The 49276-nt window shown below is 67.7% G+C and carries 48 protein-coding genes and 1 pseudogene; 27 read left to right on the top strand and 22 right to left on the bottom strand.

Annotated elements, in window-relative coordinates; all coding sequences use genetic code 11:
* Nucleotides 1–85: 85 nt before the first annotated feature.
* From AB0I34_RS40200 to AB0I34_RS40220, 5 genes are all read left to right on the top strand, one after another.
* The gene (locus tag AB0I34_RS40200; protein WP_360456569.1) at nt 86–361 is read left to right on the top strand and encodes an SOS response-associated peptidase family protein; all 276 of its coding nucleotides are present in this window, start codon (nt 86–88) and stop codon (nt 359–361) included.
* The gene (locus tag AB0I34_RS40205) at nt 358–816 is read left to right on the top strand and encodes a MarR family winged helix-turn-helix transcriptional regulator (RefSeq protein ID WP_360456572.1); all 459 of its coding nucleotides are present in this window, start codon (nt 358–360) and stop codon (nt 814–816) included. The genes AB0I34_RS40200 and AB0I34_RS40205 overlap by 4 nt, the downstream gene beginning before the upstream one ends.
* Nucleotides 813–2246, top strand: coding sequence for an MFS transporter (locus AB0I34_RS40210; protein ID WP_360456575.1), 1434 nt, complete (start codon nt 813–815; stop codon nt 2244–2246). Before AB0I34_RS40205 ends, AB0I34_RS40210 begins: the two co-directional genes overlap by 4 nt.
* A 33-nt stretch (nt 2247–2279) precedes the next feature.
* On the top strand, nt 2280–2573 hold the full coding sequence (locus AB0I34_RS40215) for a DUF1330 domain-containing protein (protein WP_360456578.1): 294 nt from the start codon (nt 2280–2282) through the stop codon (nt 2571–2573).
* A gap of 185 nt (nt 2574–2758) precedes the next feature.
* Nucleotides 2759–3214, top strand: a complete 456-nt coding sequence (locus AB0I34_RS40220; RefSeq protein WP_360456581.1) for a hypothetical protein — start codon at nt 2759–2761, stop codon at nt 3212–3214.
* A gap of 43 nt (nt 3215–3257) precedes the next feature.
* On the opposite strand, the gene AB0I34_RS40225 is transcribed toward AB0I34_RS40220, so the two are convergent.
* Nucleotides 3258–4100 carry an SDR family oxidoreductase gene (locus AB0I34_RS40225; protein WP_360456584.1) on the bottom strand — a complete coding sequence of 281 codons (843 nt, stop codon included), beginning with the start codon at nt 4098–4100 and terminating at the stop codon, nt 3258–3260.
* Nucleotides 4101–4257: 157 nt separating this feature from the next.
* Here AB0I34_RS40225 and AB0I34_RS40230 point away from each other — a divergent pair, with 157 nt between their 5' ends.
* Both AB0I34_RS40230 and AB0I34_RS40235 read left to right on the top strand, forming a co-directional pair.
* On the top strand, nt 4258–5181 hold the full coding sequence (locus AB0I34_RS40230) for a helix-turn-helix transcriptional regulator (protein WP_360456587.1): 924 nt from the start codon (nt 4258–4260) through the stop codon (nt 5179–5181).
* A 284-nt stretch (nt 5182–5465) separates the two neighbouring features.
* Nucleotides 5466–5831 carry a DUF2255 family protein gene (locus AB0I34_RS40235; RefSeq protein ID WP_360456590.1) on the top strand — a complete coding sequence of 122 codons (366 nt, stop codon included), beginning with the start codon at nt 5466–5468 and terminating at the stop codon, nt 5829–5831.
* A 197-nt stretch (nt 5832–6028) separates the two neighbouring features.
* On the opposite strand, the gene AB0I34_RS40240 is transcribed toward AB0I34_RS40235, so the two are convergent.
* On the bottom strand, nt 6029–8761 hold the full coding sequence (locus tag AB0I34_RS40240) for a LuxR C-terminal-related transcriptional regulator (protein WP_360456593.1): 2733 nt from the start codon (nt 8759–8761) through the stop codon (nt 6029–6031).
* 281 nt (nt 8762–9042) lie between these two features.
* On the opposite strand from AB0I34_RS40240, the gene AB0I34_RS40245 reads away from it, so the two are divergent.
* Nucleotides 9043–9327 carry a hypothetical protein gene (locus AB0I34_RS40245; protein ID WP_360456596.1) on the top strand — a complete coding sequence of 95 codons (285 nt, stop codon included), beginning with the start codon at nt 9043–9045 and terminating at the stop codon, nt 9325–9327.
* 377 nt (nt 9328–9704) lie between these two features.
* Here the strand turns inward: AB0I34_RS40245 and AB0I34_RS40250 are convergent, their stop codons facing one another.
* The 5 genes from AB0I34_RS40250 to AB0I34_RS40270 all read right to left on the bottom strand — a co-directional run bounded on the left by AB0I34_RS40250 (nt 9705) and on the right by AB0I34_RS40270 (nt 15670).
* Nucleotides 9705–10250: a DUF1269 domain-containing protein gene (locus AB0I34_RS40250; protein ID WP_360456599.1), complete on the bottom strand. Its 546-nt coding sequence runs from the start codon at nt 10248–10250 to the stop codon at nt 9705–9707.
* A complete protein-coding gene (locus tag AB0I34_RS40255; protein ID WP_360456602.1) occupies nt 10247–12625 on the bottom strand; it encodes an arylsulfatase in 2379 nt (792 codons plus the stop codon). The genes AB0I34_RS40250 and AB0I34_RS40255 overlap by 4 nt, the downstream gene beginning before the upstream one ends.
* A gap of 180 nt (nt 12626–12805) precedes the next feature.
* On the bottom strand, nt 12806–14245 hold the full coding sequence (locus AB0I34_RS40260) for a DUF2252 domain-containing protein (protein ID WP_360456605.1): 1440 nt from the start codon (nt 14243–14245) through the stop codon (nt 12806–12808).
* Between the two features lie 116 nt (nt 14246–14361).
* The gene (locus AB0I34_RS40265; RefSeq protein WP_360456608.1) at nt 14362–14820 is read right to left on the bottom strand and encodes a hypothetical protein; all 459 of its coding nucleotides are present in this window, start codon (nt 14818–14820) and stop codon (nt 14362–14364) included.
* A gap of 178 nt (nt 14821–14998) precedes the next feature.
* On the bottom strand, nt 14999–15670 hold the full coding sequence (locus AB0I34_RS40270; protein ID WP_360456611.1) for a GAP family protein: 672 nt from the start codon (nt 15668–15670) through the stop codon (nt 14999–15001).
* Between the two features lie 540 nt (nt 15671–16210).
* Here AB0I34_RS40270 and AB0I34_RS40275 point away from each other — a divergent pair.
* Nucleotides 16211–16666 carry a DUF6325 family protein gene (locus AB0I34_RS40275; RefSeq protein ID WP_360456614.1) on the top strand — a complete coding sequence of 152 codons (456 nt, stop codon included), beginning with the start codon at nt 16211–16213 and terminating at the stop codon, nt 16664–16666.
* A gap of 1 nt (nt 16667) precedes the next feature.
* The gene (locus AB0I34_RS40280; RefSeq protein WP_360456617.1) at nt 16668–16829 is read left to right on the top strand and encodes a hypothetical protein; all 162 of its coding nucleotides are present in this window, start codon (nt 16668–16670) and stop codon (nt 16827–16829) included.
* 531 nt (nt 16830–17360) lie between these two features.
* Here AB0I34_RS40280 and AB0I34_RS40285 read toward each other — a convergent pair.
* Both AB0I34_RS40285 and AB0I34_RS40290 read right to left on the bottom strand, forming a co-directional pair.
* A complete protein-coding gene (locus tag AB0I34_RS40285) occupies nt 17361–17837 on the bottom strand; it encodes a DUF1269 domain-containing protein (RefSeq protein ID WP_360456620.1) in 477 nt (158 codons plus the stop codon).
* Nucleotides 17838–18216: 379 nt separating this feature from the next.
* A complete protein-coding gene (locus AB0I34_RS40290) occupies nt 18217–18990 on the bottom strand; it encodes a helix-turn-helix domain-containing protein (protein WP_360456623.1) in 774 nt (257 codons plus the stop codon).
* 102 nt (nt 18991–19092) lie between these two features.
* On the opposite strand from AB0I34_RS40290, the gene AB0I34_RS40295 reads away from it, so the two are divergent.
* Complete coding sequence (locus AB0I34_RS40295) at nt 19093–20769, top strand: carboxylesterase/lipase family protein (RefSeq protein WP_360456626.1); 1677 nt, start codon at nt 19093–19095, stop codon at nt 20767–20769.
* Nucleotides 20770–20878: 109 nt separating this feature from the next.
* Nucleotides 20879–21826: a phosphotransferase gene (locus AB0I34_RS40300; RefSeq protein ID WP_360456629.1), complete on the top strand. Its 948-nt coding sequence runs from the start codon at nt 20879–20881 to the stop codon at nt 21824–21826.
* Here AB0I34_RS40300 and AB0I34_RS40305 read toward each other — a convergent pair.
* The 3 genes and pseudogenes from AB0I34_RS40305 to AB0I34_RS40315 form a co-directional block, all read right to left on the bottom strand.
* Nucleotides 21823–23016: an ABC transporter ATP-binding protein gene (locus tag AB0I34_RS40305; RefSeq protein ID WP_360456632.1), complete on the bottom strand. Its 1194-nt coding sequence runs from the start codon at nt 23014–23016 to the stop codon at nt 21823–21825. The genes AB0I34_RS40300 and AB0I34_RS40305 overlap by 4 nt on opposite strands.
* Before the next feature lie 88 nt (nt 23017–23104).
* A pseudogene (locus AB0I34_RS40310) lies at nt 23105–23719 on the bottom strand (ABC transporter transmembrane domain-containing protein); the annotation flags it as partial.
* Nucleotides 23613–25340, bottom strand: coding sequence for an ABC transporter ATP-binding protein (locus tag AB0I34_RS40315; protein WP_360456635.1), 1728 nt, complete (start codon nt 25338–25340; stop codon nt 23613–23615). The pseudogene AB0I34_RS40310 and the gene AB0I34_RS40315, both read right to left, overlap by 107 nt.
* Nucleotides 25341–25615: 275 nt before the next feature.
* Between AB0I34_RS40315 and AB0I34_RS40320 the strand changes: the two genes are divergently transcribed.
* The 5 genes from AB0I34_RS40320 to AB0I34_RS40340 all read left to right on the top strand — a co-directional run bounded on the left by AB0I34_RS40320 (nt 25616) and on the right by AB0I34_RS40340 (nt 29757).
* A complete protein-coding gene (locus AB0I34_RS40320; protein ID WP_360456638.1) occupies nt 25616–26446 on the top strand; it encodes an LLM class flavin-dependent oxidoreductase in 831 nt (276 codons plus the stop codon).
* A gap of 76 nt (nt 26447–26522) precedes the next feature.
* Complete coding sequence (locus tag AB0I34_RS40325) at nt 26523–27218, top strand: helix-turn-helix domain-containing protein (protein WP_360456641.1); 696 nt, start codon at nt 26523–26525, stop codon at nt 27216–27218.
* A gap of 96 nt (nt 27219–27314) precedes the next feature.
* Nucleotides 27315–28556 carry an NAD(P)/FAD-dependent oxidoreductase gene (locus tag AB0I34_RS40330; protein ID WP_360456644.1) on the top strand — a complete coding sequence of 414 codons (1242 nt, stop codon included), beginning with the start codon at nt 27315–27317 and terminating at the stop codon, nt 28554–28556.
* Between the two features lie 101 nt (nt 28557–28657).
* Nucleotides 28658–29464 carry a hypothetical protein gene (locus tag AB0I34_RS40335; RefSeq protein WP_360456647.1) on the top strand — a complete coding sequence of 269 codons (807 nt, stop codon included), beginning with the start codon at nt 28658–28660 and terminating at the stop codon, nt 29462–29464.
* Nucleotides 29465–29481: 17 nt separating this feature from the next.
* A complete protein-coding gene (locus AB0I34_RS40340) occupies nt 29482–29757 on the top strand; it encodes a hypothetical protein (RefSeq protein WP_360456650.1) in 276 nt (91 codons plus the stop codon).
* Nucleotides 29758–29760: 3 nt separating this feature from the next.
* Here the strand turns inward: AB0I34_RS40340 and AB0I34_RS40345 are convergent, their stop codons facing one another.
* The gene (locus AB0I34_RS40345) at nt 29761–32238 is read right to left on the bottom strand and encodes a tetratricopeptide repeat protein (protein WP_360456652.1); all 2478 of its coding nucleotides are present in this window, start codon (nt 32236–32238) and stop codon (nt 29761–29763) included.
* Between the two features lie 161 nt (nt 32239–32399).
* Here AB0I34_RS40345 and AB0I34_RS40350 point away from each other — a divergent pair, with 161 nt between their 5' ends.
* The gene (locus AB0I34_RS40350; RefSeq protein ID WP_360456655.1) at nt 32400–32525 is read left to right on the top strand and encodes a hypothetical protein; all 126 of its coding nucleotides are present in this window, start codon (nt 32400–32402) and stop codon (nt 32523–32525) included.
* 235 nt (nt 32526–32760) lie between these two features.
* Here the strand turns inward: AB0I34_RS40350 and AB0I34_RS40355 are convergent, their stop codons facing one another.
* Together AB0I34_RS40355 and AB0I34_RS40360 are read right to left on the bottom strand one after the other, a co-directional pair.
* The gene (locus tag AB0I34_RS40355; RefSeq protein WP_360456658.1) at nt 32761–33363 is read right to left on the bottom strand and encodes a dihydrofolate reductase; all 603 of its coding nucleotides are present in this window, start codon (nt 33361–33363) and stop codon (nt 32761–32763) included.
* A 110-nt stretch (nt 33364–33473) separates the two neighbouring features.
* Nucleotides 33474–36143, bottom strand: a complete 2670-nt coding sequence (locus tag AB0I34_RS40360; protein WP_360456660.1) for an AAA family ATPase — start codon at nt 36141–36143, stop codon at nt 33474–33476.
* A gap of 99 nt (nt 36144–36242) precedes the next feature.
* On the opposite strand from AB0I34_RS40360, the gene AB0I34_RS40365 reads away from it, so the two are divergent.
* The gene (locus AB0I34_RS40365; RefSeq protein ID WP_360456663.1) at nt 36243–36818 is read left to right on the top strand and encodes a GNAT family protein; all 576 of its coding nucleotides are present in this window, start codon (nt 36243–36245) and stop codon (nt 36816–36818) included.
* Nucleotides 36819–36866: 48 nt separating this feature from the next.
* Here the strand turns inward: AB0I34_RS40365 and AB0I34_RS40370 are convergent, their stop codons facing one another.
* The 4 genes from AB0I34_RS40370 to AB0I34_RS40385 form a co-directional block, all read right to left on the bottom strand.
* Nucleotides 36867–37184: a hypothetical protein gene (locus AB0I34_RS40370; protein WP_360456666.1), complete on the bottom strand. Its 318-nt coding sequence runs from the start codon at nt 37182–37184 to the stop codon at nt 36867–36869.
* Complete coding sequence (locus AB0I34_RS40375; RefSeq protein WP_360456669.1) at nt 37184–37783, bottom strand: TetR/AcrR family transcriptional regulator; 600 nt, start codon at nt 37781–37783, stop codon at nt 37184–37186. Before AB0I34_RS40375 ends, AB0I34_RS40370 begins: the two co-directional genes overlap by 1 nt.
* Before the next feature lie 123 nt (nt 37784–37906).
* Nucleotides 37907–38560, bottom strand: coding sequence for a response regulator transcription factor (locus tag AB0I34_RS40380; protein ID WP_360456672.1), 654 nt, complete (start codon nt 38558–38560; stop codon nt 37907–37909).
* Nucleotides 38557–39690, bottom strand: a complete 1134-nt coding sequence (locus tag AB0I34_RS40385; protein ID WP_360456675.1) for a histidine kinase — start codon at nt 39688–39690, stop codon at nt 38557–38559. Before AB0I34_RS40385 ends, AB0I34_RS40380 begins: the two co-directional genes overlap by 4 nt.
* Before the next feature lie 134 nt (nt 39691–39824).
* Here AB0I34_RS40385 and AB0I34_RS40390 point away from each other — a divergent pair, with 134 nt between their 5' ends.
* Entirely contained in the window at nt 39825–40526 is a 702-nt protein-coding gene (locus AB0I34_RS40390) for a hypothetical protein (RefSeq protein ID WP_360456678.1), read from the top strand.
* On the opposite strand, the gene AB0I34_RS40395 is transcribed toward AB0I34_RS40390, so the two are convergent.
* Complete coding sequence (locus tag AB0I34_RS40395) at nt 40514–41146, bottom strand: class I SAM-dependent methyltransferase family protein (protein ID WP_360456681.1); 633 nt, start codon at nt 41144–41146, stop codon at nt 40514–40516. The two genes, AB0I34_RS40390 and AB0I34_RS40395, sit on opposite strands and share 13 nt — an antisense overlap.
* 120 nt (nt 41147–41266) lie before the next feature.
* On the opposite strand from AB0I34_RS40395, the gene AB0I34_RS40400 reads away from it, so the two are divergent.
* The gene (locus AB0I34_RS40400; RefSeq protein WP_360456684.1) at nt 41267–41833 is read left to right on the top strand and encodes an AAA family ATPase; all 567 of its coding nucleotides are present in this window, start codon (nt 41267–41269) and stop codon (nt 41831–41833) included.
* Here AB0I34_RS40400 and AB0I34_RS40405 read toward each other — a convergent pair.
* Nucleotides 41820–42461, bottom strand: a complete 642-nt coding sequence (locus AB0I34_RS40405) for a TetR/AcrR family transcriptional regulator C-terminal domain-containing protein (protein WP_131364056.1) — start codon at nt 42459–42461, stop codon at nt 41820–41822. The two genes, AB0I34_RS40400 and AB0I34_RS40405, sit on opposite strands and share 14 nt — an antisense overlap.
* A 111-nt stretch (nt 42462–42572) precedes the next feature.
* Here AB0I34_RS40405 and dnaN point away from each other — a divergent pair, with 111 nt between their 5' ends.
* Both dnaN and AB0I34_RS40415 read left to right on the top strand, forming a co-directional pair.
* A complete protein-coding gene (dnaN, locus tag AB0I34_RS40410; RefSeq protein WP_360456687.1) occupies nt 42573–43712 on the top strand; it encodes a DNA polymerase III subunit beta in 1140 nt (379 codons plus the stop codon).
* 125 nt (nt 43713–43837) lie between these two features.
* Nucleotides 43838–44917 (top strand): acyltransferase, encoded by a 1080-nt coding sequence (locus AB0I34_RS40415; RefSeq protein WP_360456690.1) that lies wholly within the window; start codon nt 43838–43840, stop codon nt 44915–44917.
* Here the strand turns inward: AB0I34_RS40415 and AB0I34_RS40420 are convergent.
* Entirely contained in the window at nt 44899–45666 is a 768-nt protein-coding gene (locus AB0I34_RS40420) for an alpha/beta hydrolase (protein WP_360456693.1), read from the bottom strand. The two genes, AB0I34_RS40415 and AB0I34_RS40420, sit on opposite strands and share 19 nt — an antisense overlap.
* 198 nt (nt 45667–45864) lie before the next feature.
* Between AB0I34_RS40420 and AB0I34_RS40425 the strand changes: the two genes are divergently transcribed.
* The 4 genes from AB0I34_RS40425 to AB0I34_RS40440 all read left to right on the top strand — a co-directional run bounded on the left by AB0I34_RS40425 (nt 45865) and on the right by AB0I34_RS40440 (nt 49226).
* The gene (locus AB0I34_RS40425) at nt 45865–46836 is read left to right on the top strand and encodes a LysR family transcriptional regulator (protein ID WP_360456696.1); all 972 of its coding nucleotides are present in this window, start codon (nt 45865–45867) and stop codon (nt 46834–46836) included.
* A gap of 45 nt (nt 46837–46881) precedes the next feature.
* Nucleotides 46882–48042, top strand: a complete 1161-nt coding sequence (locus tag AB0I34_RS40430; protein WP_360456699.1) for an NAD-dependent formate dehydrogenase — start codon at nt 46882–46884, stop codon at nt 48040–48042.
* Between the two features lie 106 nt (nt 48043–48148).
* Nucleotides 48149–48328: a hypothetical protein gene (locus AB0I34_RS40435; protein ID WP_360456702.1), complete on the top strand. Its 180-nt coding sequence runs from the start codon at nt 48149–48151 to the stop codon at nt 48326–48328.
* 130 nt (nt 48329–48458) lie between these two features.
* Nucleotides 48459–49226 carry a GntR family transcriptional regulator gene (locus AB0I34_RS40440; RefSeq protein ID WP_360456705.1) on the top strand — a complete coding sequence of 256 codons (768 nt, stop codon included), beginning with the start codon at nt 48459–48461 and terminating at the stop codon, nt 49224–49226.
* Nucleotides 49227–49276: the final 50 nt, after the last annotated feature.

The raw sequence follows: 49276 nt of genomic DNA on the forward strand, positions 1-49276 counted from the left end.
GCCCGCCGCATCATCGCACGCAGCCTTGCCGGCTGTCGTCGACCAGACGACAGGCTCCCCTGCGCTAGTGCTAGGAGCTTGACTAGTGCAGAGAAACCGGCTGGTCAACGCCAGGAGCGAGACCGTTCACGAGAAGCCAGCGTTCCGGGCCGCGTTCAAGTCGCGGCGCTGCCTGATCCCGGTCGACGCCTTCTACGAGTGGTTCGAGACCGACAAGATCAGCGAGAAGACCAAGAAGCCCCTCAAACAGCCCTTCGCCTGCCGGCCCACCGCCGGCTCGTCACTCGCTCTGGCCGGCGGCCTGCGCCAGACGATCATTTCCATAAACTGTGAATATAAAGATGTTATGCTTCGAGCATGAGTCGTCAAGACACCGCTCCTGGCGCGTCCGCCGCCATCGGGGCAGCCCTCTACGGCCTGGCCACCAGGGCCACGAGACGCCTGCCCCGGGACATGAGCCTGACGTCCGCCGCCACCCTGGCCACCCTGGACCGGACCGGCCCGCGGCGCATCACCGATCTGGCCGCGGTCGAGGGCGTCACCCAGCCCGCGATGACCGCCCTGGTCCGGGTGATGGAGGAGTCCGGCCTGGTCGAGCGGTGGGGCGACGCGTCCGACAAGCGGGTCACGCTGGTGTGCCTGACCGAGGCTGGCGCCTCCTATGTCCGGACGCGGCGCCAGGCGGGCGTCGACGCGTTCGAGCGGTTGATCGGCGAGCTCACCGGCGACGAGGTCGAGGCGCTGGTGGCGGCTCTTCCGGCGCTGAAGCATCTGGCAGAGCTCGAAAGCCAGGACCGCGAAGGGCCGAAGCAGTGACCGGGCAGCCGGTCGCCGGGGTCCCGGTGAAGGCGTTCCCGGTGGTGCGTTCCGAGGCTCGGCTGTTGGTCCCCGCCCTGATGTTCATCGCTCTGGTCGTGGCGGCGGTCGCCAGCCTCGGGGCGCCGCTCATCACCAGCGTGGCGACCTCGTTCCACGTCTCGCTCGGCAGCGCGCAGTGGACGCTGACCGTTGCGTTGCTGAGCGGCGCCGTCGCCACGCCGGTCCTGGGCCGGCTCGGAGCAGGCCCGCACCGGCGGGCCACGATTCTCGGCACGCTGGCGGTAGTCGTCGCGGGCAGCGCGCTCACCGTGCTCCCACTGCCGTTCGCATGGCTGCTCGTCGGCAGGGCTGCCCAAGGTGTGGGACTCGGTCTGACGGCGCTGATGATGGGCGTGGCCCGCGACCATCTCCCCGAGGCGCGCAGCGCGGCCACCATCGCCCTGATCTCGGTGGTCTCGATCATCGGGGTCGGCGTCGGTTACCCCCTCGCCGGGCTGCTCGCCGAGCTCGGCGGGGTGCGCGCCGCCTACGGCTTCGGTCTGCTCGTCACCGCCGTCGCCTTCCTGACCGCGTGGCGTTCCATGCCCGAAGCCCCCGAAGGTCGCTCCGCCCATGTGGACGTGGCAGGCGCGGTCGTCCTGGCCGCTGCGCTGCTCCTGGTGCTTTTCCTCGCCGGCGAACGGAATCTGTGGAGCCGGCACCTCCCCGTGGTGGCGGGCCTCGCCGTCGTCGCGGTGGTGCTGCTCTGCGTCTGGGCCGTCATCGAGCTGCGCAGCACGACGCCCCTGGTCGATGTGCGGGCGGTGCGGCACCCGGCGGTCGCGGGGGCGAACCTCGCCATGTTCGTCGGCGGGATCGGCATGTACCTCCTGCTCACGCTCATCACCCGGTACGCGCAGACGCCGCACGGCGCCGGCTACGGCTTCGGGCTGACGACCTTCGTCGCCGGGCTTGTCCTCATCCCGTTCTCGGTGCTGGGGTTCGTCGCCGGCAAGCTCACGCCGCGGGTCCGGACGCGGATCGCCGACCCCCTGCTCCTGGCCGGCAGCGCCGTCGTGGTCGGCGGCGGGTTCGCCCTGTTCGCGGCGGCCCGGTCGGATCTGGCCGAACTGTTCGCGGCGATGGGCGTGCTCGGCTTCGGCGTCGGCGGCTTCTCGGCCGCGATGCCCGGCGTCATCCTGGCCGTCACCCCCAAAAGCGAGACGTCGAGCGCCATGAGCTTCAACTACGTCGTCCGCAGCGTCGGGTACTCCCTGGGCAGCGCCATCGGCGGCCTGATCCTCGCCGCGGGCACCCGCCCCGGCCACCTCTTCCCCGACGACAGCGCCTACACCACCGCGGCGCTGGTCGGCATCGGCGCCATGGCGATCACGACGCTGACAAGCCTCGCTCTCGCCCGCCGACGCTCGTCCGAGATCAACCCGTAAGTCAGATGCACTCATCCCAACACTGGAGGTTCCATGCCCAAGGGCTACTGGGTCAGCGTCTACCGCACCATTTCAGACCCTGAGAAGCTGGCTGCGTACAACAAGTTGGCCGGTCTGGCCGTCAAGGCCGGGGGCGGGCGGACTTTCGTCCGTGGCGGTCGGGTCGTCGCGCATGACGCCGGGATCGCCGAGCGCACCGTCCTGGTCGAGTTCGACAGCTTCGAGCAAGCCGTCGAAGCGCACGAGAGTGCGGCCTACCAGGAGGCGCTGGTCGCCCTGTCCGACGGCGTCGAGCGCGACTTCCGCATCGTCGAAGGCATCGACTGACCGAGGTTCAGTCGGACCTTCACTGAAGCAGCACGATTCTTGGGTATACCGGCCCACTCCCGAGTCCTATGGCGACCTCCGGCGACTGTTCACCACCGACATGATCTCCGGCGGCCTGCCACTGCACATCGCGGCGACGCTGCTCGGCCACTTGGACCCTCGACACGACCCGCGGCTACACCGCGGTGTTCCCAGAAGAGGTGATCGCCGCTCACCAGTTCTTCATCGAACGCCGCCGCTCCCTTCGCCCGTTCGGCGAGATGCGCGCGGCGTCGGGCGAAGAGTGGGACAAGTTCGAGCAGCATCCTGCTGCGCAAGGTCGCTCTGGGCGACTGTCACCGCCCCTACGGCACGCCGTGCGTGCACGCATGCAGCCGGTGCCGGTGCCGGTTCCTGCGCGTCGATCCCGCAAACTGCAGCGCATCGAAGAGATGACCTGCAACGCCGAAGCCCGCCTCACCGAGGCACAGGATCGCACCTGGCTCGGCGAGGTCGCCGCGCTGGAGGAATCCCTGAAGCATCTGCGCCAACGGCGTACTGAGGCTGAGAGAAGGCGCTCCTTCTCGCGCGAGCCGATGAGCGGTGGCCTCGCCGATGCCACTGCTGGCGCCGGTGATGAGGGCGACGGTTCCGGTCAATGAGGTACTCATGGGAATGGCTGCGCTTCCGGTTTGGTGGTCAGGGTCAGGCCTCGTCGTAGCCGAGGTTGCTGGACAGCTCCCGGTTGGCGTCGGCCAGGGTGAGGAGCAGCTTGGCCCGTTCCTCGAAGGTGGCGACGGCGTCGGCGCCGGCGGGAAACCGCAGCGGCTGCGTCTCACGGGCCGCGAGCTCGACCAGAGCGGCGGCGAGCTTGGCGGGATCTCCGCCTTGTTTACCGTTCATGCTCTTCCATGCCGCCACGGTCTCCTCGGTCCGTTCGGCATAGTCCGCGATCGTGGAGGTCGCGTACTGCGTCGATTCCGGCGTCAGGAGCTCGGTACGGAAGAAGCCCGGCTCGACGATCATCGTGCGGATCCCGAGCGAGACCACTTCGGCCGCGATCGATTCCATCAGCCCTTCGACCGCGAACTTCGACGCCGCATACCCACTGAGGAACTCCCCACCGACGATCCCCGCGGTCGAGGAGACGGTCAGCAACAGCCCGGACCGCTGGCTGCGCAGGACCGGTAGCGCAGCCCGTAAGACATTCACCGGCCCGAAGAAGGTGGTCTCGATCTGATCGCGGAACTTCTCGGAGGTGAGTTCTTCGAAGAAGCCGGCGTTGAAGTTGGCGGCGTTGTTGACCACGACATCAAGCCTCCCGAACCGCTCCACGCCGACCTGGACCGCGGCCTCGGCGCTGCTCGGATCCGTGACGTCGAGGGCGACGGTGAACAAGTCGTCGTGCTCGCCGAAGACGGCGGCGACCTTGCGTGCGTCACGGCCGGTGGCGATGACCGCATGGCCGGCCGCCAACGCGGCCTTGACGATGTCGACCCCCAGCCCACGCCCAGCGCCGGTGACGAACCAGACCTGCTTCTCTTCCATGATGTTGCGCCTTCTCCCTCGGATGACGTGATGTCTTGCCGCTCTCTTCGCGCGACATCACCACAGAACCACCGCGCAACCAGGAGTGGGAGCCACTGTCGATGGGGCTACTCGCAGGGACACGTTCAGCTGTTGGATCGCTCGTACGATGGCTGGCATGAGTGATCAGGCCGACCCCCGCGACGTCCGCCGCGGCGTCAAGGCGGAGATCCAGGAGTTCCTCACCACTCGGCGGTCACGAATCACACCCGAGCAGGCCGGACTCCAGATCTACGCCGCCGGCCGCCGCCGGGTGACCGGACTGAAACGCGACGAGGTCGCACTCCTTGCCGGGATCTCCAGCCAGTACTACACCAAGCTCGAGCGCGGAAACGCCGCCGGCGTTTCCGCTGGCGTGATCGACGCGCTCGCTAAGGCGCTCCAGTTGGACGGCGCCGAACGTGCGCACCTCGAAGACCTGATCAGAGCCGCGGGTACCACCACTGTCCCTCGCCGTCGTCCGGCGGCGCAGCCTGTCCGTCCGACGATCCAGCGAGTTCTGGACTCGATGGTGAACACTCCGGCCGTCGTGCTGAATGCCCGGCTCGACATCCTGACGGCGAATCTGCTCGGGTACGCGCTGTTCTCGCCGATGCTGGACGATCCAGTCAGGCCGACCAACAATGCACGTTTCGTCTTCCTCAACCCAAGAGCTGGCGAGTTCTTCCGCCAGTGGGACAAGGTCGCCGACGACACGATCGCCATCCTCCGCGCCGAAGCCGGCCGACACCCTTACGACCGCAAGGTCTCCGACCTCATCGGGGAGCTGTCCACCCGCAGTGGCCAGTTCCGTACCCGCTGGGCCGCTCACAACGTCCAAATCCACAACACCGGAACGAAGCTCGTCCACCACCCCGTCGTCGGGGACCTTGACCTGCCATTCGAGTCGTTCCCCCTCGCCGCAGATCTCAGCCAGAGCCTCGTTACCTACACCTCCGAACCAGGATCACCAACCCATGACGGGATCATCCTGCTCGCCAGTTACGCCACCAGCACCCAAACCCTCACACGCGAGCGATCCCTCGGGACCGAACAGATCTGACCGACGGTTGTCTTAGTCCAGAACTGCAGCGTGCACCACCCAAATCGACCGAACCCGAGAGGATCGCCCAGAACCTCGACGTCTTCGACTTCGAACTCACAGCCGACGAACTCGCCGCCATCGAGACCTGCAAGCGCGGCGGACCCGAACCCGAAAACATCACGCTGTCCGACTTCGGGATACCGATCCCCGAAACCTGATACACCCGCCCGCGGCCCCACCAGTAGAGAAGACGTATCCGCCCCGGCGGGGGCACATCTGTCTAGTCGAAGGAGCAGGAACTCATGAGTACTTGGACTGCTGAAGAGCTGCACTCCCTGGACCGGGTCAGTGAGATCCGCGTAGCCGGGCGCCGCCAGGACGGATCGCTGCGCACACTCACAATCGTGTGGCACGTGGTCATCGACGGGAATGTCTATGTGCGGTCGGTGCGCGGTGTCGAGGGAGGCTGGTACAAGGGCGTCATGCACCACCACGAGGGCGCGATCTCCTGGGACGGCAAGACCCGCGAAGTCACCTACACCCCCGACGCCACGGTGGACGATCAGATCGACACCGCCTACCTCAACAAGTACGGCAACGGATCGCCCACCCGCGCAATCATCAACGCCGCAGCCAAAGCAACGACACTCCGCATCGAACCCAGGTAGCAGACCCGTTGGCCTGTGGGGCAAGTGGCGTGGCTCTCATGATCCCTGGTCGCGGGTTCGAGTCCCGCCTGCCCTACTGACAAGCATCTGTGAGTCAGTTGGCACGCCGCAATCCGCGAGCCGTTGGAGACGGGCTCGGCGTGCGCGCTGTCTGTGATCGGATCGGCGGTGCTCCTGAGCGATGTGGCGCGACGAGCTCAAATCAGCCCGAGCTCACGCGCGCGGCGGACCGCCTCGCGGCGACTGTGGACCGCGAGCTTGCGATACACGCCCCGGGCATGTGCCTTCACGGTGTTGACCGATACGAAGAGTTCTGCAGCGATCTCGTCGTTGGTTTCGAGCGTCGCCAGATGGCTGAGGACAATATGCTCGCGATCTGTGAGGGGCTCGTCGAGTGGTGTGGGGACGACAGCGATGCGGTCGGCTGAGCCGATGTCCTCGAGAAGGGCGTCAGCAAATCGCCGGGCGTCCGGCTCCGCGCCGTCCCAGAGTTGTAGCCGATGCCTCAGCAGCGCCTCAGGGCGCCCGTTGCCGAGGGCGACAAATGGCCGGCGAATGTCGTCTGGTTCGGCAATGGACAGGGCCTGGTCGATAGCAGCGAGGGCTCGATGGTCTTCCCGCTGACTGTCGGCCAGGAGTGCGGTCACCAGCCAAGCCCGAGCCTTGATGACCGCATTCGGGCATTGATCGCGCAGTGGCGACAAGATGTCCTCCGCCACTGTCAGATTGCCGAGAGCCTGCTCGGCCCGCGCCAGGCACAATCTGACCTCGTCAAGACCCGCGGAGCCACCAGGTGCGTTGGCGATCGCGTCGTCGGCGGCAGCTGGTACGGCGAGCAGTGAACGAAGCCGATTCACGGCGGCTTCTTGACGTCCGCGGGCCAGATCGACCTCGGCTTGGACGAGTGCGACCCATCGTCCGATGAGCGGCGCGATCGCACGATCTTTGAGCTCAGAGCCCAAAGAGACCATCAGGTTCTCGGCCCGATCGACTTTCCCCGCCGCGAGCCAGAGCCGCGCTTCGGTCGCGCGCAGCGCCGGATAGGGGGTGCGGTCCGGGTCGTTGCGCTCGGCGGCCAGTCCGGCGTGGATGAAGATCTGGGCGGTCTCGCTGTGGTTTCGCTCCAACTCGATCCGAGCCAGGACCAGGTAGACCACGATGGCTTGGGCGTGCTCGGTCCAACCCCGCTGCTCGATGATCTCCAGGGCCTGGGCTGCCACGTCGTGCGCGGCCTGCACGTCGCCCCGCTCCCACTCGATCAGAGCCAAGTAGCCGAGGCTGTTCACCATCGTGAGGTCGGTTCTTGTCGCTGTGGCGAGGCCCATCGACTCGCGTAGCGCCTGCTCGGCCTGATCGGTGTGAGCAGACCAGACGAGCCCCACCCCGAGATTACTCAACGCCGGCGCCTCGTACGTCGGCGCGGCCGGCAATCGCGCCAACTCAGGGTCGGAAAGCCGGCGCAGCAGCAGCCTGGCGGCGACGATCAGGTCGGGCACGCTGCCCTGTACACGGCTCAGCACGAGATCCGTTACGCAGAGGAACAGTTCGAGCGACCTGCGAGACTCCTCGCCGCGTTCGTTCAACATGCCTCGTGCGTGCGCGACATGGTTGCTGAATCCTGCATAGTCGCGGGCGATGAAGCAGGCGATGGCCGCGCTCGCCCTCAACTCTGCGCTCGAGTACAGCTCTACGGCGGGTATCTCCGCCAGGAGTGCGGCGAACGCCTGCCGCTCGGCCGACAGGGCACGCATCGCGGCGCCATTGACCATCAGTTCTCCGACGAGCTGCCAGTCCTGCGCCCGAACCGCGTGGCGGACCGCCTCGATCGCCTCTCCATGGCCGGCGAACCACCGCGCCGCGCGCCGGTGCAGTTCGGGCGCCAGGTCCGGCTCGTCCAACAGCAGCCGGTGACGGAGCAGGTCGATCAGCAGCGGGTGGTACCGGAACCAGCCTTGGTCTGTACCGAGGGCCACGACGAAGGCGTTGGACTGCACCAAGCTCTCCAACTCCCCCTGACTCCCACTGCGATCCGTCAGCAGATCGGCCAGGTCGGCGCAGATGCGGTCCGCGGTGCTCGTCCGCAGCAGGAAGCGGCGGCGCTCCGCCGGCAAGGCCGCGAGGACTTCGTCGAACAGATACTCGGCGACACCCGCGTCGGTCCCGGTGAACTCCTCGATGCGCTCGATCTGTGTCGTCGTGGCCGCGAACATTGCCGCCAGCCTGAGCCCGGCGGCCCACCCATCGGTTCGATCCAGGATTCGGCTGCTCAATGCGGCCGGCAGGTCGACCCCCGAACGCACCAACAGCTCGCCGGATTCCGCCTCGGTGAAGGCCAGGTCCTTCGCGCGTACCTCCGCAAGCGCGCCGTCGACGCGGAGCCGGTGGAGGTGCAGACTCGGGTCGGATCGGGTCACGATCACCAGGTGGAGCGGCAAGGGGTGGCGAAGCATCTCGGTGATCCCGTTCAGGACTTCCGGATTGTGGATCTCGCCGAAGTCGTCGAGGACGAGTGTGAGCGGACGCCGCAGCTGTGACAACTCGAGAATGATCCTTCGTACGACGTCTTGGCCAACTGGCGGTCTGATCATCAGCGATCCGAGCCCTCCGCCCGGGGCCTCACCGCTGCCGTGAACCGCGGCGACCAAGTAGGACCAGAAGAGGACAGGATCGTTGTCGAAGGAGTCCAACGACAACCAGGCCACGGGCAGCGCCGCGGATCGCGTTGCGGCCCAGCCGGCGACAAGGATCGTCTTGCCCCAGCCGGCTCCCGCACTCACCAGGGTCAGCCGCCCGGAGGTCCCCGCCTCCAGCCGGTCGACGAGCCGCGAACGGACCACCAGCCCCGACGGCAGCTGGGGTGCAGCCAGCTTGCTGGTCAGCAAGCTCACCGCGGGCAGCGGCTTGGCTTCGCCGCCAGTTGGCCACCCCAACCTGCGCGATTCTCGTACTGCGCCCTCGGCGCCCACACGAGTGGACGCCCCCCACGCCAGGTCTCCAACCTCTGAAGTGTCCACTCCAGCCCCCACCTCTCGGCCGTCCCCCCGCGGCCCCCATCTCATTTCAGACTAGGCGAATATCACCGGCAGGAACCCTCGGCGGCCCGGACTAATCCGCGGAGGGTTCATGCGACTACCCATTGCGGATAATGCGCGTCGCGCGGTGCTCCGGAACGCTGGATGTGAACAGTCCTCCGACAGCCAAGGTGGCAGCAATGACCAGTTGGGTCTACGAGGTCCAGGTCGTCGGCCGGCTCAGTCAAAGCGTCCTCGCCGAACTCGACGCCGAGGTCGGGGAGGTCTTTACGACGACTGAGCCGGCCACCACGCTGATCCGGGCAAGCACTCCTGACCAGTCCGCATTGGTGGGGCTTCTGGACCTGCTCCACGCTCTCGGCCTCAATGTCTTCGCGCTGCGCCGGGTGATGGACATCGACGAACGCAGCGATGCGGAGATCCTGCCATTCTCGTCCGGACCTCGGCCGGGGCGGTCGACATGACCTTCGAGGCCCGAATCGCCGGCCGGATCGGACCAGTCACGGCCTCGGCACTCCCCCACGACGCGCTGACCGTTCCATGCCCTGCAACAACATTGCTGATGATCGTGAGCCCAGAAGCTGGGTGTGTCGCCGACCTCGCTCGCCGGCTGGAATCACACCACGTCGAGGTCATCGCCATCCGCTGCCACAAGATCGAGCCCTGACATGGGCTTCGCCGACGGCCGCGTACGGCGGTCGGCAGCCGCTCCATAGCCAACGGCCGGCACCACGAAGACGCAAAGCCCACGGCACCCTTCGCCATCGATTCCAAGGCCTGCCGCTCGATTGTCCACCAGACGGTGCTTGACGAGAAGCAGCCGGATCGCGCGTTCGAAGGGTCAGCCGCCCGCTTCGGCCATCTTTTGTTCGGCGTCGGCCAAGGCGCCCTTGAGGGCCTTGACGTGGTGACCGTCCGCCTCGCCGACCACGTGTTTGATCGCTCGCGTCACCGCGGGCTCGACCACCCCTGCAGCCTTGTGAGGGTATGCCAGGATCAGACCGGCGCCGCCGATGGGAATGGTCTCCCCGGCCTGCTCTTCGATCTGTTTGCTCGACTTCTTGTGCAAGAGCTTGCCGCCGACTGCGCCCACGGCTGCTCCGATCGCGGTCGCCGCCAGCAGCGGTGGTGCGAAGAGACCGACTGCGAATCCCACGGCCGCCAGTCCGGCGGCGCCCTCCTCGACCATGTGGTCGGACTGCTCGACCGAGACGTTCCCCTCGAGGTCCTTGCTCACCACGACGGCGCCCCACAGGCGCTCGCCGCAGTTCAGTGCCGCCTCGTAATCCTCCTGTGCCGCATCAACGGACAGGTACCCGCCGATGAGCACATCGGTGGTCTCTTCATCAAACCCCATGGCAGTTCTCCTTGCGGTGCCGTGCGTCACCCTGACAGGCCGTGCGCGGCCTGTCCGTGCTGTTCAGAAGCGTGGATGGTCATCTCGTCATCGACGGACAGATGCGGTTTGATGTCGAACACAACCTTCTTGATCGTCCCGGTGAATGCGAACGGCTTCTCGCTCTCGTAACTGAGGTCGACAACACCGCCGTTGTCCCTGCCGATGTCCATGCCCGAATAGCCGGAGAACCGGATGGGCACGGTGTGGTCCATCCGTCCCTTGCCGACCGGTCGACCGTCGACGTACAAGGTCACGTCGCCGCCGGTCGCCGGCTGTGCACCGTCGGCCTCGAACTCCATCCGGACCGTGACCTCGCCGGTGGGCATTTCCTCGTCAGCGACCTGTTTGAAAACGGACACGCCCATCATCGAGTAGGTGTGCGTGAGCTTGCCGTCCTTCACATAGAGAGTGAAGCCGCCGAGGTGGTCCGCCTCAGCGACGATCACACCTTCGGCCCCACCCTGAGGCACGACCAGGTCAGCCTGGATCGCGTAGGAATGGTTGTAGACCCGCGGGATCATCCCGGACATCACGTTCTGCACGTCGCCCCGGAACTCGAACGTTGTCTGCTCCGGCAGCGGCGGCAGCATCCCGAAGAACGTGGACAGCGTTGCGAGCAGCGGCAGGACCTTGTACTGCTCGGCCTCCTGCCAGAACAGGTCCTTGAGTTCGCGCACCTTGTCCGGGTGCTCCGCGGCCAGATCCTTCGCCTGGGTGAAGTCGTCCGGTAGATAGTACAGCTCTGCAGGCCCGGCATCCGGGTCCCACACGTCGGGCGCGTAGGGCCTGAGCGCGTCGGGGGTGATCACCCACGGGATGCGCTCGGTCTTCACCGCCAGCCACCAGCCGTCCTTGTACATCGCCCGGTTGCCGATGGTTTCGAAGTACTGCTGGGATCGGTGCTCCGGCGCAGCCTCGTCGGTCAGTGACGCGGCGAACGAGGTCCCGTGCATCGGCGTCTGCTCAATCCCGTCAACGGTCCGTGGCAACGGGATCCCTGTCACGTCGAGGACCAGCGGTGCGATGTCGATCACGTGAGCGAACTGCGAGCGCATGCCGCCGCTGTCAGTGATGTGGTCCGGCCAGTGCACGACCAACGGGTTGCGCGTCCCGCCCAGGTGTGAGCCGACCTGCTTGCCCCACTTGAACGGCGTGTTTCCCGCCCATGCCCAGGCCGCCGCGTAATGCGGCGCCATCAGCGACGTGCTCCAGGCGTCGACTCCGCCGTACCGCTCGGACAGCTGCAGTTGCATCTCGTCAGTGAGCGGGATGCCGTTCTGCATCGTCAGCTCGTTGAACGAGCCGGTGACAGTCCCTTCCATGCTGGCGCCGTTGTCACCCCAGATCCAGACGATCATCGTGTTGTCGAGCTCGCCCAGTTCGTCGATCGCGTCGACCAGCCGCCCGACGTTGTGGTCGGCGTTCTCCGAGTAGCCGGCGTACACCTCCATCTGGCGGGCGTAGAACGGCTTCAACTTGTCCGGCACGTCGTCCCACGCCGGGAACGCCGGGTCCCGGGGTGTCAGTTCGGCGTCGGGCGGAATGACCCCGAGTTCCTTCTGTCGTGCAAAGGTCTGCTCGCGCAGCTGGTCCCAGCCTTGGTCGAACTGGCCTTTGTATTTGTCGGCCCATTCCTTCGCGACATGGTGTGGAGCGTGACTGCAGCCCGTGGAGAAGTAGACGAAGAAGGGCTTGCGAGCGTCCTGACCGCGGACGCCGTGAAGCCACTCGATGGTCTTGTCAGCCATTGCGTCCGGGAAGTAGTACGGATGCTCCTCGTCGTAGTACTCCGGCGGCGTACCGATGATCTTCTGGTTCTCGGCCAAGCACGGGTCGTATTGGCTGGCGCCACCACCGAGGAACCCGTAGAAGTAGTCGAATCCCCAGCCGTTCGGCCACCGGTCGAGTGGTCCGGCCGGGCCTTGTTGCCCGTCGGGCGTCAGGTGCCACTTGCCGAACGCAGCCGTGCTGTACCCGTTGTCCCGCAGGATCCTGGGCAACGGCGCGCAGTCACGAGGCAACGTGGCTGAGTAACCGGGAAAGCCGCCGGCGAACTCACCGACCGAGCCGAACCCGACCGCGTGGTTGTTCCGCCCGGTCAGCAGGGCCGCCCGAGTAGGTGAACACAGCGCCGTGACGTGCATCCGGTTGTAGCGCAAACCGCCGTCCGCCATGCGCGTGAAGTTCGGCGTCCGGATCGGGCCGCCGAACGTGCTCGGATTGCCGAACCCGGCATCGTCGATCAGGACGAGCAGAACATTCGGGGCGTCGTCGGGTGCGGTCGGATGCCCGATCAGGTTCCAGTCCGGCTGGGAGCCGGCCAGTGTCCGGTTGGCCACTCCCGCGAACGTCGGTCGCCTCATCGGAAGGCTGGTGCGATCTGCTTCACCCAATGTCCTCGCCGCCCTCGCTCGTGTGGCTGCCGGAGCCACGTTCGACCGTGACCCGCGCCTGCTGCTTCTTCTCACCATGGTGTCGGCCGCTTCGGCCGGCATTATCCTGAGCGGGTAATAGCGTCAGCGTCGGCTGACCTACTCCGCGTTTCAGACACCTTCGAGTGCCTGGAGTTTGCCGGATCGGATGGCTTTCACGAACTCGTCGTAGTCACGGTCGTTCTGGTCGGCGTAACGCTTCGAGAAGTCGGTGATCGCCTGGTCGAACGCGTCCGAATCGCCGAGGTACGCGGTGATGGCGATCGGGTCTCCGGATCGTGCATGTGCCCGGGCCAGCGTCCAACCGCAGGTTTGTGCGTAGAAGCCGAGGCCTGTCGGTGACATGATCTCGACGTCTGCCGAGCCCTTCATGTCGCGCAACTGCCGCCAGTAGAAGTGGCGTGACGCATCCGCTCCCTTCGTCCAGCCGAGGAAGATGTCGCTGGCGGCCTGCATCATCCGTTGGCCTTGCACGACCCGCTCGCCGGGCTGCCTGAAGCGGCTCTTCGGCAGGTGGTCCTCCAGCACCGACGCGGTGGCCTCCTTGACCTGCAGGAACAGCGGGTCTTGTCCGTCCCGGCCCTGGAGCAGTCCGATAAACGCCCGGGTCCCGACACTGCCGACGCCGACGACCTTGCGGGCCAGATCGACCAGCTCGTACCGCTCCAGCAGTTGACGCCGGTCGGGCTGCAAGGTTTGCCGGTAGGCGCGGAACTGGTCGTGGAGCGCCTTGCCCACCTCGTCCGGCGCCAGCCCGTAGTCGGAGGCGGCCAGGTCACGGAGCGGCACCACGATCGGTGGCTGGCTGACAATCCGGTACTTCCCGTCGACCAGCTCGGCAAGCTTGGACAACGCCTGCAGGCTGTCCCGGGTCCGGGCCTTGCCGAAGGTCTTCTTGGCGCGCTTGAGCTCCTTCTTCGACTTCTTGCCCTTCTCCTGCGAGCGGGCGGCCGCGAGGATGTCTTCTTCGTCGAGGTGCGCGTACCAGATGTCGAGGGTGCGCATCTGCGCGAACCCGGCCATCGCCTCGCGATACGCCGCCACCGACGTGGTGGTCACATCCCGGACCTCCGCCTTGCGGAAGCCGTTGTTGCGGGCTGCGATGGTGAAGCTCGCCGCCATCCGCTTCACGTCGTACTCGAACGGCCCCGGCAGCGTCTCGTCGAAGTCGTTGACGTCGAACATCAGCCGGCGCTCGGGGGAAGCGAACCCTCCGAAGTTGGACAGGTGCGCGTCGCCGCACAGCTGGACGGTCAACCCGGCCCTCGGCGTGTCCTTCAGGTCGGCCGCCATGATTTTCGCCGCGCCACGGTAGAACGTGAACGGCGACACCATCATCCGGCCGTGGCGCACCGGCACCAAGTCCTGCTCACGCGTCAGGTTCTGGTCCTCCAACAGAGCGACCGGGTCGGGGCGATGCGCTGCCGGCTCCCATCCCGCATGGCTGGACGGAGGCGTCTGGTGCCCGGCGTCCTTGCCTAGGGCCCGGCGATCGTCGACGCTCGGATGCTCGATCGTCGCGGTCAGCGACCTCTCTTTTGTCGTCGTCATCGACCTCTCCTCCTCGAAGTGGAAAACTGTGGCGGCCCGGCCCCGCTGGTGGGCTCGGGCCAATGGACCGATCGGTGCTACTGCCGGTGCCGTCGCGGCCCGGCATCGAGTCCTCGTCAGAAGGCGGACTTCATCTCACGGCCGTGCACGACGACGGCCCAGATGATGACGATGTCGAGGAGCACCATGAGGCTCGACCACACCGGGAACGCCGCCAGGAAGGCGACGTTGACCACAGCGCTGACCAGTGCGGCCAGGACAGCGACGATGCGGGCCCACATCCGGCCGGCGAGCAGCGCGAGCCCCGCCAGCGCGATGATGATGCCCAGCACCAGGTGGACCCACCCCCACGTCGTGTAGTCGACATGGATCGCCAATCCACTCTTGCGCACCAGGTAGTAGTCGTCATTGAGCAGTGCGATGAATCCCTGGAACGCGTGGAAAGAACCGAGCATCACCATCATCATCGACGCGAACGTGATCCAGCCTGTCCAGCCGGTCATGCCGACTGGTTCCGACCCACCGCCCCGAGCGTCGGCCGAATAGCCTGCATCGACATCGGACGAGTTCGTCATGGTTGACCTCCCTCTCGAGAACGTGCGCCCAGCCTGCGGGCGGCGCGGCCTGGGCGCCTCGTCCTTAACGGGTAATCGCGCCAGCCCCTCGCCGTACCGGACACACACTGACCGCTCGCTTGCATGGCAGCGGCTGAATCCGGGCTGGGCGCAACGGAGTGTCGGCGTACGTACACGCTCAGCCCGCGAGGCTGATGAGAGCCTGGGCGAGAAGCACCAGACCTATCGCCACGAACAGTGCGCTCACCACGGCCCTGCTGTTCTCCTCCAGCCACTCCCTCAGGCGGTCCAACGAGGGTCGCAGCCGGTCCCTAGCGACCAAGTAGGAGAGCACCGGGAGGGCCACAGTGCTGGTCGCGATGACCACGAAGACTGCGATCGCAGCAACCTGCTCAACAGTCTCCCCTGACGTGTCGCCGATCATTGCCCCGGCCACCGCACAGATTGCCAGGTTCTTCGGATTCAACGCCGAGAGCACCACTCCCAGACCCGCGGCCCTGACCCGGGAAAAGGAGTCGAGCGCGTCCATCCAACGGGGACGTGTCGTCACTGCCGGCGACCTCCGCCGCCGCGACCACCCTCGAATCCCCAGGAGCAGTAGGAGCAGACCCAACCACAGGAGAATCCAGTCGGTCGCCATCGGAGACGTATCCGACCGTGCTTCGACCCGAGACGTCGAGGCAAACAGCGCGGACACCGTCGTCACTACGGCAATTCCCGCTGTCCAGCCAAGCAGGAACCCCAGCCCGGTGTCCGTCGAACGCCTTGCCAGGAGCATCAACAGTGTCGCGATCACCGGCACCGGGCTGAGTGCAACGGCAACCGCCAACGGAAACGGATCAACGATCAACCCGCCCACCCCCTCGACCACGGCTGCCGCCCCGCTGAGCCGCCGCCACAGCTCCCCTCGGCGCACCACTACAGCGTGGGCCAGCCTCCGCTCGCCAACATGAAACCCGGCGGAGTCTGGTGAAATCATCCCTCAGGACGGCCGGCGGACCGCCGCTTGAGGCGAAGATCGACGTCCCACGCACCATGGTTGTGCCATGAATAGGCGCCGAGCCCACGGATCTGAGCCGATCTGAGGGGTTCGCCCTTTGAACCCGAGGACGACGGGTGCTCGACGAGCACGAAGCCTGCGTGAGGCACGGTTCAAACCTGGCGACGGCCAAACGCGCCCACGGCGATCGGATCGGTCCGAGCCCGGACAACGACCACCGCAGGTCTGATCGCGAGATCCCCGCAGGTGCTTGAGGCCAAGGCACGATGTGACTCTCCGGGGTCGCGGCAGCTTACCCGCAACGGGTGATGAGAACCACGGCGATCGGGCGGAGGGTGGGCTTCCAAGGACCAATCGTTGACTCTCGAGTCAAACAAACAGAGGTGGCGCATGACTGTCAACATCGACGAACTAGGCCCGGTCGACTGGATCGTGGTCGAGTTCCCCGGCAGCAAACTGACTGGCGAGATCGCGCCGATCCTGCACGACTACGTCGACCGGGGCTTGATCCGGGTCCTGGACCTGTTGTTCGTCAAGCGGGACGAGGACGGCGGCTACGAGGTGTTCGAGGCAACCGATCTCGACGACAGCGAGATCGGCGAGCTCCGCCGGTTCGAGACCCAGCTGGCCATGTTGCTCAGCGAGCAGGACGTTGAGGATCTCGTCGAGGCCGTCGAGCCGGGCAGCTCGGCCGCCGTGCTCGTGTGGGAGAACCTGTGGGCCGCTCCGTTCGGCTCAGCAGTACGCCGCGCGGGTGGTCAGCTTGTTGCCAGTGGGCGGATCCCGATCCAGGCGGTAATCGCCGCCATCGAGGCCGACGCCGAAGAAACTGACGAAGGAGAATGAGATGCCACTCGCAGCCCGACGCAGGCGCAGGACCGTCGCCGCCGTCGGCGGTGCCGTCGTGGTCGCGCACGGTATGAACCGCCGAGACGACCGGCGCGACGACCGCCGCGACGACCGCGGTGACGACCGTCAAGACCGGCGCGAAGACCGTCGCGACCGGTAGCCGTTGCCGACTGCTGGACAGTCACCGACCAGGACGACCTCGCGACCCAGCGATCCAGGTTGCCGCGTCCTTCGCGGCCCCGACCACGGTGGCCGTTAGGGCGCAGGTTCGCGCAGCAGAGATCATGAAACTGGACCTGGCCAGGATCAGCTGGCAACTAAGCAGGCTGAACTCAGGTGCGGAGCCGCCGAGGAAGTCTTGGCCAAGTTCTTCAAGCAGCGGCTGCCGGGCTCGCTCGGCCTCACGACGGGCTCCGTGATTGACGCAGCAGGAGGAAGGCTCGCATCCCATCGGCTGTCCCCGGCGACAGGTTCAGGGCAGCCGCGCCCGGCATCTACCCGCCCGAAGGTTTCGCGCCGTGCCTGCGTGCGCGCGGCAGCCGACCGTATCCCTCGCGACATGGACGTGCTGAAGCTAGACGCTCCGGTGCGCTCACCGACGTACGGCACCGGGAGCTTGCGGGTGGCCCTGATGCTGTCTTTGAGGATGCGGCTGGATGGTCGGCGTCAGAGGACGGCGGCAACGGGACTACTAGGGCGTGGAAGCGGTGGCGGCTTGGTGGGCTTCCTCGAGATCGTCGTCGGACACTGTGTGTGACTCCGTCATGCCGCCCAGATCTGTCAGCTTGGTCGACACGGCGTCCGCTTCGGTCACCGGCGCCAGCACCCCGACGGCGGCCTTGCCATCGGTGAGCGCGGATCCGAGGCGTTCACGGTCGGCCTTGTCCAGGCCGAGGCCCTTGTGGTGCAGCGCGCCGACAAGTCCACCGCCGACCAGTCCGACAACGAGGCCGACCGGGGTGAACAAGGCCAGCGCCAGACCGATGCCGGCCCCCTTGCCAGTGCTGCGTTTGCCAACCTTCTCGGTCTTGACCTCACCTTTCTCGTTGAGGACGAGAACGCCGATCGCATCATGGCTGGCGAGCCCGGAGTCCTTGAGGGTCTGCGCCGCGGAATCCGCCGCGGCCTCGTTCGCGAATACTGCCAACACAACGATCTTGTTTCCCATGGGATTTCCTCTGTAGGTGGCACGTCGCAGATCCGCGACATTCCCGTTCTAGTCCGCCGGCCAGGCGTACCGCCTCACCCCCAACGGGCGATTCCGGTCACGGTGACCGTTGGGCCACCGTTCGCAGCCGGACTCTTCCGCGTTCGTTCCGGCTCGCATCGCCAGCTGCATGCACACGTTGAGTAGTCCCGACTGCGCAGGGATGCTGGTCGATCCATGCCTGCTGGACAACTGGCGATGATCCGCCGCTTGTACCAGGGATGGTCGAACTGGTTCGACGACCTCCCCCGTCACCGCGATCACACCTAACAGGCACCGACGTGACGAGCCCCGCCGGCTCGAAATCCAAGAACCGATCCGCACGCCTCTGACGCTGCCGCTACGTCGCGTGGTCCGTGGATCTCTGGTGCCGGCGCGTCGGCCGCTTCTGTGCGATCAGTACGTCGATGCCGTCCAGGATTCGGTCGAGGCCGAAGGTCACGTCGGCGTCGTGGATCTCGTCGGTGTACTGGTTGCCGGTCATCAGGGCGGCCAGGATCGAGTATCCGAGTTCGTGCAGCCGAGGTTCCAGGAATCGTGACACCGCTGCCGGCTGGACGGACGTCGTGGTGCTGTCGCGCAGATCGCGACGCGCGCTGGCGATCCGCCGGGCATAACCGTCCAGCAGCAACGCGCACGACAGGCTTTCGGTGGGACTCAGCCCGGCACCGGTCAGCACCTTCAGGATCGCCTCTGCCCAGCCGAGCAGGTTCGGCGTCACCGGCGCTCCGCGGATGGGGAGATCGCAGAGCCATGGGTGGACGTCGCACCGATCGACCATCGCCTGCGTCCACACGGTCGCTGCGGCTCGCCAGTCCCGTACGTCGGCGACCCGGTCCGGTGCCGGACCCCAGGCTGCGTCCCCGAGCAGTACCAGCAGCTCGTCGCGGGACCTGACGTACCTGTAGATCGCGTTGGCGGTCAGCCCGAGCTTCTGGGCGATCTTGGGCATCGACAACGCGGCGAACCCGTCGGTATCGGCCAGCTCGAGGGCTGCGTCGACGATCCGCTCGACGCTCTGCGTCGGCTTCCGGCCGAGTTTGTTCGACTTGGCGGGCAGGCCCCACGCCAGCACGAGCCCCGGTGGCAGGTGCGCATCGTCGGTCAACGGCATCAGGTCGGCTCCTCACGCCCGCGAAACTCGGTGTTTGACTTCGTGTGCACCTTACACTTTATATTAGTGGGACCCACACACGAATACAGTTGAGGATGCGATATGGGACAGCAGCATCACCACGACGGACCAGGTCGGCGACGACCGCGGTTCGACCTTTCTCGCCGGCTCGGAGTGCTGCTGACCGCGGCATTGCTCTCGAGCTCGGCGGCGGCCTGTGCAGGAGCGGCCGAAGCCACGACGAACACCCGTCGTACGCCGGAGACTCGCGCGGACGCCGTGGTCTCGACAGACGCCGGCGCAGTACGAGGCACGCTCACCGCGGATGCCAGGCTCTTCCAAGGAATCCCCTACGCCGCACCACCGGTCGGCGAGCTCCGCTGGGCATCGCCGCAACGGGCCGCGTCATGGCGTGGCATCCGGGACGCCATCAAGCCCGGGACTCGCTGTGCCCAGGCCGGAGGGCTGATCGACGAGGCCAGCACCACCGAGGACTGTCTCTACCTCAACGTCACCACGCCACGCGACAGCGGCGCACACCAGCTGCCGGTCATGGTGTGGATCCACGGCAACGGCTTCATCAATGGAGCCGGCAGCCTGTACGACGCACAGCAGCTGGCGAACAGCGGCCAGGTCGTCGTGGTCAGCCCCAACTACCGGCTGGGCATCTTCGGCTTCCTCGCCCATCCGGCGCTGGACCACGGCGGAGCTCGGCAACTCTCGGGGAACTTCGGCCTCGAAGATCAGCAGGCTGCGTTGCGGTGGGTCCAGCGCAACGCGGCGGCGTTCGGCGGCGATCCGGGCAATGTCACGATCTTCGGTGAGTCCGCTGGAGGCACCAGCGTCTGTTCCCATCTGGTCGCGCCGGGATCCGCAGGGCTGTTCCAGAAGGCGATCCTGCAGAGCGCCGAATGCACCGGGCAGAAGTGGTCGCCCGGACCGCCGACCTGGTTTCCGCTGCCACGTTCCGAGCGCGAGCAGCACGGCCTCGATGTCGCAGCCAAGGTCGGCTGCTCCGATGCGGGGACCGCTGCGGCCTGCCTGCGGGCCAAACCTACGGACGAGCTCAGCAAGTGGTCTGACGACGGGGTCGGATCAGGACCCACCGTTGGTGGTGGCGTGCTGCCTCTCAGCCCGGATCGCGCCTTCGCAACCGGCCGCTTCAACCACGTACCGATCATCCAGGGGACCACGCGGGACGAGCACCGCCTGTTCACCGCGGCAATCGAAACAGCAACCGGTCAGCTGACGACCCCGGCAAGCTACAGCGAAGAAATCCACACGCTGTTCGACCAGTCGGACGCCGAACGGATCCTGGCCCGCTATCCCGTCGAACAGTTCCATTCGGCCGGCGAGGCTCTGTCGGCCGTCGTCACCGACTGGGCGTGGGGCTGCCCGGTCCTCGATCGAGATCGCGCACTCGCCGCGCAGACACCGTTGTATGCGTACGAGTTCGCCGACGAGACTGCTCCGTGGTTCAGTACGCTCCCGAAACCCAACTTCCCGACTGGCGCGTTCCACGGCGCCGAACTGCAGTACCTCTTCACCGACGAGCAACTCCCGGGCCCGAGCACACCCGCGCAGGCACAGCTCTCCGCGACGATGATGCGCTACTGGACGCAGTTCGCACGCACCGGGAACCCGAATGGTCCGGGCCAGCCACGGTGGCAGCCATTCCAGAACAAGGACCACGTCCAGTCGCTCGCCCCTGCAAGAATCGCCTCAGCAGACCTGGCCCAGGAACACCAGTGCGCCTTCTGGACCTCAATAGACTCCTGACCTGATCAATCACCTCCGCCACATGACGATCTGGGCGAGGTGGGTTTGGAGCGTGGGGATGTGGTGCGAATCGAGGTCAAGCCACGTTGCTGGTGGCACCCAATGAGGGATGGAACTCATGCGTGAGGCGCCGGACGCCGTGTCGGTCGAGGCGGTGCTCGATGCTGTGCGAACGGGCTGGGCGATCGACGTCGACGCGATCGAACATCTGCCGGTCGGTTTCGGGGCGCACCACTGGCGAGTCTCGTACGCCGGGATGCCGCGCGTGTTCGTCACGCTCGACAGCCTCGGCCGACGCCATTCGGCGGAGTCGCTCGAGGCTGCGTATTCCGGGGCGGGCGAGCTGGCCGCGGGCGGGCTGGAGTTCGTCGTGGCATCCATACGCGATCGCCACGGTCACTACACGGCTCCCCTGGCCGGCGGCAGTCTGAGCTGTGTGCCCTGGCTGGACGGGGAACCGGCTGGTTCGGGCGCCATCGACGGCGACAGCCTGGCTCGGCAGAACGCCGAAGTGCTCGCACGCCTGCACGCCACCACCCCGCCCGCGGGCATCCCGAGCTGGCGCCCCCGAGTCGGAGAGGATTTCGGCGACTCATTGGCCGACCTACTGCGCAGCCCATGGCAGACCGGTCCGTACGGCGAGCGTGCCCAGAACGCTCTGGCTCGGCGGATCGACGCGATCCGGCGCTGGACCGAGAGCTACCACGAACTGGCTCGCCGGGCCGCAGAACATCCGTGGGTGCCGACCCACGGTGAACCGCACACCGCCAACCAGGTCGTCACCGACGAGGGGATTGTCTTCGTCGACTGGGAATCGCTGGCCCGAGCACCGCGGGAGCGTGACCTGGGCACTCTGGTCGGCTCCGGGTACGCCGAACTGGCCGCTCCGAACTGGGAAATGATCGAGTTGTTCGACCTGGAGTGGCGACTGGAGGAGCTGGCGCAGTACGCGGACTGGTTCAACAGGCCGCACACCGGGACCGACAGCGACCGAGTCGCCTTCGACGACCTCACCGAGGAACTGAACCGACCCGACTGGACGCGAACAACCACCTAGCTACCAGGCTGGCCGTCGGATTCTGCGTGCCATGACTTCCAGAGTTTGCCGTAGACGCGTCCTGCGCTGACGAGTTCGTTGTGAGTACCGAGCTCGACGAGCTCACCGGCTTCCATGACGGCGATCCTGTCGGCGTCGTGCGCGGTCTGAAGGCGATGGGCGATCGCGATCACGGTACGACCCCGGAGTACGGCGGCCAGCGATTGTTCTGTTCGGCGTGCTGTTCTGGGGTCGAGTTGTGCGGTGGCTTCGTCCAGGATCAGGGTGTGCGGATCGGCGAGGACGACTCGTGCCAGCGAGAGTTGCTGGGCGCTGGCGCCGTCGAGGTTGGTGTCGTCGCCGATCTCGGTGTCCAGCCCGTGGGGTAGGTCGTTCAGCCACGCGGCTCCGACTGCGTCCAAGGCGGCGTACAGCTCCTCGTCGGTCGCGTCCGGTCGTGCGATGCGCAGGTTGTCGCGCACGGTGTCGTGGAAGACGTGATGGTCCTGGGTGATGAGTACGACGTGTTCGCGCAGCTCGTCGGGTGGCAGGTCGGCGACGGGTGTACCGCCGATGGTGACCGACCCGGTGTGCGGGCGGTCGAGGCCGGCGAGGAGACGGGCGAGCGTGGACTTCCCTGCTCCGGAGGTGCCGACGATGGCCAACCGTTCTCCGGGCTGCACGGACAGATCAATTCCGTGCAGCACGTCCCGATCGTCGGTGTAGCTGTAGTGAGCGTTGCTCACCTGGATGCGGTCGCCGTCCTCGGCGGCGCCGACGTACGTCGTTGGCTTGGATTCCTCGTCGGGAACGTCGGCCAGTCCTTCGACGCGGGCGTAGGAGGCGCCCGCGCCTTGTAGTTGTTCGATCCAGAGCATCAGGGTGTCGAGCGGGCCGACGAGCTGGCGTAGGTACACCGTCGCCGTCACCACCACGCCGAGGCTGACCACACCGTTGGCCTCCAAAGCGCCGCCGACCAGGAGGACTCCGACCACTGGCAGTGCCAGTGAGACGTCTGCCCACGGAAACAGCACCGTTCGCAGCCACAGTGCCCCTAGGCGTGCGGACCGCGCTTGAGTGACGGCTGACTCTGCGGCCTCTGCTCGGCGCTGTTCCAGACCGAGCAGTTCGATCGTTCGGGCGCCTTTGGCGGTGCTGGCGACGACGTCGGCCAGTTCTGCTCCGGTCGCTGCGACCGCCAGATAGACCAACTGGGGCCTGTCGGCGACCAGGGATTCTGGCGCGTCGCAGGTACCACCGCACGGCCGCTGCGACGCCGATCAGGCAGGCGAGCCCGCACAGTCCCAGCAATGGATCCAGGACGACAACGGCGACGACGAGGAACAGGGCGTGGACGAGGGCGACGAGGACCTCGGGTACGGCGTACCGCAAGGTCATGGCCACCACGGATGCGTCGGTGCTTCCGCGGGCGATCAGGTCGCCGGTGGGCAGATGGTCTGCGACTCGTGGCGGTAAGGCCAGGGTGCGCTTCAAGAATCGTTCTCGAACCCGTGCCGCTGTGCGTTCGCCGAACCGGTAGCCGATCTTGAGCGCCCACCAGGTCAGGGTTGTCTGCACGATCGTGAACACCAATGCGCCGAAGGCGAGACGGTCCACCCGGCTGAGCACGTCACTGCCACCGGCTTGGATCGTGTCGATGATTCGGCCGAGCAGCCACGGACCTACCAGCCCAGCTGCGGCGGCAAGCCCGTTGACACAGACGATCCCGACCACGGCACCCCGGTCTGCGCGCAGGTCGCGGAGCGCCGCTGCACGGACCTCGGGGGTGCCTGCGATCGGCAGCTGCCTACTCATGGTCCTCCTGATCGCCCTGTGCACGGGATACCAGGTCTCGATAGCCGCGATCGCTGCGCAGGAGTTCGGCGTGTGTCCCGACTGACGACGTCTGACCATCGACCAGGACGATGACTTCGTCGGCGCGGTCCAGAACCAGCGGTGACGTCGTGGTGATCACCGTGGTCGAGTCGCGCCTGGCTTCGCGGAGCCGGTCGATCATGGCTGCTTCGGTGTTGGCGTCGACCGCCGAGGTGGGTTCGACGGCGAGCAGGACTTCGGGTGCGGCATAGATGGCGCGAGCGAGTTGAATCCGTTGCCGTTGGCCACCAGATAGGTCACTCCCGCCGGCAGCGATCGATGCGTCCAGACCGCCGGGCAACGCGTCCACGACGTCCTCGGCCACGGCGGCGTGCAGGGCCGCACGGATTCGGTCGTCGTCAGGCTCGAGGCGTCCCGCAACAATGTCGCGGACCGTGCCTGCGAACACCTCGGCGTGGTTGTCGGCGACAACCAACCGGCGCCTGAACTCGCTGCGAGCAACATCATCGATCCGTACGTCGGCCCAGGTCGCACCGGCCTCGGGATCGGTGCTCAGTTGCCCAAGCCTCTCGACCACGGCGACTGTCTCCGCGGGGCGAGCAGCGACCAGCGCAGTGAACCGTCCGGGATAGATCACGACCCCCGACTGTGGATCGGCCAACGGCCCACCGTCAGGAGGGATGATCGCCGCGTCGCGGTCGTTGTCGCGTGTCACCGGCAGGTTGAGCAGGTCGCTGATTCGTTGACCGGCCACCCGCGCACGGGCGATGTCACCTCCGCCCTCGATGAAGGCCGACACCGGCACGACGAGAACGGCAACGTAGCCGTAGACGGCGACAACGTCTCCGATGCTGATGGCGCCGGTCGCAGCCATGCGCGCCGAGAGCCACACCACCGCGGCCAGGAACAGCGCGGGCAGTCCTGTCGACAATGCGCCGACCCAACTCGAGGGCCCGGCGACCCGGTAGCCACGATGCACCAGTCCCTGCGACTGCTGTCCGTACCGCTCGGCGACAACCCCCTTCCCACCGAGGCCGTTCAGCACTCGTAGCCCGGCCAGGACATCGACCAGGCGGGTCGTCAACTGCCCCTGGTGCACGCGATACTCGCCGCCGGTGCGCTCGATGCGCTGCAGGAACGGGCCAACTGCCACAGCGAGCAGCGGAACTCCGGCGAGAACCACCGCGGCCAGCAACGGCGAAATCGTGAACAGTACGACGGCGACGACGGCGTAAGCCACCACCGCGCCGACGCCGGGACCAGTGACGGTGAGCGCCATCGCAACCGTGTACACGTCGGCGATGCCGACCGTCACCACCTCCCCAGCACTCACGCGACGCGTCAGCGAGGCACCCAAGCGGGACGTGTGCCACACCGTTGCCCGGACCGAGCGAAACGATGCGTCCATCCGGATCTTGGTCATCGTGCGATGCCGAGCGATCCCCAAGAGCGCGTTCAGCACGGTGACCACGAGCAGGACCACAGCCCACTCGACGAGGGCGGCAGTATCGCCGGCGACAAGTCCGTCATCCACCGCACGGGACAGCACCCACGGTGGCACCGCCAAGCCGACCATCCAGACGGTGCCCAACATCGCACCCGTCGCGACCCGCCGCGGCTGCGATCGAGTAAGCCAGAAGAGGAAGCGCCAGGGGCTGGTCAGATCACGATGCGCCGGCGGGATCCACGTCTCGGTCATCCTGTCCAGCCACTCGCGAACCGCAGCCGTCCGCCACCTCCGCTGCCGTGCACCGCCGCTGGCCATGCGCAGATCCTCGCAGCAATGCATCAACCGGGGAAACGAATTTGTGATCGGATTCACAAACGCGATCTCCAGTCAACAACTCGCAGCCGACCACCCTGAGCCTCGTGAGATCGGCGGCGTGTGGTTGTCGGATCTGTCCGAGCCCGTTCGATGTCATGTAGAGACCGGGCCACAGGGCTCGGCCGACATGAATTGAGAGGACAGCGACGATGACCGACGACAGGGCGACCGGCGGAGCAAGGAAATTCCGATTCGGTGTTCTTGCTCCGATCAGAACTGATCTGCCGGCGTGGCGAGACCAGGTGCGCCGTATTGCCGACAGCGGTTTCTCGACACTCCTGATGCCCGACGTTCAGCAGTGGCAGCCGGCGCCCGGTCCCACGCTGGCTGTCGCGGCGACTCTCGCCGACCTGCGGGTAGGTACGTGGGTGTATGCCTCTCCGCTGCGCACGCCCTGGAGCTTGGCCTGGGAGGCGCACTCATTGTCGGTGCTTACTGAGGGTCGCTTCGAGATGGGCATCGGCGTCGGCAGGCCCGGGATCGAGGACGAACTGCGTGAGTTGGGCCTTCCGGTGGTGACACCGGGCCAGCGGTTGTCTCAGGTGCGCGACGCCGTTACGTCGCTCAGAGAACTCGACGGCCCGGATCTCCGTACGCCGGTGGTCATGGCCGTGCGTGGCCCGAAGGCCCAAGCCCTGGCGGCCGACCTGGCGGATACGGTCACCTTCGCCACGATGCCGGGCGACTCTCGGGCCGACATAGTGCGATTGGCAACCGAGTTTCGCGCACTCGGAGACCTCGAACTGGCGCATCACGTGGCGGTTGTCGGCGACGAGGTCTCGCCGTTCATGGCACCCCCCGACACGGACCCTGCCGCGTTGCGCGCAGCGGACTCGCTGTTGGTGCTTCCCAGTGACCCGACGGCAGCCAAAGAAGAAATCCTGCGACGACGTGAGGAGGGTGGCTTCTCATACATCGTCATCGGCGCGAACGCCGTTGACACACTCGCTCCTGTCGTCGCCGAACTGACCGGACGATGACCCGGGGAAACTCCTGTGGTCGAAGGTTCAGTATTTGCACTGGTGGGGGTCGCACTGCGGTGACAGGCTGGGATGGGTGAGGACCTACGGGCAGTACTGCCCGATCGCGCGGGCGTCCGAACTGCTGGCCGAGCGCTGGTCGTTCATCATCCTGCGCAACATCGTCCTGATCGGCTGCCGGACCTTCAACGAGATCGCCGACGGCGCTCCGGGGTTGTCTCGTGGCCTGCTGTCGAAGCGGTTGCGGGACTTGGAGCGCGCCGGGGTCCTCGAGATCCGTCCGAAGCCCGACGGTCCGGGCTCGACGTACGAGCCGACCCAAGCGGGCCGGGAGCTGTCGGAGGTCATGTTGGCTCTGCAGCACTGGGGATCGCAGTGGGCGGAGCTGACACCGCAGCATGCGCATCCGGGCGTGGTGCTGTGGGGCTGGGTGAACAGTCACCTCGACCGCGGCCGCCTTCCCCGCCACCGGGTCCTGGTCCGGTTCGACTACCCCACGGTGTCGGGGCCTGGCAGTCGTGGCTGGCTGCTGATCGAGCGTGGCGACGCTGAGATCTGCGAGAAGCACCCCGGCGGAGAAGAGGATCTGGTGGTCGTGGTGAGCGATCCGATGGCGTTCGCCCGCTGGGACCTCGGAGAGCTCGAGTGGGTAGACGCCTTGCGCTGCGGGGCGATCGAGGTTCGTGGCCCACGCGCGCTGGCGCGGGCACTCCCCACCTGGAAGCGCCGCGTCGACCCACACGCCGCACGGCAAGTCATCACCGTCGACTGAAGCCGGCCGGGTTCAGACACTGCACTTCTTGTGCGCTCCCGCCGGCGGCAGCATCGAGGCTGCGCGTGTTCTTGACCGTACGGCGAATGAGGCGTGATGGCGGAAGTGTCGAACGGGTTCGCAGTGGTCGTGGTCGGAGCCGGCCAGGCGGGCCTGGCGGTGAGCTACGAACTGACTGTTCTCGGGATCGATCACCTGGTGCTGGAGCAGGCCCGGGTCGGTCAAACCTGGCGGGGTCTTTGGGACAGCTTCTGCCTGGTCACGCCGAACTGGACCATGAGTCTGCCGGGCGCTGCGTACGCCGGCAACGACCCGGAGGGCTTCGTCCCGCGCGACGAGATCGTCCGCTACCTCCAGCGGTACGCGTCGAGCTTCGGTGCGCCGGTTCGCGAGGGCGTCGGCGTGGACAGCCTCGAGCCCGGAGCCAACGGCGAGTTCCTCCTCCGCACGTCGGCCGGCGAGCTGCGGGCCGCGTCGGTGGTCGTGTGTACGGGCGCCTTCCAGCGACCACACCACCCGGAGGTTCCGGCTGGGATCCCGAACGACGTGACCGTGGTCGGTGCCCGGGATTACCGCAACCCCGCAGCCCTTCCGCCGGGGAAGGTCCTCGTCGTAGGAAGTGGTCAGACCGGCTGCCAACTCTCCGAGGAGCTGCACGAAGCGGGCCGCGAGGTGTTCCTGGCCTGCGGACGGGCGCCGTGGCTGCCGCGGCGTACCGGCGGCCGCGACATCGTCAGCTGGCTGAAAGAGACCACATTCTTCGACACCCCGCTCAGCGCCCTGCCCTCACCGGAGGCTCGGCTGGGCTCCAACCTGCTGGTGACCGGCCAACGAGGCGGCCATGACCTGCACTACCGCACCTTGCAAGCGATGGGCGTAAACCTCATGGGCCACCTGGCTGGGGTCGAGGACCATCGGGCGTACTTCGCCGCTGACCTGGCCGACTCGGTCGCCTTCGGCGATGCGCGGTACGCCGACATTCGCAAACTGCTCACCGAGCAACTCCCCACCAAGGGGATCACGGCACCCGAGCTGCCCGACCCTCCGCCGTTTCACGCCGATCCGCCGCTGGAGTTGGACCTCAACGGGTTCGGCGCGGTGATTCTCACCTCCGGATTCCGCCCCGACTACGCCCGCTGGGTGCGGTTCTCTGCGTTCGACGCCATGGGCTTCCCGCTCACCGACAACGGTGCAAGCACGGTGGTCCCGGGCCTGTACTTCTGCGGCGTCCACTTCCTGCGCAAGCGGAAGTCCTCGGTGCTGTTCGGCGTCGGCGAGGATGCCGCCATCGTGGCCCGATCGATCGCCCGCAAACAGTCACACCACCAGCCCGTTTGAGAAACTCGCACCTGTACAGGTGGGGCCTCGCGTCCTCTACTGGCGGTAGGCGGCGCCTGGGCCGTCATCCGTGCTGGGAGGGCATCGTGGCGCGGGGTGGGATGAGGTGGCCGATTCGCGGGCTCGTGGCGATCGCCAGCGGGGTCATGGTGCTGCTTGGCGGAGCCTGCACGCGCGCGGACGACAGTGAGCAGGACGGGGCCGCGCGCCCGGTCAGTGCTTGGCCGCTGCGCGCCGCCGGGGGCGCGCCAGTCATGGTCGACGTCCCGGTTCGGGACGGTGTCGCAGCGCTGCCGCTCAAGGGTCAGCGGCCGGCCAACACGCTCATCGACCTGGAGGTAGGCGGGCAGGCGGTCGGCGCGGCACCCGAGTTGCAAGCCTTCGACGTGGACGATCCAGTTCAGGCGCAGCCGAACTTCAAGCCCGGACTGGAGACGACTCCGGCTTCGGACTCGTACGAGAGAAACTACGCAGCCCTGTGGTCGTTCGTCGCGTTGCTCGCCTTTGGTGTGGTGGCGTGGTTGGCGGCGGGCCGCCTCCTGGGTCGCCTGTCGGTGCGCACTTCGACAGGCGATGGGCCACGGCGGTGGTCGCGGGCAGCTCTGGCGGCCATCTTGCTGGCTCTGATGACGCCGCTGGTGCTCTGGGCCGCGTCCGATGCGATGTACGCGCTGGCGTATTCGGACCCGTCATTCGACGCCGCCGGCCTCTTCCTCCCGGTTATGCCCGCAGCGCTGGTCAGCGCCGCGGCGGTCCGCTCTGCCCGCACTGGACTCCGCGAGGTCCATGGCCAGACCAGCGGCCGCGCCCTGGCGATATCGGCGACCGTCGTTGCGTACGTCGTCGCCGGCTTGATGCTCGCGGTGGCACTCTTGTCCCTCATCGCCACAGCCGGTCAAGGAGGATGACACGCATCGTGTTACCCGTGTCAGCGCGGTTGAAGCGCAGGGTCGCCGTCGACTTCCCAGCGCCTGGGTCGGCGGAAGAAGTCGCGCGGCTCCTGGCGAACGGGGCCGACTCCGAACGCGTCCAGACAGCCATCGTGCTGGCTGCCCAAGGCGACATCCGCAAGATTCAGTGGGGTATCAAGGAGGCTTCCATCGACTGGCGTGATGTCCTCATCAGCGGTGGGCTTGCCGATCAGGATTGGGCTGAGACTCTCGATCGGCAGCTTGGTCCGGAGCGCCCGGCCGCCGGCTGATCGTCAGTTGGCCGAGAGCTTCTCGGTGATCGCCTCCCGGCTGGCCTCCGGGTCGTCGGTGTGGTCCACGCCGAGCTCTGTGAGGAGGGCGAGGGCGGTCTGCCAGTGCTGCCTAGCCCGGGCCGGGTCGCCGAGGACGGCGTACGCCGCACCGAGGCCGTCCTCGGCCCGCGCGAGATCGGCGCTCAGTCGCCGCCGCTCAGCGAGGAGTCGAGCCTGCCGGTGGTGCTCGAGCGCGGACCGGCCGTCGCCGAGGTCGACGTACGCGCGCCCCATTCCCTGGTGCGCCTCGTACTGCCAGTTCCGGTTCCCGGTGCGGACCGCTACCGCGAGCACTTCGCGGTAGGAGTCCAGCGCGGACGACGCGTCGCCACTGCGGCGACGAGCGTTGCCCAGGTTGTACATGCCGGCGAGCTCGCCGATGGGTAGACCCTCCTCGCGCGACAGCGCCACCGCGAGACGGAACCCCTCCACGGCGGCGGCCGTTCGGCCGAGCTCGGCGTCGGCTCGGCCACGGCCGATCAGGGCGTCGACCTCCCGCGCCCGGTAGCCGACTCGTCGGGCCAGCGCCAGTGCCTGGTCGAAATGGCTCACGGCCGTCCGGTACGCGCCCTCGCTCAACCGGCTATGGGCCACAGTGGAGTGCGACTCCAGTTGCCCCAGTTCGTCGCCGGCGTCCTCCGCCAGCCCCAGTGCGCGGGTGAGGTGCTCGTCGGCATCCACTGGGCTGCCGCCGTACTGCACTGTCGCAGCCAGCCCGATGTGCGCTTCGACCTCCACCAGAGTCAGTCCCTCCGCGGCGGCCAGAGACAGCGCCTGGGCGAAGTGGTCGGCGGCGGTCGAGTAGTCGTTCTGGCGCCGCCGTACTCGGCCGATGTCGCCGTGCGCCCTGGCTGCGGCGGCCCGGTCGCCCAGATCGTCAGCGGACTCCAGCGCCAATCGATGCAGTACGTCGGCCTCGCCGAGCCGGTCGCGCATGATCAGCCGCCGGTGCACCAGACCGGCGAGGTCGCCGACGTACCGATGCAGTTCCAGTTCGCGGGCCGCAAGGGCGCCGGCGACCACGTTCGGCAGCTCGGTGTCGAGCCAGCTGTTCGCCTGGTCGGCGGTCCAGTCCGGCGGGTCCACCGTGTACGGCGGATCCGGTCGGCGGCTCCGGGTGTACGGATGCGCCAGATCCATCGCAGCACTCGCCCATGCGCAGTAGTGGTCGAGGAGCCTGATCAGCGCAGCCGACCGCTCCTGCGCGGTCTCGCTGGCCTGGGCGTGCCGGGCCGCGTCGGCCCGGGTGAGGTCGTGCATGCTGTAGCGCCCGGCCGGCCCCTCGTCGAACAGGTGCAGGTCCTGCAGGGCTTCCAGCGCCGAGCGGGCGGGGGCATCGCCGGTGCCGAACAGCGCCGCGGCCGCGCCGAGATCGACATCCGGCCCGGGGATCAGACCGACCAGCCGGTACGCGCGTCGCGTCGGCTCGTCCAGCGCGGCGTACGACAGGTCGAGGGCGGCGGACACTCCGAGCGTTTCGTCATCGAGCCGGTCGAGTACGGCGGCACGCTGCTCCTGCAACCGCAGTACCAAGTCGGATACTTGCCACGAGGGCCGCGACCGCAGCCGGGCCGCGGCGATCCGCAGCGCGAGTGGAAGACGGCCGCAGAGCTCGACCACCTCGGTCAGCTGATCGGACCTCGGTCCCGTGGACTCCGAGGCGCGGGTGAACAGGTCGATGGCTTCCGGCCGGAGCAGTGTGCTGAGCCGGATGGTTGCGCCCCGGTCGAGGCTCGCGAGCGTGTGGCGGCTGGTGGTGAGGACCTGGCAGGTCGGGGTGGCCGGCAGCAGCGGCGCGACCTGGCCGGCGCCGGCCACGTTGTCGTAGACGAAGAGCAGCCGTCGGTCGGCGACCAGGCTGCGGAACAGGCCTGCGCACTCCTCGACGTCGACCGGGAGCTGGTCGCCCGGCACACCCAGCGCCCGCATGATCCGGGCCAGCGCCTGGTCCGGTTCGAGCGGGTGCATGCGGACGCTGAACCCGTGCAGGTCGATGAAGATCTGGCCGTCGGGGAAGTCCGGCGCGAGCAACCGGCCCGCCTGGACCGCGAAGGCCGTCTTGCCGACCCCAGCCATTCCCTCGACAGCGATGACGGACCGGCCCTCGGCGACGCGCGCGTGCAAGGCGGCCAACTCCTCGTGCCGGCCGACGAAATGCGAAGGGGCCGGCGGCAACTGGTGTGGCCTGTCGGGGACCGTGAGCGTCGCTCCGCGTGCGGCGGCCGCCAGCTCGACCGACTCGTCGTCGGTCAGCTCGAGAACCTCCGCGACCAGTCGTAGGGAGCTGCCGCGCGGCCGGACGGACTCTCCGGTCTCCCAGCGCCGCAGCGTCCGTGGATCGAGACCGGATCGCTGCGCGAGTTCTTCCTGCGTGAGCAGCGCTCGCTCCCGCCACCCACGCAGCAGCTCACCGAAGGTCGACGGTCGAGGTCCGGTCACACCTGCCTCCCCGTCGCAGTTTAGGGCGCGGGAGGTCACGATCGGCTGCCACCGCGGTGAGGCCGGCCGGAAGTGTCCGCAAGATGTCCGGTCGGCGACCTGGGGCCGGTGCGTGCCGCGGTGAAGAGTCGATCTGGACGACAACCAGCCTGGGAGGACAGATGAGAATCGCCCGCATCCTGGCGGGGATCGCCGCCCTCGTCGCCCTGACGGCCGCGGCGGGCACCGCACCGGCCATGGCCGACCGCGAGTGGATCGCCCCGACCACCAGCCACGGGACGCCGTGATGGCACCGCTGAGCATCTTGACCCACGCCCACCACTGGACGACCAAGTCCCGGCACCGGACCAGCCAAGGCACAATCGGGTACCAGCACTGCACCTGCGGCCGCTGGCGCATCGACCGCGACACCACGGTCCACGCCCCCGAGACCGTGGCCGTCCTACCATCCGACCGATTGCGCTGACCGGAACGCAGGCCCGGCGGCCGCCCCTCCAGGCCGCCGGCCTCGCCGTGTGGACTTCAGCGCTTCGGTACGTCGTACACGAGGTGTGTGACGCGGTCGCCTTGGACGATCTGCGACGGGTTGTCGAGCATGAGTGGCTCGGACAGCGGACCGGTCGCCCAGAACGGGCGGCCCGAGCCGAACACCACGGGGACGAGGTTGACGACGACCTGGTCGATCAGGCCGAGCCGCAAGGCCTGTCCGCCGATCTGACCGGCGGCGACGTCGACGATGCGGTCCTCACCGGCGTACTCCCGCCCCGCCTTGATGCCTTCCTCGACGCTGCCGACGAAGGTGAACGGCGCCGTACCGGCATGCTCCCAGTCCTTCGGTGGTTCGTGCGTGACCACGAAAACGTGCTCACCGGCGGCCGGTACGCCGTCCCAGCCGTTGGTGAGGTCGAAGAGGCGCCGGCCGATGATGACGCACGCGATGCCCTTGTACTGGTTGCGCGTGAAGTCGGCCGACGCCTGGGTGGTGCTGACCGTGGCGTCGCTGCCTTCGAACGACCAACTCACGTCCCCGTTGCCCAGCCAGTCGAACAGCGGACCGACTCCGTCGCTGTCGTCGGCCATGTAGCCATCCAAGGAGACAATCGCTCCCATGATCGTTCTAGCCATCAGATCCTCCCTGGTGTGCAGGTACTGGACCTGACGTTAGGAGCAGGACAGCCCGCTCCGAATCTGTCAGATGACTGGTGCCGGCGTACGCGACGGGCGGTGCCGATGAGTCATGGCGTCAGTCCGGCGAGCTGCGAGCGCCTGCTGACACCCAGCTTGGGGTATGCCTTGTACAGGTGATGACCGACGGTGCGCGGACTGAGGAACAACTCGGCCGCGATCTCCCGGTTGCTCATGCCCTGCGCGGCTCGGCGTACGACCTGCAACTCCTGCGGGGTCAGCTGGCTGACACCACCGGGACCGGCCGCCGGCTCGGGAGCGGTGTCGCCGAGCGCGGTGAGCTCGGTGCGGACGCGTCGTTCCCAGCCGTACGCCGCGATCCGCTCGAACGTACCGAGCGCCTCCGTCAGTCGGGCCCGGGCCGCCGTACGCCGGCGATTGCGTCGCAGCCATTCGCCGTACGCAAGGGAAGTTCGCGCCCGGTCGTACGGTCCGCACCCTTCGAGACGGAGCGCCGCCTCGAACGCCTGCTGTGCGTCGGGTCCTTCGCTGAGTAACGCCTCGCACCGCAGTACGAGCGCTTCTGCCGCGGGGTTGCCCGATTCTGTCGCCCACTCGATCAGCGCCGGGAGGTACCGCTGCGCGCGATCGGTCTCACCTGCCCGTACGGCGGCCTCGACATGATCGGGGATCGCGCGCACGGCCACGTCCCGTCCGGCGGGGCCGTCGCAGACTCGCTCCAACCGGTCGAGGGCGTCAGCGGGCTGACCGGCCATGAGATCGACCAACGCAAGGGCCCACGTCACCAGGGCTGCCGACATCCGGTGCTGCCTTGTGTCGCCGAGCACCAAGTCTGCCTGCGGTTCGGCTGAGGCATCACCGCGAACTGCGGCAAGCCAGGCCGAGATCGAGGTCAGTACGACGACCTGTAGGTCCTGACCGAGGTCGGTCGCCAGCTCGATCGCTTCGGTCACCGTCGCTTCCGCGTCCTGGAAGCGGCCGGTCACCAACTGCGCGAGCGCGAGTGGCTCCTGCGCATAGGGCAGCCAGCCGAGCGCTCCGTCCAGGCGCAACGCGGCGACGTGGCTCTCGAGGAGCTTGAGCGCCAAGGTGTCCTCGCCGATGAGCACGGCCATGTACCCGGCCGTCAGCCGGTCGAGCGTGGCGTCCAGCTCGAGCGCAGCAGGCAGCAGCGTCCGCATCGACGCGACCGCGGGCTTGATGTTTCCGAGCAACAGGTCGGTGAAGCCGATCAACGCCTCGGCCAGGCCACCGTGAATCGACTTTAGTTGCTCAGCGCAACGACCAAGCAGGATGGGATCGGCCGCGTCGCGCGCACACCACGTCGCTTCGGCGAGGATGGAGACAGCACGGTCCGGGTCGGTCGACAGGATCGGTACTGCGGCGGCGAGGGACAGCGCACTTGCCTCAGCGGGCGAGACGCGCTCGTACGCCACCTGGGCTCGAATCCAAGCGGCTTCGGCCTGTTCGCTGGGTTGTCTGGTCAGCGTGCCGCCGGCCGCGGCCAACTCCGCCGCATGATCGAGCCCGCCCGCGTCGTACGTCGCTCGCGCGGCTCCGACAAGACGCCTGGCGCGGTCGGCGCGGTCGTTGCTGAGCTGTGCGGCCCGCTCCAGCGCTCGCGCCGCGGACGCCGGGCCGCCGCGCCCGACCGCACGGAGCGCGGCGCGTTCGAGTTCCGCCGCGGCCAGGTCGTCGGTGCCACCGGCCGCGGCGGCGAGATGCCAGGCGCGCCGGTCGGCATAACGTGGATCCGAGAACGAGTCGGCCAGCGCTTCGTGCGCGGCCACTCGCTGGGCGAACGGCGCGTCCTGGTAGACCGCAGACCGGATCAGCGGGTGCCGGAACTCGACGGAGTCGGAGGTCACCCGGACGAGTCGCTCTTGCTCGGCCGGCTCGAGGTCCGCGGCGGCCAGACCCAGAGACGCGGCGGCGGCCGAGAACGCTGGGAGCTCTGAGGTGTGGTCGGCGGCGGCAAGCAACAACGCTCGCTGCGCGTTCTCCGGCAGTGCGCGAACCTCCAGACGGAAGTGCTCCTCCAAGCGTCCACTGGCCGGCAGCGGGGTGACTGGCGCGGACGGACGATCTGCACGATCGCTCGCCGCCAACTCCAGGATGGCCAGCGGGTTCCCTTCGGATTCCGCGAGTACGCGCTCGGCTGCCTCCCGCGGCAGCGTACGAACGCTCGCCAGCAGCCGACTAGAGTCCGGCTGATCGAGTCGCTGGAGCGCGATGCTGTCCAGCCCTGCGGCAGGGAACGGTCGGTCGCCGTCCCGCGCGGCAAAGATCATTGCGACCGGGTCGGTGTGCAGGCGCCGTACGGCGAACAGCAGCGCGTCGATCGAGGACCGGTCGAACCAGTGCGCATCGTCGACCAGGCACAGCAGTGGCTGCTCCTCGGCCAGGTCGGAGAGCAATGTCAACACAGCCGCGCCGACGGCCGGTGGCCCACCCGGCAAGGTGCTCGCGCCGAACGCGGTCCGCAGTGCCTGACCTTGGCGGCCGGGCAACGCGTCGAAGCGATCGGCGAAACGGGCGAGCATCAGCTGGAGACCGGCGAACGGAAGCTCCGCCTCGGACTCGATGCCGACAACCCGCAGTACTCGCATACCGTCAGCAGCAGCCGCCGCGTGATCGAGCAACGCGGTCTTGCCGATCCCGGCCTCACCCCGCACCACCAACGACCCACACCGGCCGTCACCGGCCTCGGCGAGCACCCGCTCGACCGAAGCCCGCTCAACTGCCCGCCCCACCAGCACCGCAGCAGCGTAACCCCACCAACTGGCCCACATGTGCGAGCATGATCGCCGATTCGAATCCTGCCGGGCACCCCACCAAACCCTGCGATCGGAGCAGCTGTGTCCACTGTTACCGCTGCGGAATTCACCTGGCCGCTAGGCGACGACGCCGTACTGATCCCACGCACGGCCGCGATCGCGGAGGCGCATTTCGCTCTGGTCGAGGCCAACTATCAACGTCTGGCGCAGTGGTTCGGGGACGCGTACCAGGAACCACCGGTGCTCGAGGAGACGCGCGCGAACCTGGAGGAGGCTGGGCGGGGCTGGCTGGACGGATCGTTGTTGCCGCTGTCCATCGCGGTGAAGGCGGACAACGGCTGGCGCCTGGTCGGCTGGGCGCAACTCGAGATCGACCGTCAGGCGCGGTCCGCCGAGATCGGCTACTGGCTCGACACGGACTTCGTCGGCCGTGGACTGGTCAGCCGGACCGTCACCGCCGTACTCGATCACGCCTTCGGGCCGCTCGGCCTGCTCCGAATCGGGCTGTGCACCACCGTCGACAACACCCGCAGCCGGAACGTGGCCGAGCGCATGGGCTTCACCCAGGAAGGCGTACTGCGCGAGGCCGCAGTCTTCCCCAACGAACGACGCGACCTCGTCCTCTACGGCCTCCTCGCCCACGAATGGCGGCAGTAGCAGTCGACGATCGCCGCCTTGGTCCGCGAACTCGGATGGTGGTGAGTATCAGCTCGCGTTCTTTCGGTGGAAGAGGGTGCGATCGCGCCATGGGTTGTTGTGCCAGTTCCGCGCGTGGATGATTCCGACGGCCAGCAGGCCGACGGCCGCGGCGGCGTACCCGGCCAGTGGGTGTCCGGACACGTGGGCATATTGCCAGCAGATCGCTGCGATCACGAACGCCACCCAACCCACCACGACGTTCACCGCTGCGGACTGCCCGAACGGCGTCGGGTTGGTCTTTCCGGTACTGCCGAGCATGTAGTAGGGAAGCCCGTTGCCGACGAAGAAGCCGGCCACGAGCGCGAGTAGGACCGTCGTCAGCATCAGACGTCACCCGCCTGATGGCGAAGGAGTGGGAGCAGTACGTCGTCGACGAGGCCGGTCAGGAACGTGTCATCCAGCGGCTCACCGGTGACGAACGCACGCGAGAAGAGCATCGCCGAACTGAGCTCCGCGAGCAGCGCGCGGTTGATCGCGGCTGGCAACTCACCTCTGGCGACCGCGCGATCGATGGCGGGGTCGAACGCTTGCCGTTTGTCGTCGACCATCCGCGCTCGCACCGTCCGCGCCAGGTCCTCGTCGTGATGCATCGCCGTCAGCAGACCGAGCAGCAGTCCGGCGTCCTGTTCGGTCAATCCGTCGCGCATCGCCTGCAGCGTGCCGAGCAGGTCAGCACGGAGATTCCCCGGATCCGGCCGCTCGATCATCCGCTGCCCGGTATGCCGCTCGACCGCGGTCACGACCAGTTCGGCCTTACCCGACCAGCGGCGATAAATGGTGGCCTTGCTCGCGCGGGCGCGCAGTGCGATCGCATCCATGCTCATCCGGTCGTACCCGATCTCGGCCAGCAACCCCAACGTCGCCCCGAGAATCGCCTCCTCCCGCACCTCACCCCGCCCCCGACGCCCGTCCTCACTCGTCACATCACACCCCAAAGTGAACGAAACCGTTTCGTTCACTTTAGCACCCCGACTTGCACTTCTTTTTCTTGTAGGCGCGCGCGTGCACGACCCCCGATCGCCAGACCCGAGCTGGCCGCTGAGCTGTCAGCGGCCCGGGCTGATCAGCCCTGTCTCGTAGGCGAGGACGACGGCCTGCACCCGGCCGCGGAGGTCGAGCTTGGCCAAGATGTGGTTCACGTGCGTCTTCACCGTCGCCTCGCTGACGACCAGCGAAGTGGCGATCTCGCCGTTCGACCTGCCGCGTGCGATCTCCGTGAGCACGTGAACCTCCCGCGGTGTCAGCGCCACCAGCGCCGCCGGCACCCCCCGCACAGGCGGTGGTCTGCTGATGTGCTCCTCGATCAGCCGCCTGGTAATACCGGGCGCGAGCAGCGCGTCGCCTGCGGCCACTGTGCGGATGCCGGCGGCCAGTACATCGGGCGGCGTCGCCTTCAGCAGGAACCCGGCGGCACCGGCCCGGAGCGCATCGTAGACGTATTCGTCCAGGTCGTACGTGGTCAAAATCAGGATCTTGGTCCGGCAACCGAGCCGGGTCAGTTCGCGGGTGGCGCCGATGCCGTCCAGTACGGGCATCCGGATGTCCATCAGAACGACGTCTGCATCGGTACGCCGTACGGCGTCGATCGCATGCCTACCGTCCGCGACCTCCGCCAGCACGGCGAGGCCGCGGGCCTGCAGTACCAGCGCCAGCCCGGACCGCACCAGGTCCTGGTCATCGGCGATCACGACGCTGATCATCGGACCTCCGGCACAAGCGGCAGGCTGGCAGTGAGCACGAAGCGTCCGTCGTCGGTCAGACTGTGCGTGAGCCGGCCGCCGAACACGGCGATACGTTCGGCCATGCCGAGGAGTCCGAGCCCACCGGCGCTGTCCGACACACCGGAGGCGCGGTTCTCGATGCCGATCAGCAGTGCCGTCGGCGAACGGGTGACCCGGACCGACGCCATGTGGTCCGTCGCGTACCGGAGGGCGTTGGTCAGCGCCTCTTGCACGATCCGGTAGCCCGAGATATCGACGCCGGACGGCAACGTGTCCAGCCGCCCTTCGACGGTGAGATCGACCTGCAGGCCGCTGCGCCGGAACCGGTCCACCAGGTCGTGCAGGCGGTCGAGTCCCAGCTCCGGCGCGAGTCCGAGCTCGTCGTCGGTGTCGCGGATCAGCCGCAGCAACCTGCCCGTCTCGCCGAGCGCCTCGCGCCCCGCGGTCGTCACCTCGTCGATCGCCGCCTCCGCGCCGTCGGCATCCCGCCGTACCAGGTCGCGAGCGGCAGCGGCCTGAACCACCATCGCGCTGACCGAGTGGGCGATGACGTCGTGCAGCTCGCGCGCGATCCGCGTCCGCTCGGCCGCGATCGCCTCCCGCCGGACCATCTCCTGGTGGCGGACGAGCAGCTCGGCCTGCTCGGCCAGCCTCATGTTCCGTTCGTCCAGGGACCGCATCAGCAGACCGAACGCGTACGGCGGCAGCACGACGGCCGAGACGAACACCAGGTCGGCGACATCCAGCGGTCGATCGAGCCGGAGATAGCCCCAGAACAGAGCCGCGAGAAACAGCACGACTGGCATCAGCGCCCGCAGGCCACGGACCCTCCGGGCCACCGTGAAGGTCGCCAGCGCGAGGATCAAGATGGGCGCGGCCGCATCGTCGACACGACCGACGACCGGGGTGATGAGCACGAGGCCCGCGAGCGTGCAGGCGGCCAAAGGAAACCGCCGACGCAGCACTAACAACGCACAGGCGATCCAGTCGATGGCCAGCGCCGCGCCCGTGCCCGGAAGATCGAGAGCCAAGAGCTCGGCGGTGGCGACGACGCCCAGTGTGACCGGCACTGCGGCCTCGCGCAGCGACGGCGGAAGTCCCCACCCCACGCTTCGATGCTAGATCGGCCTGCCGCTCGGCGGGTCAAACCCAGGTTGGAGAACAGGCCAATCCCGGAGCCGACGCCGAGAACGCCGCACCGGACCTACGGTCGACGCGAAAGATCCGATCCGGGGAGGCAGAGATGGACCACGAACATCGGCTGATCAGGAAGATTGCATGGGTGCCGGTGGGCATCGCGGCCGTGCTGGCGCCACTGCACGCGCTGGCGCGGTTCGCGACACCAGACGGGCAGGAGGACCTGGAGAGCGGCGTCGTCCGGAGCTGGGCCGAGCCCACCGCGCGCACATTGCGGCCGTTGCTCGACTGGGCGGACGCCGACACGGTCTACCGCATGTACGGCAAGGGATGGCCGGTCCTGATCGCCGCCACCATCGTCAGTGCGGTGCTGGTCCGAAACAGCCGGCGTCCGGGACGCCTCGAGCGCCTGGGCTGGCGGTTGACCCTACCCGGCCTGACCCTGATGGCTCTCGGCCTGTTCGGGTTCTTCTGGATCAGGCTGGATATCGCCTATGTCGTGGCGGGCCTGCCCGGGTTCCTGCTCGCGGTAGTCGGTTCACTGGTGCTCGGTATCGCATTGCTTCGCGACGGTTTCCGGCCTTGGCTCGTCCCGGCGCTGCTGCTTGGCTGGTTGCCGCTGGACATCGCATTAGGCAGTGTGCTGTCCGCGGGGGCCGGCACGGTTCCGATGATGGCCGCCTGGGCACTGGCCATCCGCGCGGTACGCCGCGACGCAGTCAGTCGACCGACTCGTCCAATTACCCGCGGCATCGCGCCGGCCACCTCGTCGGCTCCACGGGAGTCCCGGCGGCGTCACGGCTCGTAGCGGCGGAAGGTGAAGAGGTGGGTGCCGGGGATTAGGGGTTCAGGGGTGCCGGTGTAGCGGTGGACGCCGACGCCGAATCCGGCTGAGGGTTCGGAGAGGTAGAGGCGTTCGAAGGCGCGCGACTCGAACCAGGAGCAGATCTGCGGCACCAGGTCGGGGTTGTCGCGGTGGCGGGTCCAGATCACGGGAGCTCCGGAGCGACACAGCTGCGGGAGGGCGGCGATCGTGCGCTGGATGTGTTCGTCGCTGATGTTGCCGAAGATTCCGCAGGCCAGCACGATGTCTGCCGGGACCATACCGGCGTACTGATCGATGAGGGCGGCGTCGCCGGCCCGGACCTCCACTTGATCGAGTCCGAGGGCGCGAGCGGCTGAGGCGGCGCCGTCGGCGATCTCTGGGTCGAGCTCGACCAGCCGGGCATGGACGTCGCCGCGGCGTGGATGGTCAGCCAGGACCTCGAGTACGTCGCGGCCTTGGCCAGCGCACAGGCTGACGATGCGCAGCGGTCCGGCAGCGCAGTCCTCCAGGGCAGCCCGGAGCTGTGTCTGCACGACCTTCAACCGCTGGGACAGCACCGACCCCGGGTCGTCGTACTCGTCATGCCAGGCGGACCAATCCATGCGCTCGCTCCTCTCAGGAACTTCCTATCAAGTTCTCAGTGCAATCACGGGCCGATCGCGGAACCCTGCCCGTCTCACCTCCGTTGACGGACGAAAGTCCGCCGGGCGAGGGACGACAGCATGACAGGTACCGCCGACACGATGACGGCCGAGGAGCTGACGTACCCGAGCGACTCCGTGGTCGTGCTCGCCGGCGTTCCAGGCGCCGGCAAGAGCACACTCCTCGACCGGCTGTTCCCCGAACACACTGACCGCGTGTACGACTCGGGCCGCCTCCGCGATCGCTGGATGCCGGTCCTCGGCGTCCTCCCCTATCCCTGGTGGCGGCCGCTCCTTCATCTCACGTACTACGCGATCGTGCTCAACGCGATGCGCACCGGTCCCCTGGTCGTGCACGACTGCGCGACCCGTCCGTGGGTACGACGCCTCATCGGCTGGAGGGCCCGCCAGACCGGAAGGACAGTGCACCTGCTCCTGCTCGACGTACCCGATGACCTCGCCCGCGACGGGCAGCACGCGCGCGGACGCGTCGTACGCAAGGGCAGCATGGCCACGCACTGCCGCCGGTGGCCGCAACTCCTCGACCAGGCAGTCGCCGACCCCGCCGAAGTCATCCCCGGCGCGGCTTCCGCCGTCGTCCTCGATCGCGACCAGGCGAACCGGCTCGAAGCGATCAGCTTCCGTTGAGGCCGGCCTCCAGACCGTCCAGGATCAGATCCAGCCCGTACTCGAAGTCCTCCACCCGCCCGGACCGCATCACGTGACCGATCACCTCCACGACATGCGGGAACTCCTCGGCGGACAATCCCGGCAGTACGTCGGCCGAAACCCGCGACGCCTCGTCCGCGGCGAACGGCAGGTTGAGCTGCTGCAAGGTGAACCCGTAGAGGTGACTGTCCAGCGTGTGCCAGGCATCCAGTGCGCCCTCGATCGTGAAGCCGCCCTCGCGGAGCCGACCGAGCGTCGCGTCCAGGTAGCGCGTCATGCCCAGGCCGATGCTGTACCGGGACATGATCTGCATCGCCGCCCACGGATGGGCGACCAGCACCTCGTGCGCAGAGATCGACCGCCGCCGCATCGCCTTCTTCCAGTCCGTCCCGGCGGGCGGTACGTCGATGTCGGTCAGCACCAGGTCGACGATGCCGTCGAGGATGTCGTCCTTGTTCTTCACGTGGTTGTAGAGCGACATCGCCTCCACGCCGACCTCCTGGCCGAGCCGGCGCATGGTCAGCGCGTCCAGGCCCTCCTTGTCGGCCAGCGTGATCGCGGCCCGCAGGACCCGCTCCCGGTTCAGTGGCTCGCGCCGTACCGCCATTCCGATCCTCTCGCCGACCGTTGCACTTACACCGTAAGCGTACAGAGTAAGTCGAGGGTCGCAGGAACTGTCGGTGCCGGGTGATTGAGTCGTACTTCGACGTGGGGAGGAATGGGTGTGAAGGTTCGGGTTGCTCGTGAGGTGCTGGCCGAGGCGGTCGGATGGGTGGCGAAAGGGCTGCCGAGCCGGCCGAGTGTGCCGATCTTGGCCGGCATGGTGGTGGACGCGGCAGACGGTCAGGTGACGCTGTCCGGGTTCGACTACGAGAGCTCCGCGCAGGTGAGTGTGCCTGCGGAGGTGGCGGACGGCGGGCGGGTCCTGGTGTCGGGTCGGCTCCTGTCCGACATCTGCCGCAGCATGCCGAGGGACTCGGTGGATCTGAGCGGTGACGCGTCCCGCGTCCAGGTGGTCAGCGGGAGTTCGCGCTTCGCGCTGCAGACCCTCCCTCTCAACGAGTACCCGGCGCTGCCCGAGCTGCCCGGCGCGAGCGGGGTGGTCAACGGGGATGCATTCGCCCGCGCCGTCGCCCAGGTGGTGAGCGCATCCGGCCGTGACGACACGCTGCCGGTGTTCACCGGCATCCGGGTGGAGCTCCGCGGTTCGACCATCTCGTTGCTGGCCACCGACCGATACAGGCTGGCGCTCCGCGTCATCGAGTGGGAGCCGGCCGACCCGACCGTGGAGGCGAACGCGCTGGTGCCGGCGCGGATGCTCCACGACGTGGCCAAGGCGATGGCCGGCCACCATCTCACTCTCGCGCTCGGTTCAACCCGCACAGGGGACGGGTTGATCGGGTTCGAGGGTGGCGGCCGGCGGGCGACGAGCCGGCTGATCGACGGCGACTTCCCGAGGGTCCGCAGCCTGATCCCGACCGCGTCCGCGATCACCAGCACCGTCCAAGTGGACACGGCCTCGCTGGTCGAGGCGGTGAAGCGAGTCGCGCTGGTGGCCGAGCGGACCACCCCGGTCCGGATCAACTTCGCGGACGGTACGGCGACTCTCGACGCCGGGAGCGGCGAGGAGGCGCAGGCATCGGAGTCGGTGGAGGCAACAATCACTGGTGATCCGGTGTCCACCGGGTTCAACGCGGGCTATCTCCTCGATGCGCTCGCCTCACTGAGCATGCCGATCGCGCACTTCGCCTTCACCCAGCCGATGAAGCCTGCGAACCTGACCGGTCTGCGAGCTCCCGACCAGGTTCCGACCGGCGACTCGGCGTACATCCTGATGCCGATGCGGCTGCCGACCTGATGTCGACCGGATGCCGATGGCAATCATCCGTAAGTAGGACGCCGGATCAGGCTATGGACTGACGATCGGCGGCGGTCGATGCGGTCTAGTGGTGGTGCCCCGCGCCACCAGCTGGAAGGACGACTGTGGACTCGCCGAAGGCCCGGCTGCACGAGATCGATCTGCTGCGGATCCTCGCGGCCGTCTCGGTGATGGCGTACCACTACCTGTTCTCGGCGTACGCCGGCGGCCTGTCGGCGATGCAGTTCCCCCATGCCGACGTGGTGGCCCGGTACGGCTACCTCGGTGTCGATCTGTTCTTCACGATCAGCGGGTTCGTGGTACTGCTGAGCGCCTGGGACCGCACGCCGCGGTCCTTCGTCGTCTCCCGGGCCGTCCGGCTCTACCCGGCGTACTGGGTGGCGGTCACGCTGACCACGATCGTGTCGGTCTCGCTCAGCCACGGCCGGTTCCCGGTGTCGCTGCCGCAGTACCTGGCCAACCTGACGATGTTCAACTCGCTGCCGAACATCGAGAACGTCGACGTCGTCTACTGGACGCTGTGGGCCGAGGTGCGGTTCTACGCGACGATCCTGCTCCTGACCTGGATCGGCATCACCCGCCGCCGGGTCACGATCTTCCTCTGGGCGTGGCTGGCCGCGACGTTCGTCTTCCAGGCCGGTCTGTTGCCGCATGCAACCGACCTGGTGCTGAACACCCAGTTCTCGCACTACTTCATCGCCGGTATGGCACTGTGCCTGATCCACCGGTACGGACCGACGCCGCAGACCCTGCTGATCGTCGCCGTCTCGCTCGGCAACGCGATCTACCGTGGCATCGGATTCGGCGACCGGGTCGGCGTTCGCTACCACACCGAGATCCACCGGCCGGCGGTCGTTGCGATCATCGTGGTGATCTTCGCCGTCATGCTGGCCGTCGCGCTCAAGTGGACCCATCGGCTCGGGCGGCCGTGGTTCGCCGTCCTCGGCGCACTCACCTACCCGCTCTACCTGGTGCACGCGCACATCGGGTTCATCGTCTTCGAACGGCTCGGCGACCAGGTGAACCACGTTCTCCTGGTCGCCGCGACGATGCTCGCGATGGTCGGCGTCGCGGCCGCCCTGCACTACGGGGTCGAGCAGCCGCTGGCGCCCCGCCTCAAGCGGCTGCTCCAGCGCGTCCTACCCGGCGCCCGTCGCGAGCCGGCTCACGCCGTCACGAAGTAGTCCGTCAGCACCCGCGCCAGCGTCTCCGGCGGAAGCGTGTGGAACGAGCCGTCACGCCCCTCCACCGTGCCGTTCGGCAGCGCTGCGGCGGTCTGCTTGACCGAGTCCTGCAGCCACGCCGGACTGTCATTGCTGTACAGCGCAAGTGTCGGCAGTTCGATTGTCGACAACAGCTCGGTCGGTACGGCGCTGTCCCGCATCTGCAGGCCGTCGTACACGAGCGTGTGCGCGATCGCCTCGAGCCCGGCCCACATCGGCGTCGCCCGGATCTGATCGACGACCTCTTTCGGCTGGCCGACCGCCTCGACCATGAACAACTCGGCCGCACCGCCGGGGTTCCCGGCCGCGACGTACTCCTGCAGCCGTTCGATGTACCGATCCGGCGCCGGCGGCGCTCCCTCGACCCGGAACGGCGGCTCCATCACCGCCTGCTTCTCGAACGGCAGTCCGGCCTGGAACAGCACCATCGAACCCGACGAGTACGCGCAGGCGAACCGCGCCCCGGTCGCCGAGCGGACCGCATCGAGGTCCTCCCACTCGCGCTCAACGGCGTACGTCGGCGCATCGCCGGAGTCGCCGCGGCCACGCCGGTCGTAGTTCACCACGGTGAACGTCGACGCGAGCGCCTCGGCATCCGGCACGTACCGCGCGCGGTCGGTGAACCCGCCGGCCACGAGCACCAGCACCGGCCCGCTGCCGTAGGTGTCGTACGCGATCTCGGTGCCGTCCTGCGAGGTGACCTTCTCCATCACCACACCCCTCCTCAGTTTGGGATCCCTGCCAATCCGTCGAACGAAGACAGCGTGGAGAGACACCCCATCAACTGTGATCCACATCACAGGACACTAGCGGCAGGCCCGAGCCCTATCCGCGGCCGACCCACCTCACTACAGTTGGATTATGTATACAGACGGCTGGTATGCGGTCCACCGCACGATGGGTTCCTGATGCTGCTCCGCCAGCTGGAGTACCTCGTCGCCCTCGCCCGGGAGAAGCACTTCGCCCGAGCCGCCGACGCGTGCTACGTCTCCCAGCCGTCGCTGTCCGCCGCGATCCGCAAGCTCGAGCAGGAGCTCGACGTACCGATCGTCCGGCGCGGTCGCCGATTCGAGGGCCTCACTCCCGAAGGCGAGCGGGTGCTGCTGTGGGCGCAGCGGATCCTGGCCGAGCAGGATGCGCTCCGGCACGAGTTGTCGGTGATGCGCGGCGGTCTGACCGGCACACTCCGGCTCGGCGCGATCCCGACCGCGATGCCTGTCGTCTCACTGCTGACCACCCCGTTCTGCGAGCGGCACACCAGCGCCCGGGTCACACTCGAGTCGTTGTCGTCGCGCGACATCACCCAGAAGCTGGCCGAGTTCGATCTCGACGTCGCGATGACCTACCTCGACGACGACACGCTGGGCCAGGTCCGCAAGACCCCGCTGTACGAGGAGCGGTACCTGCTCCTCACCCCACAGCACACCGAGCTGGGTGAGTTGCCGGTGGCAACCTGGGCGCAGGTGGCCGCACTGCCGCTGTGTCTGCTCTCCCCCGACATGCGCAACCGCCGAATCATGAACGGCTACTTCACCGACGACGGCGTCACCGCCTCTCCCGCGATCGAAAGCGACACTGTCTCCGGCCTCTACAGCCACCTGCACGGCAACCACTGGTCGACCGTGATCTCCCACGCCTGGCTGCACATGTTCGGTGTGCCTGAAGGCATGCGCGTCGTACCGCTGAAGAGTCCTGCGCACGGGCCGCGGGTCGGACTGGTGATCGCGGCCCGCAGCCCCGAACCCGTGCTGGCCCGCGCGCTCCTCGACGTCGCGCGGCAGGCCGCCGTACACACCGCTCTCGACGATCTACTCAACGTGCACTTGATGGGTTCTGGCTATCTCGACATAGCGAGCAAGTCTTTGACCGTCGGACCATGACGCGGCAACTGTGGAAGTCCCTTCCAAACAAGGAGATTCCACATCATGGCCAAGATCATCTGCGTCCTGTACGACGATCCCGTCGACGGCCATCCGACGTCGTACGCACGGGACGACATCCCGACCGTCAACGGCTACCCGGGCGGCCAGACCGCACCCACACCGAAGGCAATCGACTTCACGCCGGGCGAGCTGCTCGGCAGCGTGTCCGGCGAGCTCGGGCTGCGCAAGTTCCTGGAGAGCCAGGGCCACACGCTGGTCGTCACATCCGACAAGGAGGGCCCGGCCTCGGTGCTCGACCGGGAGCTGGCCGATGCCGATGTGGTGATCTCGCAACCGTTCTGGCCGGCGTACCTGACCCCTGAGCGGATCGCCGAGGCGCCGAACCTCAGGCTCGCGATCACCGCCGGCATCGGCTCCGACCACGTCGACCTGGACGCGGCGATCAAGCACGGCATGACCGTTGCCGAGGTCACCTACAGCAACAGCATCAGCGTCGCCGAGCACGTGGTGATGATGATCCTCGGGCTGGTCCGCAACTACCTGCCGTCGCACCAGGTGGTGCTGGACGGCGGCTGGAACATCGCCGACTGCGTGGCCCGCTCGTACGACCTCGAGGGCATGCACGTCGGTACGGTCGCGGCCGGCCGGATCGGCACCGCCGTACTGCGCCGGCTCAAGCCGTTCGACGTGAACCTGCACTACACCGACCGGCACCGGCTGCCGGAGTCGGTCGAGCGCGAGCTCAACCTCACCTTCCACCCGAGCGCGGCCGACATGGTCCCGCACTGCGACGTGGTCACCATCAACGCGCCGCTGCACCCGGAGACCGAGGGCCTGTTCGGCGAGAAGCTGCTCAGCACGATGAAGCGCGGCACCTACCTGATCAACACCGCCCGGGCGAAGATCGCCGACCGGGACGCCGTTGTGAAGGCACTGGAGAGCGGTCAACTGGCCGGGTACGCAGGCGACGTCTGGTTCCCGCAGCCCGCGCCGGCCGACCACCCGTGGCGGACCATGCCGCACCACGGCATGACCCCGCACATCTCCGGCTCGACCCTGTCTGCCCAGACCCGGTACGCCGCCGGTACCCGGGAGATCCTGGAGTCGTGGTTCGCCGGTACGCCGATCCGCGACGAGTACCTGATTGTCGACGGTGGGCGACTGGCTGGTGCCGGAGCGCATTCGTACTCGACCCGCGTGTAAGCGGCATCACGTCGTACGTAACCGGGATCACGTGAGACACGGGCATATCCGGTGAGTGCGACTGGTTGAATGTATACAGAAGCCAGAATTCAAGGAAAGGGCAGCGATGATTTTCACCCGTAGGTTCGGCGCTCTGGCGGCTCGTCCGCAGTTCCCGGATGCCCCGGAGCTGCAGCAGGAGCTGAACACCCCGGTCGACCTGGATGCCGAGCTGGCGAAGCTCACCGGCGACCAGGCTCGCACCGCTCACGACGACCGCCCGCACGCCGACGAGTCGGCTGCGTAAGGGTCGCCATGTCAGGTCATGGAAGGACCCATGACCACGCCGGTGCCGAAGGCCCGGCCAAGGCATGGCACTTGGTAGACTGTCTACCAAGTGCCATGCCTTTGTCAGCGCAAGTTCCGGGAAGGACCTCATGACCACCATCAGCGCAGGCCCAGGGGCGGGGGCGGAACCGGCCGGTGTGCGACACGTCAAGCGGCCGACGCCACTGCGTGAGTCCGTCTACGAGGCCCTGACCGAGATGATCATCGACGGGACCCTCGAGCGCGGCCGGCACCTGGTCGAGGTCGAGCTGGCCGGCATGCTGGGCGTGTCCCGGCAACCGGTCCGTGAGGCGCTCCAGCGGCTCAACAACGAGGGCTGGGTGGACCTCCGGCCGGGCTTCGGCGCGATGGTGCACGTGCCCGCCGAGGACGAGGTGGACCAGTTGCTCGCGGCCCGTGCCGCCCTGGAGTCGGAGTCCGCGCGGCTCGCGGCCCGGCACGCTTCGAAGGACGACGTGGCCCGGCTCAGGGACCTGTGCAAGGTCGGTACGGCGCTCCAGGACGCCGGCGACATCGACGGCGCAGTCCGGACCAACGGTGAGCTGCACAGCCTGATCACCCAGATGTCCGGCAACAGGTTCCTGGTGGACTTCGCCGGCCAGGTCGATCGCCGGGTCCGCTGGTACTACACCCCGGTCGCGCCCGTCCGCGGTGGCGCCTCCTGGCGCGAGCACGCGCGCCTGGTGAAGGCGATCAGCGAGGGCGACGAGGACAAGTCCGCGCAGATCATGCGCGAGCACACCGAACACACCCGCAAGGCCTACCACGACCTCCAGACCGGTGCCGCGACCGACGACGTTCCCGCGGACACGATCACGGCGGCGCCGCGGACTCGGCGCCGCCGGACCGCCGGCTAGCGACAAGCGGCCGGCCGCAGGCAGGCGGTCGCCCGCAACCACGGGAAGGT

It is taken from the genome of Kribbella sp. NPDC050281 (assembly GCF_040655855.1).
GTDB lineage: Bacteria > Actinomycetota > Actinomycetes > Propionibacteriales > Kribbellaceae > Kribbella.

Bases quoted from the DNA above. Each gene is read 5' to 3' on its own strand.
- AB0I34_RS40205 (WP_360456572.1), top strand. From the start codon at position 358: ATGAGTCGTCAAGACACCGCTCCTGGCGCGTCCGCCGCCATCGGGGCA.
- AB0I34_RS40215 (WP_360456578.1), top strand. From the start codon at position 2,280: ATGCCCAAGGGCTACTGGGTCAGCGTCTACCGCACCATTTCAGACCCT.
- AB0I34_RS40225 (WP_360456584.1), bottom strand. From the start codon at position 4,100: ATGGAAGAGAAGCAGGTCTGGTTCGTCACCGGCGCTGGGCGTGGGCTG.
- AB0I34_RS40230 (WP_360456587.1), top strand. From the start codon at position 4,258: ATGAGTGATCAGGCCGACCCCCGCGACGTCCGCCGCGGCGTCAAGGCG.
- AB0I34_RS40235 (WP_360456590.1), top strand. From the start codon at position 5,466: ATGAGTACTTGGACTGCTGAAGAGCTGCACTCCCTGGACCGGGTCAGT.
- AB0I34_RS40245 (WP_360456596.1), top strand. From the start codon at position 9,043: ATGACCAGTTGGGTCTACGAGGTCCAGGTCGTCGGCCGGCTCAGTCAA.
- AB0I34_RS40255 (WP_360456602.1), bottom strand. From the start codon at position 12,625: ATGAGGCGACCGACGTTCGCGGGAGTGGCCAACCGGACACTGGCCGGC.
- AB0I34_RS40260 (WP_360456605.1), bottom strand. From the start codon at position 14,245: ATGACGACGACAAAAGAGAGGTCGCTGACCGCGACGATCGAGCATCCG.
- AB0I34_RS40265 (WP_360456608.1), bottom strand. From the start codon at position 14,820: ATGACGAACTCGTCCGATGTCGATGCAGGCTATTCGGCCGACGCTCGG.
- AB0I34_RS40275 (WP_360456614.1), top strand. From the start codon at position 16,211: ATGACTGTCAACATCGACGAACTAGGCCCGGTCGACTGGATCGTGGTC.
- AB0I34_RS40280 (WP_360456617.1), top strand. From the start codon at position 16,668: ATGCCACTCGCAGCCCGACGCAGGCGCAGGACCGTCGCCGCCGTCGGC.
- AB0I34_RS40285 (WP_360456620.1), bottom strand. From the start codon at position 17,837: ATGGGAAACAAGATCGTTGTGTTGGCAGTATTCGCGAACGAGGCCGCG.
- AB0I34_RS40290 (WP_360456623.1), bottom strand. From the start codon at position 18,990: ATGCCGTTGACCGACGATGCGCACCTGCCACCGGGGCTCGTGCTGGCG.
- AB0I34_RS40295 (WP_360456626.1), top strand. From the start codon at position 19,093: ATGGGACAGCAGCATCACCACGACGGACCAGGTCGGCGACGACCGCGG.
- AB0I34_RS40300 (WP_360456629.1), top strand. From the start codon at position 20,879: ATGGAACTCATGCGTGAGGCGCCGGACGCCGTGTCGGTCGAGGCGGTG.
- AB0I34_RS40315 (WP_360456635.1), bottom strand. From the start codon at position 25,340: ATGACCGAGACGTGGATCCCGCCGGCGCATCGTGATCTGACCAGCCCC.
- AB0I34_RS40320 (WP_360456638.1), top strand. From the start codon at position 25,616: ATGACCGACGACAGGGCGACCGGCGGAGCAAGGAAATTCCGATTCGGT.
- AB0I34_RS40330 (WP_360456644.1), top strand. From the start codon at position 27,315: ATGGCGGAAGTGTCGAACGGGTTCGCAGTGGTCGTGGTCGGAGCCGGC.
- AB0I34_RS40335 (WP_360456647.1), top strand. From the start codon at position 28,658: ATGAGGTGGCCGATTCGCGGGCTCGTGGCGATCGCCAGCGGGGTCATG.
- AB0I34_RS40350 (WP_360456655.1), top strand. From the start codon at position 32,400: ATGAGAATCGCCCGCATCCTGGCGGGGATCGCCGCCCTCGTCGCCCTG.
- AB0I34_RS40355 (WP_360456658.1), bottom strand. From the start codon at position 33,363: ATGGCTAGAACGATCATGGGAGCGATTGTCTCCTTGGATGGCTACATG.
- AB0I34_RS40370 (WP_360456666.1), bottom strand. From the start codon at position 37,184: ATGCTGACGACGGTCCTACTCGCGCTCGTGGCCGGCTTCTTCGTCGGC.
- AB0I34_RS40380 (WP_360456672.1), bottom strand. From the start codon at position 38,560: ATGATCAGCGTCGTGATCGCCGATGACCAGGACCTGGTGCGGTCCGGG.
- AB0I34_RS40390 (WP_360456678.1), top strand. From the start codon at position 39,825: ATGGACCACGAACATCGGCTGATCAGGAAGATTGCATGGGTGCCGGTG.
- AB0I34_RS40395 (WP_360456681.1), bottom strand. From the start codon at position 41,146: ATGGATTGGTCCGCCTGGCATGACGAGTACGACGACCCGGGGTCGGTG.
- AB0I34_RS40400 (WP_360456684.1), top strand. From the start codon at position 41,267: ATGACAGGTACCGCCGACACGATGACGGCCGAGGAGCTGACGTACCCG.
- AB0I34_RS40405 (WP_131364056.1), bottom strand. From the start codon at position 42,461: ATGGCGGTACGGCGCGAGCCACTGAACCGGGAGCGGGTCCTGCGGGCC.
- dnaN (WP_360456687.1), top strand. From the start codon at position 42,573: ATGGGTGTGAAGGTTCGGGTTGCTCGTGAGGTGCTGGCCGAGGCGGTC.
- AB0I34_RS40420 (WP_360456693.1), bottom strand. From the start codon at position 45,666: ATGGAGAAGGTCACCTCGCAGGACGGCACCGAGATCGCGTACGACACC.
- AB0I34_RS40425 (WP_360456696.1), top strand. From the start codon at position 45,865: ATGCTGCTCCGCCAGCTGGAGTACCTCGTCGCCCTCGCCCGGGAGAAG.
- AB0I34_RS40430 (WP_360456699.1), top strand. From the start codon at position 46,882: ATGGCCAAGATCATCTGCGTCCTGTACGACGATCCCGTCGACGGCCAT.
- AB0I34_RS40435 (WP_360456702.1), top strand. From the start codon at position 48,149: ATGATTTTCACCCGTAGGTTCGGCGCTCTGGCGGCTCGTCCGCAGTTC.
- AB0I34_RS40440 (WP_360456705.1), top strand. From the start codon at position 48,459: ATGACCACCATCAGCGCAGGCCCAGGGGCGGGGGCGGAACCGGCCGGT.